Raw genomic sequence first — 57,671 nt, 5'->3', positions numbered from 1 at the left:
CTCGACGCGCGACTACCGGCAGGACGTGCTGATCGTTGCCGGAGACGTGGCAAACGGCATGGCGCTGTTTCAGACGGTCATGGAACTCCTGGCCCAGCGATTTTTCAAGGTTCTGTATGTACCGGGCAATCACGATCTGTGGGTTGATGCCGAAGGGCAGGGCTCATCCTTCGACAAGTTCCAGCGGCTGCGAACCGCCTGTGCCGATCTGGATATCGGTATGGAGCCACTGGCACTCGGCAACACGCTGATCGTCCCGCTGTTTGGCTGGTACGATTACTCTTTCGGTCCCCCCGGCTCCATCCTCAAACAGGCCTGGATGGATTACCGGCGCTGTGATTGGGAAGGCGGTTCCGATGACGAGGTCAGCCGGTTTTTCGACAGTGGTAATGCGGAGCCCGATACATCGGGATTTTCATCGATTCTGTCTTTCTCGCATTTCCTGCCACGCATCGACCTGATGCCGGAACGCATGCCGGAAAAATACCGCTTTCTTTATCCAGTCCTTGGTTCCAGCCGATTGGAAGATAGGATCGCGGCTCTCGGCTCGCACTTGCATATATACGGCCATAGCCATCTCAACCGCCGCATCGTCAAGGACGGACGCACCTATATCAACAACGCCTTCGGCTATCCTTCTGAGCGCAACATTGCTGCAAGGATGCTGATGCATGTGGGTGATGTTTAGGGGGCTGTACTGTGCTGGTTCTATGCGTGTTGTTGAGCCGGTCGCACTGAGCGCGGATCTCCCGGTTGCTCACGTCCGGCACAACGGCTTCCAGGGGCGAAGGTCAATTTAAGGAGGACAACTCGTGGACGTTAATCTCAAAGAGGCCAGTTGGCTCAATCAACCGGCAGTGTGGCAGGCCACAAAAACTGGCCTTACTCTAACGACGGATGCGAACACTGATTTCTGGCGTAAAACCCATTACGGATTTACGCGCGACAGCGGGCATTTCCTTGGTACGCCCGTTGACGATGGATTCACAGCGTGTGTCCGCGTCCAGGGGGAGTTCCGGTCACTCTATGATCAAGCTGGCCTTATGGTGCGCATTGACGAAAATCGATGGGTCAAGACGGGTGTGGAGTTCACCGATGGAGAACGCTTCCTGAGTACGGTCATCACAGATGAAAAATCTGACTGGTCAGTGTCCCAGCCTTTTAAAGACCTCGAGGATTTCTATATTCGGGTTACACTGAAGGAAGGCGCGATGCGCATTCAGGCATCGTCAGATGGCAGGGTGTGGCCGCTACTGCGTCTTGCTCCGTTTCCAGAGGCTTCTCGTTATCTCGTTGGCTTGACTGCGTGTACGCCGGAACGAGGCGGACTGGATGTTCGGTTCTCAGAGTTCACAATAGGCGCGGCGATAACGACCGATCTTCATGACCTTACAGCGTAACATGGGAGTAGGTGCGTTTCATTGCGCTTTCCTTGCAAACGATAAACCTTTGTTATCTATTGCAAGTCGCACTTCATCCTTGAACCCACCCATCCTCAAACAAAAGTTAGATAAGATAGATTATGGAACTAATTGCCGTCCAATGGGTGAGAATTACCCGAACCGGGCCACTCGCATGGCGGCTAGATCAGCCAGTACGGACAATGCCAAGGATTGGGCATCCCGGGCTCTATTGAAGATGCCGATGGGTGATTTGATGCGGGCTATGTCGGATTCACTATATCCGATGCCCCGCAGCCGTTCCATCCGCCTCGCATGGGTTCTGGCGCTGCCGAGAGCGCCGAGATAGAAAGGCTCGGCACCAAGCGCTGCCTGAAGAACCGGTATTTCCAAATCGATATCATGATGCAGAAGCGCGACGGCCGTATCTGCATCAATCTGGCTGGCATCGGGTTCAAGGCTGGCGTTATCATGACGATACACATCATAGCCCGCAGCCTCGGCTATCCTGGCGGTCGTATCGACTTCGATAGATCGGCCAGACAGAAAAATTCGCGCCTTTGGGCGATAAACCGTGACGAAACTTTCGCTTTCCCAACCGGCGCGTTTCGGCGTCTCGATTGCTGTTAGGGCCTGTGTCGATGGTTCGTAGCGCAGACCGGCTGGAATCCGGCCTTGAAGTTTATCGAGCACGGTGCGGATCGGCGCGCTGTGGCGAAGAACGTGGATGGCGATGGTGATGCCGCCGCCACAGGGCAGCACGATATCGAAAAACGGCGACCCTTCGCCAAACAGAACGTTGCGATCCGCACCTTCGGCAATAGTGTCCACAGCTTCGCTGGCCACCGCTGCTTCAATACAGCCACCAGACACAAAGCCGCAATAACGACCATCCTCGCGGATCGCCATATGTGCGCCGAGCGCGCGGGCCGAGCCACCCCGGATTTCTATAAGCGTGGCGAGTGCAACGCCTGCCCCGCCGTCGAGACAGTCAACCGCGAACCGCAATATATCTATGGCACTATCGGTGGAAAATGCCTTTTCAGGTACCAGGGTCCTGAAAACTGTTTGGGATATGTTGGTCATTCAGGCACCACTTTCTTTACCGTCGTCATACCGTCGGCACAGGCAGCGCCGACGGTATTTACGGGAAGCCTTTCCTTAGATGAGCTTTTCCAGAGTGATCGGCAGATCGCGGACACGCTTGCCGGTGGCATGGAAAACTGCATTGGCAATAGCGGGCGCCACACCGACAATCCCGACTTCGCCGACCCCCTTGCCGCCAAGCACAGAGGCTTGGTAATCCGGCACGCCCACTGAAATCACCTGGATATCGGGAATATCGGCATTGGTTGGCACGAGATAATCCGCCATGTTGTTGTTGACGACGCGCCCGTTGCGGCTATCCACCAACCCTTCTTCCAGCAAAGCTTGGCCGATGCCCATGATGATGCCACCGCGCCATTGGCTTTCTACCATTTTTGGATTGTAAAGCCGTCCACAATCGAAGGCGGAAACCATGCGCGACACCCGAACCGTACCGAAATCCTCATCGACCCGAACTTCGACGAAGTGAGCGCTCCAACTGTGCATCGACGTGTCGCCCATGGTCGGGCCTTGCACTCGTGCCATGCTGGTCCACGCGCCCTTGTGGTCAGCGGCGCTTTGGGCATCGTCTGGCAGCGTATTGCGCCGCACTTCAACCTCATCGCGGTTCAGGGCTGTCATCAGCTCGGGCAGGGACATCGAAGGCCCCTCGCCGCGTGACATGGCAATCCGGCCATCGCTCAATGTCAGAATATTGGCGCCGGTCTCGCGAAATGGCGAATTGGCGTCGTTAAGGGCAAGCGCCAGTATTTCGTCACGGGCAGCCAATGCTGCCTTGTGGACAGCGCCGGTGATCGACCCGGCCAACATCGACCCACCGGCAATAGCCGATCCCGGCAGCCTGGAATCGCCAAGCACAACATCAATCTGCTCGACCGGCACGCCCAGCGCTTCGGAAGCGGTCTGGGCGAGGATCGTATAGGTACCCTGCCCCATATCGATAGCGCCGCTGACAACTTCAACGCGCCCACTCGCCAGAATGCGGATCATCGCTTCGCTCGGCGCGCGGATCACTGGAAAGGTGCCACAACCGATACCCCAGCCGATCAGTTGGCGTCCGTCGCGCATGGTCCGGGGTTGAGCACTGCGCCGTGACCAGCCAAAGGCCTCGGCGCCTTGGGTGAGGGCCTCGCGCAATTGCCTTGTCGACCAGGGCTTGCCCGATTGATAATCATGGTCGGCATAGTTTTTCAGGCGGATTTCCAGTGGGTCCATACCGATGGCAGCGGCCAGTTCGTCCATGGCACATTCAATGCCAAAGGCACTTGGATTTTTGCCTGGCCCCCGCAAAGCGCCTGGCGTGACGGTATTGACTGGCACGACGCGATGCTCGGAACTGAAATTCTCTACCTTGTAAAGAATCGGTGTCGCAGCGCCGGTCTGCTCTGGATAATCCATGTAGGTGGAGGTCTCACTGGCACCGCGATGAACAATTGCCTGCAAAATCCCGTCCTTGGTTGCGCCCAAGGCGATCGTCTGGCGCGTCGCGGCGCGTCCGCCGTAACTGGTGAAATTCTGGGGCCGGGTGACGGCCAGTTTGACGGGACGGCCCAGCTTTTTCGCCGCTGCCGCCGCCACGGCACCATAGGCCAGCGCCCCGCCCTTGGAGCCGAAACCGCCACCAATGAATGGTGAGACGATACGGACATTCTCCAGCGGCAGGCCGAACCATTCGGCGTAGCTGCGTGCCATGCCGTGGGTCCATTGGCTCGGCTCCCACAGCGTCAACCGGTCCTCGTCCCAGTGAGCGGTCAGACCATGCGGTTCCATGGCGACATGGTATTCGCGCGGTGTCCGATATTCCGCTTCGATGCGCACTGCGGACGCTGCCAGCGCCGCCTCAGCATCACCCCAGGAGACATTCAGATTGTCCATCGGCTTGCCTGGACCAGCATTTGGATCATCTAATCCGTTAATTGCGGTAGCTTCTTCATAGATCACATGAAGCAGTTTGGCGACTTCGGCTGCCTGCTCCCGACTTTCGGCGATCACGGCGGCAATTGATTGGCCATTGAAGGTTACCGTATCCGACAAGGGATAATAGGGCTGGTTATCCGGCCGATTTCCGTACCAATCAGACGCGGTGATCAGGCCGAGGTCGTCCTGTGGTGTCAACACCATCAGCACGCCCGGTGCAGCCTTCGCTGCGGATGTGTCAATCGACACCACCCGACCAGACGCAATCGTGCTCTGTACGAGCACGGCATGGGCAGCGCTCTCTACCGGATATTCCAGTGCATAGGTGGCAGCCCCAGTGATCTTTCTCTGTCCTTCAAACCGTGAAAGGCGGCCACCGACCGCGCCATCGGCGGCATCGCCGTGCTTGCGTGGCGTCATTATGGTCATGCGAGACCTCCCAGAGTAAGCACGGCGCGGGCGATAACGCGCGGCGCCAGTTGGATCTTATAGTGATTATCGCCCTGCGACACCGCACCTTCCATCGAAAGCCGACTGGCCTGTTCAACGGTTTGCGGCTCCAGTAGCTTGCCGACCAGCGCCTGCTCCACGGCGCGGACCCGCCAAGGCTTGCTGGCCACGCCACCAAGCGCAATGCGAATATCGCGGATCGTGCGGCCATCCTCTTCCAATTCCAGGCCAACGGCAGCGCTGGCTGCGGCAAATTCGTAGGACTGGCGGTCGCGGATCTTCAGATAGGTGGAATTTTCAGCCGCAGCGGATGCCGGAATGGTGATGGAGAGGATCATCTCCCCTGGCTTCAAAAGGGTTTCGAGCTGCGGGGCATCGCCATAGGGCAAAAAGAAATCGTCGATAGCGATCTGCCGCTCACCCAAATCCACCGTGGCATCAAAAGCGGTCAGCGCCACGGCAAGATCGCCGGGATAGCTGGCAATGCAAAGATCGCTGGTGCCAAGCACTGCATGGTTGCGGGTCACGCCGCCGATGGCTGAACAGCCGGAACCGGGTGCACGTTTGTTGCAGGCTGCAAATGTGCCTGGATCACGAAAGTAGGAACAGCGGGTGCGTTGCATGAGATTGCCGCCAACCGTCGCCATATTGCGCAGTTGGGGCGACGCCGCCAGAGACAGCGATTGCGCAACAGCCGGATAGCGCGCCATTATGGCGGGATGGTCGGCCACCGTGGACATTCTGGCCAAGGTGCCAATTGTGGCGCCTGTTTCGCTGACGGTAATTGTGCCAAGCCCGGCCAGATGACTGATATCCAGGATAGTGTCCGGTTCGGCTACGCCGGATTTGGCAAGGTCGAGCAAGCTCGTACCACCGGCCAGCAGCGCTGTTTCTGGTTGGTGCGTTGCCTCACGGGCTGCTTGTATCGACGAGGCCCGGCTATAGGAAAAGCTCTTCATCATGCAGCCTCCGCCGCGTCACGCACCGCCGCCACGATGCTGTTATAGGCCCCGCAACGACAGAGATTTCCAGACATATATTCGCGGATTTCCGCATCCGATCCCGCATGACCCTCACGGATGCATGCTACAGCCGACATGATCTGGCCGGGTGTACAATAACCGCATTGAAAGGCATCCTGTTCCAGAAAAGCTGTTTGAACCGGATGCAATTCGCCATTTGATGCCGAAATGCCTTCTATCGTGGTGATCGCATGGCCTTCCGCCTGGGCTGCCAGCATCATGCAGGACAGGACCCGCCTGCCATCGACATGGCAGGTGCAGGCGCCGCACTGCCCCTGGTCGCAGCCCTTTTTGGTGCCGGTCATCGACAAATGTTCGCGAAGCGCGTCAAGCAAGGTCACGCGCGGCTCGACGTCACATTCGTGAACCGCGCCGTTGATGGTCAAGCTGAGATGAAGTGTTGCTGGCATGATAAGCTCCGTGCTGTCGCTTAAAAGAGTGAGTAGGCGCCGTGCGTTAGCATAAACGCATGGCGCTTGCCGTCTCGGACGAAAATTTCAAAGGCGATTGTGGACAGCCTCAGCTGTCAGAAACTATGCCGACTTGAAGGACGGGAGATGCGCACTATTTTTAACATGACATCCTCCCCTCTTCTGGACTATGACTTGGAAGGCCACCTTAACCGGAGGAGCCTCCGTTTAAACTAGAGGTTTGTCGTCTTTCGTCAAGCCCCAATTGTCCCGGAGCAGAATTTTGGCATCGGCTGCCTCGAACACATCTTCGCCGAAGGCACCCAAAATGCGTGCGGATGCCCAGCGAAACCGGGAGAAATTGGTCGAGGTTGCAGCCCTCGCCTTTGCTGAAAAAGGCGTCGAAACCTCGCTTGAGGATATCGCAAGGCAGGCAGGCGTCGGTATTGGCACGCTTTACCGCCATTTTCAGACGCGCGAACATCTTGTCGAGGCGGTTTACCGGCGCGAATTGTCAAGCCTGGCAGAAGCGGCGACGGAGCTTGCGACAACCCTTCCCGCCGATATGGCGCTTGAGGAATGGATGCGCCGTTTCGTGGGCTATATCGCCACCAAACGCGGCATGGCCAATAGCTTGAAAATTATTATGAATTCTAATTCAACCCTGTTTGCGGAGGGCTCCGGCCTGATCCGCGATGCAGTCGCCCGGCTGATGGCAAAAGCACAGGAGGAGCAGCTTATTCGCGACGATATTGGTGAGGCTGACGTGTTGCACGCCCTCTCCAGCATCTATTCCATGCCCGACACCCCGGAATGGCGCGACCGTTCACATCGGCTGATCGGATTGCTGATGGATGGATTGCGCCATAAAGGCCAATCCAGAAGCTGACTACATAATTCCTTAAATCGGACTCGATTGAACGAAAAAATTATGCAGCAGATTTAGCGTGCTACAGCGCCGGGGACCAAAACCTGGAAACTGAAAATCAGCTTCCAGGCTTGATAGTCTCCCTACTGCTTGCCGGCTTTGTCCGACCAGGATGGCGGCGCGCCGACCATGGTTCCAACCATTCCGCCAATGCCAGGCGCCCGCCCGAAGGCTTCGCAGGCAGCGTTTTTGGGTGCACCGCCCAGTCCCGATTTCAGCTTTTGCCCTGATGGCAAGGATAGGTTGAGGCCGGAGGGTTTCTGGCCTTTTTGCAGCATCTGCGAAAACTGGCCGGCAAAGGCTGATGCCAGACCATAGGCATCGCCGACTTCGGAGACGCGGGGGCCATTGGTTATCGAGTTCGCGCCCCTGGACCAGACGATTGCCGCGACTTGTGTTCCCTGGGGGGTGAGCGCTTCGGCTTCCACGGCAAGGCCGCCAAGACCAATTGGAAGACGGGGAATACCGACCGGCAGGACGGCGGATGTTCCAAGCGTTGTCACCTTGGAAACACCAGCGGCAATCTTACCGGTCGGAACGATGTCGGTAATCTCCGCTTGCACGGTCAAATCGGCTGGTTCGCCGGGGCGAACCACAAGAAACCTGTCGCTGAGATCAATGCACAACGCCCGGTCGAGCGCGTTGGAAACCAGCCGGTCGCTGCCTGGTTCATGGAGCTTTGCGCGCGCCTGCGGTGATAGTTTCGTCGGTGAAATGGCGATTGAACGTGCCGTCAACAGCGACTGTTCATCCAAAAACACCCGTGATTTCGCGATCTTACCCTCGACCGGGCCTAGCTTTTCATAGGACTTGAGAGAGCCCGATTGCGTCAATGGAACCGAGCCGCAACCGGAAAGACCGAGAGCCAATGCCAAGGGAAAAATCGCCGAAAATCCGGAGCGACTTGCAGGTTTAGCCTCGCGACGGGCAAGGGCACACGCAAGCACATATGTCATAAAATAACGACCTTTTCTTTAAGCCTTGGCACCATGTGTCGTGATCGATTCGCACATCCAAAAAAATGTCGAAGCCAGGGTCAATGGCTCCTTCTATAGAAATCGATTCAAGGCAATTTCGGGGTGTTTCGAGTGGCAACAGTGAATATCGTCATCGGAGATAAAAGTTTTTAATTAAAACTATATTGACGCTTCGAAGAAGCCCTACAAATCTCGATCAGCAAACCATCACACACCTTATCGAGCGTGTGATGGATCTCGCCGTCTCTTAATGCCCATACGGTTCAGGTCAAGACAGTTCAGGCATCCAGCATTTCGCGAACGGCGATGGCCAATTGCTTGAGGGAGAAGGGCTTCGGCAGGAATCCGAACTTCGCATCCGCAGGCAGATTTCGCGCAAAAGCATCCTCGGCATAGCCCGAAACAAAGATGAATTTCATATCCGGATAGGTCTTGCGCAATTCCTTCAACAGCGACGGGCCATCCATTTCCGGCATCACCACGTCGGACACGACAATATCGACCTTGCCTTCCAGTTCCTCCATGATTTCCAGTGCTTCGACGCCAGAACAGGCCTCGTGGACTGTATAGCCCCTTGTTTCCAGCATGCGCTTGCCGCCGCGTCGCACGGCGTCCTCGTCCTCCACCAGCAGAACCACGGCAGATTTACCCGTCAGGTCGTCTGGCTCCTTGGAATTTTCGGATTCGGATGCAGCCAGAACGCGGCCATTGCCCTGCTGGGCTTGCGCGCCAGGTGCAAGGGTCGCATCGATGACAACAGGCTCGACAATATGGCGCGGCAGGAAAATCCGGAATGTCGTGCCTTCGCCAACCTCCGATTCCAGATAGATATAGCCGCCGGACTGTTTGACGATGCCATACACCATGGCAAGTCCCAGGCCGGTCCCCTTGCCGACATCCTTGGTGGTAAAGAACGGCTCGAAGATCTTGTCGAGGATCTCAGGCGCGATACCGGTACCCCTGTCGGCGACTTCGATCAGCACGAAATCTTCATGCGGCAGGCCACGGTGATTATAGGCAGCCGCTTCGACACCAGTGACATTATGGGTGCTAATGGTGATATTGCCGCCTTGCGGCATGGCATCGCGGGCGTTGACACAGAGATTGATCAGCACCTGTTCGAATTGAGAGAGATCCGCTTTTACCGGCCAGAGATCACGTCCGTAATCCACATGCAGCTTGACATTTGTGCCTGAAATCAGCCGGTCGACCAGCATGCGCAGATCGCCAATCACATCTGTCAGGTTCAGCACCGTCGGGCGCATGGTCTGCTTGCGTGAAAAAGCCAACAACTGGCGCACCAGAACGGCGGCGCGATTGGCATTGCGCTTGATTTCCATCAGATCGGCAAAGCTCGAATCCGACGGCCTTGCCTGGAGCAGCAGATGGTCGGAGGACAGAAGAATGGCTGTCAGAACATTGTTGAAATCGTGGGCGATGCCCCCGGCCAACGTGCCGACAGCATTCATTTTCTGCGTCTGGGCCATCTGGGTTTCCAGGGCCTTCTGGTCGGTGACGTCAACCGCATAAACAATGGCAGCCTCTTCCGGCGCTTCGTCGCTCTGGTCGATGACCGCGTTCACGTAGAACCGGAAATGGCGCATGTCATCCAGGGGATGGCGCGAATCGATTGGTGCAATGTCGACCTGCCGGTCGCGCGCCTGTGACAGCGCCTCGGCGAACACCGGACGCTCATTATCATGCAGGACCGCATCCAACCGGATCTTTCGGTCGATATCGTCCCGGGAAACGACATCGGAAAAGAATTTCAGGAAGGGTGCATTGGTGCGCAGGATGCGCCCCTGCCCGTCCACCGAAGCGATCGCCATCGGCGTATTGTTGAAAAACCGGGTAAAGCGCATGGAGGCCGAGGAATCCGACCGGTCCCCGGCAATGACTTCCTGACGGGCCAGCACGATCGTCCGGCTCTCCCCTGGCGCGCCATCGCGGGCCGAGCGAACCCTATGGACAAGGCGGGCAGGAAAACTGCGGCCATCAGCCCGGCGCAGGTCGAGATCGAGCGTCGCGGTCTTCGACAGGCCTGGCTCGGCCTGGACCGACTGGATCAACGCCATCCCCTCGCCTGCAACGAGGTCCTTGAGGTAGATGGCGCCTGGCGAAAACTGCGTGAGATCGATGCCAAGCCATTCCGAAAGGGTGGCATTCAGGTAGAAGATCTCACCCTTGCGGCCTGCCGAGAAAAAGCCAGCTGGCGCATGATCGAGGTAATCGATAGCGTTCTGTAATTCCTTGAAAAACCGCTCCTGGTCGTCGCGGTCGGCGGTAATGTCGGCAATCTGCCAGATCTGAAGGCCTTTATGCGGCCCCTTCTCCACCAGACGGCGAGCCCGCAACCGGTACCAATGCGCGCCGGAACCATTGCCGGAAAACGGTCCGAGCGGTTTCAGCAGCCGAAACTCCTCCTGCCCGTCCCGGTCCTCGCGCAAGCCGTTGATCAGCCGGTAAAGCGCTTCACCAGCCTCGCGATGGCGAGACAACAGCGCTTCCAGCGTCTGTACGTCTGTCGCCCGGCGCGCGCCGGTCATCCGGCCATAGGCTGCATTGGCATAGATAATGTGCCCACGTGGATCGGTGACCAACGTTCCCTCACTCTGGCTATCGAGGAAGGCGCGACCAAGACCGTCCGAGGGCGTCTGCGGCATCACTTCGATGAAACCGATGATCGCCGAGACCAGGAAGAAAATACCGACGATAGCCAGGACGCCAAGCACACCCAGCACGATCTGGTTGTCCAGCGAGTTCTTGAAAACCACGAAGGCGGCGGCGGCAGCCAGCAGAACAAAGGCCAGGATGACGATGCGGAACGCGGCCCCGCTATTCGGCCTGCGATCCACCAGCGGGCCTACGCTTTCGTCTGTCTGCTGCTGGTTTGTCATTCGGTCCTCATCTCGGCGTCTACATTTGCCTTGTTATCCGGCGCCTTGTCACCGGCACCTTAGCCATCCGGCACTTTGTCATCCGGCAGCATTCTTGCCCACGATAGCCGGTCTCGCACGGCCTGTCCCGTCGCCATTGCCAGGAATCACGGTTAGCAACATCTTTACCAACTTGAATGGGCAGCAAAAAGCGCAGCAAGGCCACCATTGCCGCCCATTCACAGCCAATCATGCAATCTGGCGCAGATCTTGAGCGCCTTACCCCTTCACTTCGTGGGCAATCGCAATAAATAGGCAGGGAATAAATGCCGGAGCTTGCTTGGCCATGGTGCGATGCGTCATATAGAGCCCGCATAGCTTTGCCTCGTTTTACAAAGGCAAAGTCGAAAATAGCGTTGAATGACCACCGATACTCGGACGGAGACAGCCACCATGATGGACGATATTCTCAACGCCTATGGCAGCCGCTTCCTGATTGCCGCTGGCGGGGTGTTTCTCGCCCTCGCCATGCTGGTCGTGATATTGTGGATCCTTAAAAACCGCGCTCCATCGCCCTTCGTGCGCGGTGGGCGCAATCGCCAACCACGCTTGCAGGTGCTGGATGCCGCCGCCGTGGATGCTCGCCGCCGGCTTGTGCTGATTCGCCGCGACAATATCGAACATCTCATCCTGATCGGCGGCCCAACCGATATCGTGGTCGAAAGCGGTATTGGCGAGCCGAAGGCCTATCTGGCCGGAGAGCTTGCCGCCAACGAGGCACTTGCCAGAAACCAGGAGCTCCTCAAGGCTCAGGAATTGGCAGCGCTGGCCTCACGCCAGACCAAGGATGCCGAACTGACGGCGCAAGCCGCCTTGCAGACCCCGCCATCACGGCTGGAAACCCAACCGACCCGACAAGAGCCGCGTCCGCAGCCAGTCTCTGCACCACCTCAGAAACCGGCAGTTAGACCGGTTGCTGCGGCTCCGGCCCAGGACACTGTATCCGCTGCTGCCCAGGCAATGCCCGCACCACCTGCCCCACAGCCCCTTGGGCAAAAGCCGGTGCTGGCCCCCGCCGCGCTAAAGCCCAAACCTGAAGACACTATTCAGCGTCCACAGAACGTAGAACGCCCGCCGCAACCGCCCGCCCCCCAGATTCCGCCACAGCAGGTTCAAACACCGCAGGTTCAACCAGCAAAGGCTCCAGTCGCTGAAACCCAGGCGGCAGCGCAGGCCGAGAACCGGCAAACAGCCCAGGAACCTGTGTCTACGGCGGTGGCCCCGGAAATCCCGATGGCGTCGAATGTCAGAGCCGAGCCTCGGTCAACCGAGACCATCACCGCCGAGCCTGTGACCGCTGTTTCATCGCCACGACCTTCTGCGGCGCCGGTTATCAGCTCGCCATCGAGCGCTGGTCGCAACGAGGCTCCGGCTGATACCGCACCGGACATTGACCCGCCCATGGTGGCGATCAAGCCCGTCGACGTGTCGATGCCGGTTTCAGAGCCTCGGGTTGCGCCCGCGACGACATCCCCGCAGGAGGCCAGTCTGCTGCTGGATGCTGCCCGCGAACGGGTATTGAAGACACGGGTCGAACCTTTTTCCGCAGATCGCTACAAGAGCCCTACACCACCCGAAGAGATCGACCTGTCACCTGAACCTGCTGCCGAGAAAACCCCGCAGGAAGATTCCGTGCCGGACCTCGACACGCTGAAAAGTGAATTTGAAAAAATCCTCGACGGCGAAATTCTGACCCAGCCAGCTGCGCGCCCGAAACCGACTGTTGAGCCACCGGTTGCACGCGCCATTGCGCCGATCAGAACGCCGCCCGGTGCCAATCCGCAAGCCACGGTGACATCCGACCCCGCACCGAAGGAAGGCAATTTGCAGGACGAAATCGCCCGGATTTTCGGTGAAATGGGCGCTCCGCGCAAGAATTAGAGTTCGCCTTAGGGAAGAGGGAGCCTGATTTTTCCGAAAGATAACCGCATCAAGGATAGTTGGCCTCTGACACTCTCTAAAGAGGGGGCAACGTCTATATGCATTAATACGCATAATATCCTAGGGGCATTTCATACATAATCGACTCCGCCGCCATGTACCTCAACAGGCCACTGTGGCGGACAGGCTCATGCAAAAGGCTTTGCATCGACGTACGATGATCTGGAAAATATTCAACAGTCTACCGAAACGAAATACGCCACTCTAACAAAACAACCGCATAGGCGGGCGTTACGGGTTTCAGCGCCGCGTCCTACCGGCTACGGTACGCTTGCGCTTAGTCATGCGTCCCTTGCACAGAAGCCGCACGCAAAATCACTGCGTGCCTTTGCCTCTGAACCCTGCGCTGCCTATTTTAAGTCTATTCGTCGCGATAGACTTTTTCGCGCCGCTCGTGGCGTTCCTGCGCTTCAATCGACAGGGTCGCGATCGGGCGGGCGTCGAGGCGCTTCAAGCCAATTGGCTCGCCGGTTTCCTCGCAATAGCCGTAGGTGCCATCATCGATCCGTTGCAACGCAGCATCGATCTTGGAAATCAGCTTGCGCTGCCGGTCACGCGCCCGAAGCTCGATTGCGCGGTCGGTTTCCGAAGATGCCCGGTCTGCCAGGTCAGGGTGATTGGCACTCTCTTCCGCGAGATGGCCAAGGGTTTCCCTTGCCTCACGCAGGATGTCATTTTTCCAAGCGATCAACTTGGCGCGAAAATAAGCTCGCTGGTTCGCGTTCATGAACTCGTCGTCATCCGAGAGCACATAGTCGCTAAGATTGATCTTCTCACTCAACGCGATTCTCCTGAAGAACATCTCAATGGCGGACGTATATACTTTGAAAAGGTCGCATTCAAGCCTTACTCAAGGCTTTCCTTGATTTTTAAATCTGTCATAAAAATCAGCTAAAGGACTATTTTTTCATCGTTTTTCGCCTGTGTGGCTTATTTGTCGCAGAACCCCTTGACAAAGGTTTACACCAAGCGCCTCCAGCCGGGTCACATACCTCTTCCAGACGCTACAACCCATGCTGTTGACGCCACATGAACTGGCGGGATAGGTAAGGCTTCGATCCAACGGACACCATCTGCATGACCGTCACCGTCTCCAAGCCTTTCCGGATCTATCTCATGCGGCATGCCGCCGCCGATTGGCCTGGCGCCGGGCAAAAGGATTTCGACAGACCCTTGAGCAATACGGGTTACGCCCATGCCGAGTTGATAACCGATATGGCTGCCGACAAAGGCTACCGTCCCGATCTGGTGATCTGTTCGACGGCTGCCAGATGCCGGCAGACTGCCGATGCCGTGCGCCGCAGCATGTGCGCCCAGGATGTGGAAATCCGCTATGTCGATGCGCTTTATAACGGTGGCGCCGAGACCTATCTGGAAATCCTGCACTCCTCTTCCCAGCAGGGGTCGATCATGCTGCTCGGCCATAATCCGGCAATCGAGGAATGTCTTCATGTGTTGATCGGCGAACAGGTATTGGCCAATACCATTCCGCAGGGCTATCCGGCGGGCGGACTGGCGATTATCGACGCAGCAGACACCCCCAGCCGATGGCAGCTTGTGGATTTTCTTCAGCCCTGAAGGGCCACAAAAGCGGATATGGCAAAGGCGCTCGTAGCAAGGGCGTAAGCGGTCTGACGCAACGGTCTTAGACTCAAGCCTTCAATTCGCTGGGCCTTCAATCCGCTGGCGCACACCCTATATGCAGGCAAACAACAGGACCATTGCCCAGTGCCGCCATCCATGACCAGTTTTACAGACGAGACCCGCATCGCGCTCGACAATCTTGCCGACCGGGCCTCGAACCTGCTGTATCCAACGATCCGTCTAGGGGTCACGGGCCTGTCGCGGGCCGGCAAAACCGTCTTCATCTCATCGCTGGTTCATAATCTGCTGAATGGCGGTCGCCTGCCCTTGTTTGAGCCGTTGCAATCAGGCCGGATTTCCCGCGTCACGCTGGAGCCGCAGCCGGATGACGCCGTGCCGCGCTTTCAATATGAAGACCATATTCGCGCTCTGGTCCGCGATCGGGTTTGGCCGGGTTCTACCCGGGCCATTTCAGAACTGCGGCTGGTGGTGGAATATCAGAGTGCCAGCAGCTGGGGCCGAATATTTTCCTCCGGCAAGCTCGCCATTGATATCGTCGATTATCCCGGCGAATGGCTGCTGGATCTGCCGCTTCTCGCTCAGGATTATGAGACCTTCAGCCGCAATACGGTGGAACTGGCCCAAACCGGTATCCGCAAGGAATTGTCGGCGCGCTGGCTGGGATTGGCAAACCGGGTCGATCCGGACGCACCCGCCGACGAAACCACGGCCCGTCAATTGGCGGAGGCCTTTGCCGACTATCTAAAAGCCTGCAAGGCCGACGAGCGGTCGCTTTCGACGCTGCCGCCTGGCCGGTTCCTGATGCCGGGCGATCTCGATGGATCGCCTGCGCTGACCTTTGCACCGCTGGCGCTGAAGCCGGACACCAAGATCGTCAGGGGTTCGCTCCGCGCCATGATGGAACGGCGTTTCGAATCCTACAAAAGCGTGGTGGTCAAACCGTTCTTCCGTGAACATTTCGCCCGCCTCGACCGACAAATCGTTCTTGTGGATGCGCTTCAGGCCATCAATCGCGGACCGGAAGCCGTGCAGGATCTGGAACGGGCGCTGGCCGATGTGCTGACCTGTTTTCGCCCTGGCAGTTCCAGCTGGCTACGGGGTCTGCTTGGACGGCGGATAGACAAGGTTCTGGTGGCCGCCACCAAGGCCGATCATTTGCACCATGAAAGCCATGAGCAATTGCAGGCCGTCACCAGACGCCTGGTGGATGGGGCGATCACTTCCATCGGCATGGCGGGCGCGGGCATCGAAGTGGTTGCCCTGGCCTCGGTGCGGGCAACGCGCGAGGCAACCGTCAAGCAGGATGGTCATCTGCTGCCAGTCGTTGTCGGCACGCCGATGCAGGGTGAAACCATCGGCAATGAGCGCTTCGATGGCAACCGCAAGACAGCGGTCTTTCCCGGCGACCTGCCGGATAATATCGAAAGCCTGTTTCACGCGGCAAAATCCGGAAAAGACACCGGGCCGGATCTCAACATTATCCGGTTTCGCCCGCCGGAACTGGACGAAACTGGCGGCGGCATAAAGCTGTCCATTCCGCACATCAGGCTCGACCGCGCCCTGCAATTTCTCCTCGGAGACCGTCTGGCATGAGCGAAACACCAAAAGATCAACACCCGATGCCACGCAGGCCTGCGGCCTTTTCGCTTGAGGAACCATCTTCCTCCCCTGCCCGCCCGCCTTTTGTCGAGGCGCCGGAGCCGCAAAGGCGCGCGCCGAAAAGTTTCGATGCCAATGTGACGATCACGCCCGATGCTGAAGACCCGTTCCTGGCAGGCTTGAGCGAAGACGAGGCCATCGTTCCAATTGCAAGACCCGCCAAGCGCCGCTTTTCCTTCGGCAAGCTTGCCGGTGCAGCATTCGGCGCGCTTGCCTCCTTCGCCATCGGTCTCTGGATCGACGATCTGATCCGCGATCTTTTCACCCGCGCCGACTGGCTTGGCTATACTGCGCTAACGTTGCTGGGCATCGGCCTATTGGCGCTGACAGTCGTGGTGATCCGGGAACTGGCCGGCATTTACCGGCTGAATGCCGTGCAGGCCATTAAACAGCGCGCCAGCGTACTTTCCTTGCAGGGTACAGCCAGTGAAGCACGCAAACTGGTCAAGGAGGTCGAAGACCTGACCCAGCACCGGGCGGAAACCGCGCGAGGCCGGAGCGTGTTGAAGGCTGCGGAAAACGACATTATCGATGCCCCGCATCTGATTGCCTTGGCCGAGCGGGAATTGTTGGGACCTCTGGATGCCAAAGCGCGAAGCCTGATTATCAATGCCTCAAAGCGGGTGTCTGTGGTCACCGCCGTCAGCCCACGCGCCCTTGTCGATCTTGCCTATGTGCTGTTTGAAGTGGTGCGTCTGGTGCGCGCCATGGCCGAACTTTATGGAGGCCGCCCCGGCTCCATCGGCATGTTGAGGCTCTTGCGCGATGTCTTTGCCCATCTGGCCGTGACCGGATCGATTGCCATTGGCGATGGCCTTGCCCAACAAGTTCTGGGTCACGGCCTTGCCTCACGGCTGTCGGCACGGCTTGGCGAAGGGGTGATCAACGGGCTGATGACGGCGAGAATCGGTATTGCCGCCATGGACCTCTGCCGACCCCTGGAGTTCAAAGCGTTAAGACGTCCAGGCATTGGAGACTTTATGCCAGCGCTAAAACCGGCCATCACTCCCGACAGCAAAGCATTGTAAACCTTACAAATTCAGAAAAACCTTCTTCAAGACATCTCTTGTGGGATAAAGGGCGCAAACCGCATTGAAACCGTGGCAACTAAGGAAATATTAACCATCCTGGCATTATAAATCAGCAACCAAGTGTTCGTCGATTACGCCAAGGAAAGCCGATGCCGCACCGTTTCTCTTTGCTACTCGGCAGTTTTGCCGTTGCCTGCGCCATTGCCCTTCCGGCAGGCGTTGCCGATGCTGCCCAGAAGGATCGCCAGTTCTTCGAATCCGTTTCCGGCGTCTGGAGCGGACCCGGCGAAATCGTCGCTGGAAAGTACAAGGGTACAAAATTCAATTGCAATCTGACGGGTGAGCCTGTCGAAGGTGCAGAGGCTGGCATCAAGCTGGGCGGGACGTGCCGGGTCGGCGTGTTTTCCCAGCCGATGAATGCGGTGATTTCAATGAAGGGCGGCGCCTATAGCGGCCAGTTCCTCGACGGTGCGGAAGGCAAGGGCCTCGACATCATCTCCGGCCAGGTGAATGGCGATAAGGTGGTCATGGGCATCAACCGCGCCAAACTGAACGGCGCGATGGTGGCCAGCATCGAAGACGAAAAGGCCATGAACGTCACTATTTCCGTCAAGGTCGAAGACCGGATGATCCCGGTCATTGGTTTGCGGCTCAACCGCCAGGTTGACCAGTTGGCCGTCGGCTCAATCAAGAAATAAACTGACTTTCAATGGCGGTAACAGTTTTCAAACCCGGCATCGAGAGATTGCCGGGTTTTTGCATTCAGGTCCTCTTCCACCAGAGTGGATCGGTATCGGCGACGACGATATCATGGGCGTCCGCCTGCCCTAGCCAATCTGCCACCGATCTGCCCTCTACCACGAGGTCGCTGCCGATATCGCAGAGCGGCTGAAGGACGAAAGCTCGCTGCACCATGCGCGGATGCGGGATTGACAGGTGATCCTCCTCGATAGTTTGGTCACCGTAGAGCAGAATGTCGATATCGAGCGTGCGCGGGCCCCAACGCTCCCGACGCTCGCGTTTCATCACACGCTCAAGTTCCAGACAGACCGAAAGCAGCGCGGATGGCGGCAATGTGGTGCGCACCAGCGCGCAGCTATTGAAGAAATCCGCCTGATCCAGCTTCCCCCAGGGCGGCGTGCGGTAAAGCCGCGAGACCGCCAACACCGTACAATCCGGGCGCTCATCCAGGGCTTTCAATGCTGCTGCCATGGCATGCGCCGGATCGCCGATATTGCCACCCAGCCCGAGCGCTGCGATCACCGGGGCGCGCTTATCGATGATGGTCAACGGAAACCTCGACATAATCGAGCATGCCGGTAATCGGCGCGCTCGGCTTGCGCACAGTGATTTTCGCACGCAGAATCTGTTCGAACCTCTCACAGAGCGATTTGGCGATATCCAGCGCCAAAGCCTCGATCAGATAACGCCGCTTGCCGGTGACGATTTCTTCGATGAGGTTGAAGGCTACGCCATAATCCACCGTTCCAGCCAGTTCATCGGTTTCCAGAGCCGAAGAAAACCGCAGCTCCAGTTCGGCATCGATGAAAAACCGCTGGCCCAGAAATTTCTCCTGCTCATGCAGGCCGTGCCGGGCGAAAAACCCGCAATTCTTCAGTGTGATTGTATAGGTCTCAGCCATCGATCCGTCCTTCCCGCAGCCGCGCCTGCGCGGCGGGCCCGTCATCGGGGGCCATGGTTAGCATTGCATCCGCTACTGCCAAGGCATCGCGATTTGTCCTTACATCATGTACTCTGAATATGGCAGCCCCCTGTAGCCTTAGCAGAACCGAGCTTGCCGCCGTTGCCGCATCGCGCCCCGCCGCGTCGCGCCCGGTCCCCGTGGCGTCGCGCCCGATCAATGTGCCGAGGAAGCGCTTGCGCGATGTCCCCACCAACAGCGGATAGCCAAGATCGAGCAATTCATGACAGCGCGCCATCAGACCGATATTGGCCTCCACGGTTTCCTTGGCAAAACCGAATCCGGGATCGAGCACAATCGTCTGCGCTGCTACATCTGCATTACGGGCGATAGCAAGCGAGCTTTCGAAAAACAGCAACTGATCGGCAATTGGATCGGCCAGCACGTCGCGGCCTCGACCGGTATGCATGATGCAGAGCCCTGCCCCGGCTGCAGCAGCCACATCGGCAATCTCCGGCTCACGCTGCAAACCATGCACATCATTGACGATATGGGCACCGGCGGCCAGTGCCAGCCGCGCGGTCTCGGCCCGATAAGTATCTACCGAAATCAGCGCATTGGTTTCGCGTGCCAATGCTTCGATGACCGGCAGGATTCGGTCTTGTTCCTGGGCGACAGAGACGGCATCGGCACCTGGCCTGGTCGATTCGCCGCCGATATCGAGGATATCGGCACCCTCCTCGAGACATTGTAGCGCAAAACGCAGGGCCTCGTCACGGCTGGAATGGGCGCCACCATCCGAAAATGAATCCGGTGTCACATTGACGATCGCCATCAACCGAGCCTGAGGCCCGAGCGTCAGGCTGCGGCCACGCGCGAGATGCCATTGCTGATTTGAGATCTTCACGCTGTTTCCCCATGCCTTGCAGAAAAGACCGTTGCCGGATACGACGCAGGGCGCCATATACAAGGCAACTAGACTGGCCGTAACACTTTATGCCAGCTGCATATTTCCTTAAATCCGGTCGGGTTCGGGGATTTATGCGGCCTTTCCTTGAAACGGCTGAAATTCGCAGTGAAGATCACCTTGAAAAACAAGGGTTGTTCAGAATGGCTGGCACATCAAGTCGATGTCGGCGCTGTATGCCTCAAACCGGGACCAAGTTCAATGTCGTGGATACGTTCAATGACCAAAAGAAAAGGCACTCTGGTTTGTGCCGCGCTCGTCTCCCGCGTGATTGTCTCCGGCATGGTATTCGCGGTCATCGGCACGGCAGGCATGGCGCAGGCGGAAACCATTGTCCGCAAATCGACCGTCTATTTCCCGATTGGCGGACGGACAGCGACTGATCTCGACCACGAACTGGAGCGCAAAGGCCCGCACACGGTCAGCACAGGAACCCGCCACCCGGGCGCGACCCGCATCCGATTTGGCGGCACCATGGACTATGTTCGCCGTGACGGTCGCTGTGCCATTGGCAATATCAAGGTGACGGTGTCCATCAAGGTCATTGTGCCGCGCTGGAAAAACCGCCATTCGGCCAATCCGCAACTGGGATTGATCTGGGATACGCTATCGGCCGATATCAATCGCCATGAATCGCGCCACGCTGAAATCGCCGTGCAGCACGCCCGCGACCTTGATCAAAAGTTAAAGGCTCTGCCCAGCGCCACCTCCTGTGAAGAACTACAGGAAGAGGTCTCAGTGTTGACGGATCAGGTAACGCAGGAACACGACGCTGACCAGTTGCGGTTCGATCGCATCGAAGCGGTTAATTTCAACGACCGGATCATGCGGCTGCTGAAGTATCGCTACACGAAGACGCAAGCCCATCACGACTGATTGATCCAGCGTCTTCGATAGATCTCTGTGAGAAGTCGCGCCATTTTCACAGGAGAAAAGCGAATGAGTTGATTATCCCTGTCGCTCGGGAACATGCACGATAAGACCGTCCAGCGCCGGGCCGATCTTGATTTGACAGGAAAGTCTGGAATTGGGCCGAACATCAGTGGCGAAATCCAGCATATCCTCTTCCATTGGCGCCGGACCGCCGGTCTTTTCTACCCAGGCTTCGTCGACATAGACATGACAGGTGGCACAGGCACAGGCGCCGCCGCATTCGGCATCAATACCGGGAACAGAATTGCGCACGGCATTTTCCATCACGGTCGAGCCATCGGCGGCATCAAGGTCAAAGCGGGTGCCATCAAAGGCGACAATGGTCAACTGGGTCATGGGATCTATCCGGGGCTTTAAAGAGCACGCCGCACGCAACAGTCAGCACGTCGCGGCGATGAAGACAAAGACGACACTCTGGCCGGATGAACAAGGCCGCTGATATCAGCGGCCGGCGCAGCCGTCAGGCGCGCAGTCTTCTGACAAATCCGCACACCAGTCAACCGGTGCATAGCAACCTGTAAACCTTGACTGGCGCGGATACTTCACGACCGTTCAGATACGGCAAAGCTTCAGAATGAAATGCTCGGCTTCAACCACAGTTGCGGTAATCGCCGCAATCCGGGCTGCATCAGGGCCTTTGCCTTCGACTTCGGCAGCAGCTTCTGCCACCTTGAACGCGCCGACGGCGCTGGCAGCACCCTTCAGGCGGTGAGCAATGGCAACCGGATCGGCGGATGCGTTGGCAAGCCCTTGCAGACAGCTGCGTGCCTGCTTTGCAAACATCTGTAAAACCTCGATTTCCAAGGCCTTGTCGCCCATGGTCTGCGTGGCAAGATGGACCAGATCGATCGGTCTTGCCTTGGACGGGCTCAGTCCGGATTGTACTTCTGGAGCTTCGAAAGCGATATTGACGGCAGCCATGACCCTTACGATCCTTTTTGTTATGATACGGTTCTCATATTCAGGATGGTTGTCAATCGTGGGATTGGGGTTAAATTCGGGCCAGACGCCTGCGGATATTTCTACTTATGGTTAATTTCCGTTAAAGGCCGTCAGATTATGTGTTTTCACGACCTGGGATCCTTTAAATTGTGTTAATAAGCCTGATATCTCTTTGGGATAAGCCGTGCCGTTAATTGTAACAGTATCTGGAATGTGTCACTACGGAACGGGTAGAAAGGCAGATGACCTCAAGGCTTTGCTGCTAGTCCCTAGAGTGCTATGGATGACCATTGCAGACTAGGGAATTATGCGCAAATCCAGCGAGATCTGCCAAAATTCAGTCCGGATGGCCGGGAAAACCGGCCAAATGGGTGCGGGGACTGGATGATTAAGGTGTTTGCTGCGTTTGCCGGGCCTTATAAGCAATCCGGTCGGGCAATGCGGCCTGAGTAGGCGTAAGCGAGGCGTACCTATGGCGACCAAAAAGACAAGCGAGTCGATTGACGATAGCGCTTTCCAGGCCCTCGAGGCAGCCCTGAGGATCGACTTCGAGGAAGAAGACGATACGCCGGTGCGCAGCCCCGCGCCTGCAGCGGCGGAGGCAAAAGTGTCCGATACACCGAGACAGACCAAGCCTGCACCACGGCCATCCATGCCGCAAGCCGACACGAGTGCCCTAGAAAAAGACCGAGTGCGTGCCGCTGCCCAGGCGAAAGCCGCAAAGCCCCCCAAACCCGCCTCCGCTACGCCCACCGATCCTGCGCCCAAATCCCCTGCCCTTGCACCTGCCAATGATGCGTCCCGCCGCAGTTCATCCGCTGTTTTGAAATCGCTTGACGGCGGCTCGATGGGCGGCGCGCTGCGCAATGCCACCATCGTATCGTTGCTCTGGGGCGCCGGCGGCCTGGCTCTGTCGCAATTGCTGTATGGCTCGCAGATCTGGAGCGGCGGCGTGGCCGCCATTTTCGCTAATCCAGGCATTATCGCCATTCTCGTCGGCACGGTTCTGCCGATCTTCGTGTTCTTTTCCTTTGCCATCATGATGTCGCGGGCACAGGACATGCGCAACGCCGCCCGCTCCATGGCGGAAGTCGCCTTACGCCTGTCCGAGCCGGAAACAGTCGCCTCCGAGCGGATCATGTCAGTCGGTCAGGCCGTGCGCCGTGAAGTCTCGGCGATGAACGAGGGCATCGAGCGCACCATCGCTCGTGCCACCGAGCTGGAAACCCTGGTTCATTCCGAGGTGACGGCGCTGGAGCGCAGCTATACCGATAACGAGCTTCGGGTTCGCAGCCTCGTGCAGGAATTGTCGGCGGAACGCGACGCCATCGTCAACCATGCCGACCGCATCCGCTCTTCCATCGTCGGCGCCCATGACCAGTTGAAGGAAGACCTGTCGCTGGCGACAGAGGAAATCGGCATTCGCCTGGCGACCTCAGGCGAAGCTTTTGCCTCGATGATCGATATGCGCGCCGCGACGATCATGGAGAAATCCAACACCGCTGCCACGACACTCGGTTCGCTGCTGACCGCCAAGACCGACGAAATGGTCCAGACGCTGGGAGCCGCCGGATTCTCGCTGTCGAGCGAATTCGACACCCGTTTACAGGCTCTCACCGGCTCGATGTCCAGCCATGGGGAAGAAATCCTGCGCCAGTTCGAGACTCGCGCCTCGACGCTGGATGCCAATACCGAAAAGCTCAATGCAGCGCTGAACGACCGCGCCCGCCAGTTGAACGAAACACTGGTTGCCCGCACACGTGAAATCGCCCAGAGCTTCACCCAGGGCGAAGCGACGATCAGCGGCAGTCTGGATAGCGCGCTGTCTCGCCTCAACGCCTCTCTTGAAGAAAAGTCCGTTTCCTTCCGCCAGAGCTTGCAGACCAATGCGGAAGATGCGCTTGTCGATATCGACATTCGCTCCGGCCTGTTTGAAGACCGGATGCAGGCAACGATTGGCCAGATCAACGCCACGTTCGACGACCGGATGACCGAATTCGCCACCGCCTTCGACCAGCGCGCCGGCACACTCGACAGCAAGCTGAACGAAAGCCTGCTGCGCATCAACGAAACCATGGCGGGTGGCTCGGAAGCCATTGACGGCATGCTGACCACATCGATCGACCGTCTCGGCAATACGATGACCGATCAGTCTTTCGCGCTGGCCGCAACCCTTGGCGGCAATCAGGAGGCGTTGACCGAAGCCCTTTCCAGCCATTCGCGGGAACTGGCGGAGGCTCTCGAGCGCCGCCGCCGCGAACTGGACGAAACCATTTCTAACGCGCAGAGCCGCATCGACCAGATCATGGCCGAACGTGGCACAGCCTTGACCGAAGCCCTCAACACTAGCCAGACCCGGTTCGACGAAACGCTGGGCAGCCGCTCGGAAGCCGTGATCAACCAGCTCACCGGAAGCCATGATCGCATTTCCGACCTGCTGCAAAATGCCTCTTCCGGCATTGTCGAAGCTGTCACTTCCTCCGAAAGCCGTCTGGCCGACACGCTGGACCGCAAGGCACAGACGATCATCGAGGCCGCCGATGGTGCCGATGCCCGCATTGAGGCCGCCCTCAGCGACAAGGCTGATGCGATCCGCGCCGCCTATGAAACAAACCATGAGCGATTGACATCGGTTCTCGATGCCAAGGTCGAGCAACTCGAACAGACGGCCTTGGTCGTCGATAGCCGTGTCGAGGCTGCTTTCGGCAACAAGGCAGATGCGATCCGTGCGGCCTATGAAGAAAGCGAAGCGCGCCTCACCCGTACGCTCGACGGCAAGGTCGACCAGATTACCGATGCAGCGACCGAGGCCGATATGCGCATCGAGCTTGCGCTTGGCAACCGCATGGACACGATCCGCGCCGTCTACGAAGACAGCGAAAGCCGTTTGGCCACCACAATCGATGCCAAGCTTGGCGCTCTGACCGAGACACTCGGTAATGCCGATAACCGCATTGAACAGGCATTTGGCACCAAGGCCGATCAGGTTCTCTCGGCTTATGAGCAAAGCGAAGCCCGTCTCGCCCGCACGCTCGACAGCAAGATCGACCAAATCACCGACGCCGCATCCGATGCGGATATGCGCATTGAACTGGCTCTCGGCACGCGCATGGACACGATCCGCGCCGTCTACGAAGACAGCGAAAGCCGTTTGGCCAGCACAATCGATGCAAAGCTTGGCGCCCTGACCGAGACGCTCGGCAATGCCGATAGCCGTATTGAACAGGCGTTCGGCACCAAGGCCGATCAGGTTCTCTCCGCCTATGAGCAAAGCGAAGCCCGTCTCGCTCGCACGCTCGACAGCAAGATCGAACAGATCAGCGATGCCGCCTCTGATGCCGACATGCGCATCGAACTGGCGCTCGGCAATCGCATGGACACGATCCGCGCTGTCTACGAAGAGAGTGAAAGCCGCCTTTCCAGCACCATTGACGCTAAGCTCGGCGCCCTGACGGAAACACTGGGCAATGCCGACAACCGTATTGAACAGGCGTTCGGCACCAAGGCCGATCAGGTTCTCTCCGCCTATGAGCAAAGCGAAGCCCGTCTCGCTCGCACGCTCGACAGCAAGATTGAGCAGATCAGCGACGCCGCCTCCGATGCCGACATGCGCATCGAACTGGCGCTCGGCAATCGCATGGACACGATCCGCGCTGTCTACGAGGAGAGCGAAACGCGCCTTTCCGGCACAATCGATGCCAAGCTCGGCGCTCTGACCGAGACACTCGGCACTGCCGACAGCCGTATCGAGCAAGCCTTCGGCTCCAAGGCTGACCAGCTCCGCGCCGTCTATGAGGAGGGCCAGGCCCGCCTCGCACAGACCCTTGATAGCAAGGTCGAGCAGCTCAGCGATGTGGCGGCAGAAGCCGATATGCGCATCGAGTTTGCACTGGGTAGCAAGGTCGATTCGATCCGCTCTGTCTATGAAGATAGCGAAGCGAGACTGGCTGGAACCATTGATGCCAAGCTTGGCCAGTTGATCGAAACGGTCGGCTTTGCCGATAGCCGTGTCCAGCAGGCGCTTGGTTCCAAGGCCGACCAGATCCGTGAAGCCTATGAAGCTAACCATGGTCGTCTGGCGGAAATGCTCGACAGCCGTATCAACCAGGTGATGGATACCGCCACGGAAGCCGATCTGCGCATGGCGCTCGCCTTCGGCAATAAGGCTGATGATATCAGGGCCGCCTATGAAGAAAACCAGGGCCGTCTTGAACAGTCACTGGAAGCCCATTCCAGCCGTTTGACCGAAACGCTTGGCCAATCCACAGACCGCGTCGAGCAGGTCTTTGGCCGCTCGACCGACCGGGTTGAACAGGTATTGGGGTCTGGCGTCTCGCGGATCGAGAGTGACATTACCGGCAGTGTTTCGCGGCTGGAAACCACCTTCGAAGACAATCACAATCGCCTGCGTCAGACGCTGGACGAGCGTGGCAATGCCATCACCAATGCCCTGCAGAATGCCCGTAGCGGGTTGGAAGAAACCCTGAACGAACAGGGCATGGCCATCGGCGCGTCGATTGCCGCCAGTGCTGGCATGCTGGAAATGTCGCTGGAAGAGCAGCAGGACAATCTGCGCGCCACCATCGACGCTTCAAGCCGTGATCTTCAGGACAGGCTGCGCGGTTCGGCTGGCGCCATTGCCGGAGAATTCGGTCAGGCTGCCCGCGAAATCAGCCGCACGGCGGAAGAGTTCTCCACACGGGTTGAAGGCTCGCTGGACGGCGTCGCCAACCGGTTGTCCGAAACCGGCACCCGGATCGAAACCAGCCTTGGCAGTCTCGAACAGCGTATTCAGGGCAGCCTCGAAGGCGTCGACCTCAAGGTCAACAATGCCGGTGACAATGTTGCTGCCAAACTCTCCGAAAAGGTTTCCGACCTGGAGCGCGTTACCACCGATGCGACCCAGCGGATCGAGCAGACGCTGGGCGACGCCACACAGCGCGTCACGGATACCTTTGACAGCCGCACGTCTGCTATCGACGAGCGCCTGTCGACCATGGATCGCGCGCTGAATATCGGCTTGCAGAATGTGAACAACACCATCGAAGGCAAGGCCGCAGGTCTCGCCTCATCGTTGCGCGAAGCCGTTATCGGCGCCACCCGTGAGATAGACAGTGAGGCGCAAAAATCCGCCGAATTGCTGGGCCGGACCGGCCAGGAATTCTCCGAGACCATGAATGCCCGCAACGAGGAATTCACCCGTTCGGTCCGCGAACAGGCGGAAGACCTCACACGCCGGATCTCCGACACCCAGAACCGGCTCGCCGGCCAAGGCGCGCAGATTGCCCAAAGCTTCTCTGACGCTGGCGATGCCATCGTCAGCAAGGTTTCGGCGGCCGAAGCCACCATTACTGCCAAGGCAGGCGCCATCGCTGGCACGTTGACCGATGCCGAAAAGGCCCTGGAAGAACGCGCCACGGCGATCCGCGCCGCGCTGTCTGCAACAACCGGTGACATGACCGACGCCCTGGACAGCGTCGACAAGGCACTGGATGCCCGTGGCAATGCCATCCGCACCACTCTGGATGAGCGCACCCGCGAGCTGAATTCGATGCTTTCAGGCCGCACGTCGGAACTGGCACGCCTGATCGAGGAAAAAGCCAAGCCAACCGTCGAGCAATACGCGCAGGTTGGCCGCGATGCCGTCGAACGGATCGCTCAGGCCGCCGACCAGAGTGCGCATAGCCTGCGCCAGGAAAATGCCAAGCTGGCTGATGCTCTGGCCGCCCGTGCCGCCGAAGCCGCCCGCCAGATGAATGCTGCGGAAAACAGCCTGACATCCAGCGCTGGCGAGATGATCGACCGGATCAGCGAAACCAACCAGACATTGCACGCAGTCGTCGAACAGGCCACCCAATCCATGGCCGATGCTGACCGCCAGTTTGGCGCAACAACAGACCGCCTGGCCGCGACCACCCACAAGGCCGCCGATGTCTTGGCAACCTCTGGCCGGTTGCTGGAGAGCAATCTGGAACGGCTGTCCAATGTCTCTAACCAAGCCCTGTCTCAGGTGACGGGCATTGTCGGCCGGTTCGGCGATCATGCGAAAGTGCTTGGTCAGGCATCCGAATTGCTTGGTGCAGCGCAGTCCAACCTTGCCGGTACATTGGAAGAGCGTCAGCAGGCCCTGCGCGACCTGTCCATCGGCATCGTCAAGCGGTCGGAAGAGATCGAGAATACCATGAAGTCGCTGGCCGCGATGGTCGATGGCGCCTTCAGCCAGGCTGAGCAGCGCTCCAGCCAGGTAGCAGGAAACCTGCGTCAGGGGATTGAAACATCCTTTGCGGATATCGGCCAGATCCTCGGAGAGACCGAACAAAAAGCCAAATCCGCCGCTGGCTCCATGCGTGACTCACTGCTTTCGGCTGGTGAAGATGCCACCCGCGCCATTGAGCGCACCTTGGGTGATGCGGAAAAGCGCTCCAGCGAGTTGGCAAACCGTCTGCGTGGTGGCCTGTCGTCATCGCTCGCCGATGTCGACCGTATCCTGGCCGAGGCCGGCCAGAAATCGGATGGCACGGCCAACCAGATGCGCGAAGCCGTGCGGTCGGCTGTCGAGGATGCGCTTGGCCGCTTCTCCGGTGCCACCGACGAGATCCGTCGTTCGGCCCAGGAAATCCGCCAGGAACTCGACCTGACCCGCACCGAACTGAAACGCGGCGCCTTCGACCTGCCGGAAGAAGCCAAGGAAAGCGCAGGCGCCATGCGTCGTGCTGTTGCCGAGCAGATCAAGGCCTTGCAGGATATTTCACAACTGGTTGGTCGCAGTGCCCAGCAGCTGGAAATTTCCACACCAGCGCCTCGCGCTGCCGCGCCTGCCCCTGCTGCTGTTCAGCCGCAACCGGTTCGCCCAGCGCCGACGGTTCAGGCCCAGGCTCCAGCCCCACAGCCCGCACCAGCTCCGGTCCCTGCCCGACCGGCAATTTCGGCAGCGCCAGCCCCTCAACAAACCACACGCCCTGCCGCCAGCCCGCTTGGCCTGCGTGGCAGCCTGCAAAGCGAACAGCCAGCACCGGCTGCAGGCGAAGGCTCCGGCGGCTGGATCAGCGACCTGTTGCGAGGCGCTTCGCGTGAGGAACAGACGATCACCTCGCCTGCCCGAGCCGCTCGCCCAGTTGGGGAAGCACCGCGCAGCAATGACAGCCGCAACCCGCGCCATATGGTCGAGTCGTTGAATTCACTTTCGGTCGATATTGCTCGGGCCATCGATCACGATGCCTCGGTCGATTTGTGGCGCCGCTACCAGCGCGGCGAGCGTGACGTCTTTACCCGTCGCCTCTACACGCTGAAGGGCCAGCAGACCTTTGATGAAATCAAGCGTAAATACGACCGCGAACCGGAATTCCGCACCGCCGTCGACCGCTATATCGCCGACTTCGAAAAGCTGCTGTCCGACGTGGCTCGCACCGACCGCGACAAGTCGATCACCCAGTCCTATCTGACCTCGGATACCGGCAAGGTTTATACCATGCTCGCTCATGCCGCAGGCCGGTTTAGCTGACAGCGATTGAATATCTGAATATGAACAAAACCCCGGAGCGCAACTCCGGGGTTTTGTGTTTGTAAAGTTCAATTTTTAGCGGCTGGTGCTAATTTCATCCCTGCCGAACAATGGCACCAATGACATTGACGACAAGACGGGCGGCGGTCAAAGCGGAGAGGTTATCAATGTCTGCGGGAGGATAGAGTTCGACGAGATCGAACCCGGCAATTCTTCCCCGCTTGCCGATCCCCGCGATCAGCTCGATGACCTGGTTATATGTAAGACCGCCAGGCGTCCGAGCCGCCACACCCGGCATAACCGAGGGATCAAGGCCGTCGCAATCGAGAGTGATGATGGTATGCGCACCCTCCGGGATGTGCTGGAGCACAGCTTCGATACCCTGAGCGTGAACTGTGCGAGAGGTTATTATCCGACTGCCATACTGCTGCGCCGCCTCAATTTCGGTAATAGCTGCGCTGCCGACGCCACGCATGCCAACCTGCACGATCCTGGCAACATGCGGCATTTCACTGATCCGGCGCATCGGGCTCGAATAGCCATATCGTTCGCCATCTTTGTCGTCGCGCCAATCAATATGGGCATCAATTTGCAGCACCCAGACAGGCCCCTGCTGCGAAAAGCCTGAGACAAAGGGAATCGGGATGGAATCATCGCCGCCCAACAAGACTGGAACAGCCGAAGACGCCAAGATCTCCCGTGTTTTCGCCTCGATTCTGGTTCGGTTGCCAAGATTATCGTGCATGATGGTCGGGATATTACCGATATCGATGCAGCAAGCCGGTTTGCTATCGAAAAGCGGACCACCAAGATCGAAATCCCAATGGTCGATCAATCCCGCATCTTCCTGGCTGGCAACGCGGATAGCATCTGGAGCCAAGGCATGACCATCGCTATTCTGTCCGGCATAGGTGCTGCCGTGACCAGCACCGACAATCACTATTTCGGGTTTACATCCCTCGGGGAGCCGCTCGGGAAAACCAAGAAATGACGGTCCGGTGTTCATTTTGTTATAGTCCTAGTTCAACCCATTCTTGCTAGAAATACCTTACTGAACTGCCATCGTGATGAGTTGCAATAGAGTGGCGAAATAATTTCTCTGGCAGCGATCTTTCTTTAACCCCATCCAAAACAAAAACCCGCCTTGCGGGCGGGTTTTATCTGTATTGTCCTGATATTTGACGGCCTCAGACCAGCCGACTTTGCTCCAGAGCCGCTTCCACGAAGCTCTTGAACAATGGATGCGGGTCCAGAGGGCGGGACTTGAGTTCCGGGTGATACTGCACGCCGACGAACCATGGGTGATCGGGATATTCCACCGTTTCCGGCAGAAGTCCATCAGGTGACATGCCTGCAAAGACCAGACCGCAGTCTTCCAGCCGTTGCTTGTAATCCACATTCACTTCGTAGCGATGGCGGTGACGCTCGGAAATCTCGGTAGAGCCATAAATGTCGGCAATCCGCGAATCTTTCTTCAGCGCAGCCTTATAGGCTCCAAGACGCATGGTGCCGCCAAGATTACCGGCAGCAGAACGCTTCTCAAGCTCATTGCCCTTCATCCATTCGGTCATCAGGCCGACGACCGGCTCCGATGTCTGACCAAATTCAGTCGAAGAGGCCTGTTCGATACCTGCCAGATGGCGGGCGGCTTCCACCACAGCCATCTGCATACCAAAGCAGATGCCGAAATAAGGAACCTTGCGCTCACGCGCAAACTGCGCGGCCAGGATCTTGCCTTCAGACCCGCGCTCGCCAAAGCCGCCGGGCACAAGAATGCCATGGACCTTTTCGAGGTAAGGCGCCGGGTCTTCCTTCTCGAATACCTCGGATTCAATCCACTCGAGCTTGACCTTCACCCGGTTGGCAATGCCACCATGGTGAAGTGCTTCGATCAGCGACTTATAAGCATCTTTGAGGCCGGTATATTTACCAACGATGGCAATGGTAACTTCGCCTTCCGGGGTGCGGATGCGGTTGGAAACCTCTTCCCAGGCATCGAGTCGTGGCTTGGGAGCCGGTTCGATGCCGAAAGCGGCCAGGACTTCATTGTCCAGTCCTTCCTTGTGGTAGGCCATGGGCACGTCATAGATATTGGCAACATCCAGCGCCTGAATAACCGCCGATGGACGGACATTGCAAAACAGCGACAGTTTGCGACGTTCCGGCTCCGGAATCTCGCGATCCGCGCGCACCAACAGAATGTCAGGATGAATGCCAAGAGCCTGCAATTCCTTGACGGAATGCTGGGTCGGCTTGGTCTTCAACTCGCCAGCCGCTGGAATGTAAGGCATCAGCGTCAAATGCACATAGATCGCAGCGCCGCGTGGCAGCTCGTTGCCCAGCTGACGAATGGCTTCCACGAAAGGCATGGCCTCGATGTCGCCCACCGTGCCGCCGATTTCGCAGATCACGAAATCATAGTCGCTATTGCCCTCAACGATGAAGTCCTTGATCTCGTTGGTGACATGCGGAATGACCTGAACCGTTGCGCCGAGATAATCGCCGCGCCGTTCCTTGTCGATAATGTTCTTGTAGATCCGTCCGGTGGTGATGTTATCGGTCTTGGTGGCTGAGCGCCCCGTGAAGCGTTCGTAATGGCCGAGATCGAGATCCGTCTCGGCACCGTCGTCGGTGACAAAGACTTCACCGTGCTGAGTCGGGCTCATGGTGCCCGGGTCAACGTTGAGATAGGGGTCCAGTTTGCGCAGCCGCACGCGATAACCGCGTGCCTGTAACAAAGCCCCGAGTGCCGCAGCCGCTATTCCCTTACCAAGAGAGGAAACCACGCCGCCTGTGATGAATACATATCGCGCCATGAGCTTCACCGGATACCGTTTCGATTCTGATTCCGCCAGCGTTTTTTTTACACCGGCGACAATACACACAAAGAAAAACCGGCGGACTGTTTAAGTCCGCCGGAGCGAAGACGAACCAGACCGATCAGTTGCCGGTCGGAACAGCGCCGGGCTGGGCCGGTGCGGGCGCTGTCGAAGCGCCATTGGCAGGCGCTGGAGTTGTCGCCGGTGCGCCAGGCAGCTGGTCAAGAATATTGCCGGACGGTGCCTGCTGGCCAGCCGGAATACGATTGAGAATATCGGTCGGCTTTGCCTCGAAGCGCGAGAGAATGCCAAGTCCGAGCGACGTGATGAAAAACAGCGTCGCCAGAATAGCCGTTGTCCGGGTCAGGGCATTGGCCGCGCCGCGTGCCGACATGAAGCCTGAGCCGCCGCCGATCCCAAGCCCGCCGCCTTCGGACCGCTGGATCAGCACGACGCCGACAAGCGAAATCACGATTATGAGGTGAATGACGATCAGTACGGTCTGCATGGACGATCCATCCTGCCCACGTAGGGCCAAGTCAAAACAACATTCGGCGGCTCTCTACACGAGGAGCCGCCGCAAAGAAAGCCCTTTTCAACAAAGATCAGGCTGTCAAATCCGAATAGACACCGTATATGGCAAGGAAATCAGCGGCTTTCAAGCTTGCGCCGCCAATCAGCGCACCATCCACATTGGCAACACCCATTAGTTCCCTGGCATTCGAGGGCTTGACGGAACCGCCATAGAGGATTCGCATTTTAGCACCCTCATCGCCCAGGCGACGCGTCAACTCGGCCCGCATGAAAGCGTGGGCCTCGGTCACGTCTGCGACAGTCGGCGTAACCCCTGTGCCGATCGCCCAGACAGGCTCATAGGCAATGACCGTATCTTCGGCAAGCGCTTCATCCGGCACGGAACCGGAGAGCTGACGCTTGAGAATATCCAGCGTTTGCCCTGCTTTGCGCTGATCGGCTGTCTCGCCGATGCAGATGATGGCCGTCAGTCCGGCCGCATGGGCAGCAACCGCTTTGGCACGCACCAGATGATCGGTTTCTGCGTGATCGGTACGGCGTTCGGAATGACCGACAATGACATGAGTTCCGAAGCAATCGGCGACCATTTCCGCCGAAATATCGCCGGTATGGGCGCCGGACGCATTCTGATGGCAATCCTGCGCGCCGATGAGCAGCGGGCTGTCGTCGCAGAGCGCGGTTGCCACGTAAAGCAGCGTGGCCGGCGGGCAAATCAGACTGTCCACTTTTTCGCTGAGCGGCCCTTTCACGCCTTCGGCCATCGCCTTGATCTGATCAAGCGCGTCGCGGGTTCCGTTCATCTTCCAATTGCCCGCAACAAGCGGACGTACATCTGGTGTCATATCGATCCAACCCACCCTGATTCCATGACCCTGGCTCGCTGGAAACCGCTCTTTGCGCCTCAACCGACACCAGGGAAATCACAAACAATAATCTTCCACATTAAAGCGCGGCGTATTTATTGGATTCAACAATGTCGCGCTTTTATTTGTTTTCCGCATGTCCGTTATCGCTCAGCTGATTCCATTTGAACGCGACAGGCTATAGACACCCTATAAAAGGACGTGGCGGCAAAAAAGGCAAGTTGCAATGCAACATGCCGTTAATTCATGCAGGATAGCAACTTAACCCTGTGTTTTTAGGGGTTAAAACAAAGTTTTTCAGATACGGCCGGAGCCGGTTTTTCCGAATAAGAAAAACGCCAGCAGTAAAAGCTTAGGGTCCGTCTCATTCAATAGACTTGAGAGCCAAATCCTGGACTGTCCGCGTGCCCGATGAGGTCTTGGCAAAACTTTTTAAATTGTTCTGACGTTTCTCGATGATGGCGCTTCTCCAAAGCGGTATTTCGGCGTATGCGGAAAGCTTGTTTCCCCTTAGTCAACCGGAGAGCCGCAATGGCCACCGTATCCCTTGAAGCCATCGACCGGCAAATTGCCCGCGGCTTCCCGGCGTTGCGGTTCAGCCCTGCCGTAGAAGCGGAGTTTCTTCAGGAATATGTTGCCAATCGGGTCAAACTGACACCATTCTGGGCGGTGGTTGGCACGCTTATCTACGACGCCGTTTTCATCGGTGACGCGACGATGATGGCCGATGTGTTCGACAAACTGCTAATCGTACGCTTCGGGATCTTCACGCCTTTCGCAATTATCAGCGTGCTTGCCGTCAGACGCTGGCGCACAGCCCTTAATTACGAACTTCTGTCGCTGGGAATTGGCACACTCAGCATTCTCCTGCCGATGTCGGTCGCAATCTACAGCCAAAGCCCATACATGTTTGTTTATCAGAACGGCAATGTCGCAGCCTTCCTGTTCTTCGTCATTGCGCTGCGGCCACGGTTTCATATCGTGGTGATCGGCCTGACGCTGATGTGCGGCGTTCTGCTGAAAACCGCAAAGCTGAACGGCTCCTTCGACGACATCACCTATAGCGGGCTGATCAGTTTCTACATCACGATCGCGATTTTCCTGGCGCTCAGTGCCTATTTTCTCGAACATACCGATCGATTGAATTTCCTCAACAGGCTGCGCGCTGGCCTGCTGCAACAGCAATTGGAACACAATGCCGCCCGTGACGAATTGAGCGGACTGCTGAACCGTCGCTCTCTGGTGCAGGTTGCGACCGACATGTGGAAAGGCAAAACGCCGGCAAAACGTGTTTGCGCCATTATGCTCGATATCGATGACTTCAAGCTTTACAACGATGTGCACGGCCATCTGGAAGGGGATGAGTGTCTGCGAACCGTCAGCCAGTGCATTCGCGACAATGCCGGTGAAAAAGGCTTCGCCTTCCGCTACGGCGGCGAGGAAATGCTCGTGTTGCTGCCGAATACCGATGTCGACGACGCCTGTGCCACAGCAGAGGCCATCCGCCAGTCAATCGAGTGCATGAACATCCCGCACTTGGGCAAAGGCAGGGGCCAGGTGACAACGGCCAGTCTAGGCGTAGCGGAAGGCCTCACGGCAACGGTTTCGTTGGAAGACCTGCTGAACCGCGCCGACGCGGCCCTTTACGAGGCAAAGCGCAGCGGGCGCAACCGCGTCTGCGTGAGCGGATCAGCCCAGCTCGATCTGGAATTTGCCAGGGAAAATTGAAACCTGGCGCTCCCAAAAACAGCAGTTTCTAGCGAATCAGCCAGTTAAGCACGGCGCGCCAGTCGGTCATGCGCACCGGCGTCCCATGAGAACCGGTCAGAAACAACGTGAAACGGGTTGGATAGCCAGTGCGGTGCAGACGTTCGTAAAGCGCGATCTGGTCACCGGCAGCATAGACGCTGTCGCGGCTGCCATGGGTAAACCACATCGGCAGCTTGCGTTTGAAGGCTGCACTGGCGGTAAAATCCGGATCGCTGGCACCGCCCAGAATGGCCATGCCGGACAGTTTCGCAACGATTCGCTCGTCACGGGTCAGGCCCCAACAGATGAAACTGCCCATGGACGCGCAGGATAGCACCACTGGACGGCCGCCTGAATGGGCCGAGGCATAATCGATCAGAGCCGCGACCTGCGTTACCCCCGATTGGTCGAAGGATCGGACGGAAGGTGCGTAATAGGTTCCACCATTGTCGCTGGCGAGGTTTTTCAGCCGGTTGAAATTGCCGCCGAATTTGTAGTCATCGGCTCCAAGGCGGCGGTCCCCGCCCCGGCCGTGAATGAAGATCACCGTGAAGGCCGCACCATCCGAGGGTCCGGTCCTCGTCACATCCAGCTTGCCGGCATCACCGAGATCCAGCGTCTCATCCTTCTGCTGGTGACGCACACCAAGCGAGACGTAGGCGGATTTGACCCGGCGCTCAGGAATTTCGTCGCGGCCATTGATGTCGCGCATTTCCTGATAGTCGATAGTCTGGAAATCGCCCTTGTCGCGGCTTTCCAGCACGGTCTGACCGGAAAACAGCTCGTCCTTGAACGGTTTGAGGCTAACGGCAGGCGCACTCGTTGCAGGCAAAGAGCTGGCGACCGAGCAGAGAGCGGCCAGAACCACGGGGGCGAACAAATGAACTGTGGACATCCGCATCGGGATCAGGTCTCCTTAACGGCGCAGCCTTGCCACGCCGTCACGAGAAACGCAAAAGTTTTCCTTGAAAACAGGCTGAATGGACATGGTTTGACCAAGTGCGACATAATTCTCCCGCGTCCTTGCCGCAACAGGCAATAAAAGGAATGGGCGCGCATGGACACAATCGGTTGATTGTTGCCGAGGATATGGGCTAATCAGGAACAAACCGGAAACTGCGCCGAAAGCGCCAGGGACGGACGAGCGTAGGCCCAATAGCAAGACAAAATTCTTCACGGCGCTCCGCTGAAGACCACAAGCAAATGACAGACAAGATCATGGACGATAACAACGACCTTTTCGCCGCCCTGCCGTCAACGCCCCCCAAGCCGGCGAAGACGCAGAAAGGTGCTGCCGATGTGACGGTTGCCGCCACTGCCCCCGCCCAACCGGAGACCCCGGCCAAGGCAGTGGCTTTCGGCTCAGCCACGCCCGCCTCCACCGGCAATCCCGACGATTATGGTGCGTCCTCCATCCGCGTTCTGGAAGGGCTGGAGCCGGTACGGATGCGTCCCGGCATGTATATCGGCGGCACGGACGAAAAGGCTCTGCACCATCTTTTTGCTGAAGTCATCGACAATTCGATGGACGAGGCGGTGGCTGGCCATGCCAATTTCATCGATGTCCATCTGGATGCCGAAGGATTCCTGACGGTTTCCGACAATGGTCGCGGTATTCCTGTCGAACTGCATCCGCAGGTGCCGGGCAAATCCACCCTTGAAGTGATCATGACCAAGCTGCATGCGGGCGGCAAATTCGACGGCAAGGCCTATGAGACCTCCGGCGGCTTGCACGGGGTCGGCGTATCCGTCGTCAATGCGTTGTCTGATCTGCTGGAAGTGGAAGTGGCACGCAATCGCAAGCTCTATCGCCAGCGGTTTTCGCGCGGTGTGCCATTGGGCGGGCTAGAAGAATTGGGCGATGTCCATAATCGGCGTGGTACGCGGGTGCGCTTTCACCCCGATCCGCAGATCTTCGGTGATCACGCAAAATTCGATCCGGGCCGGATTTTCCGCATGGCCCGCTCCAAGGCCTATCTGTTCGGCGGCGTGGAAATCCGCTGGTCCTGCGATCCGGCGATTTTGACCACCGGCGGCGATATCCCGGATAAGGCAGTGTTTCACTTCCCCGGCGGGTTGAAGGATTATCTGGCCGCGACCCTGGGCAAGGAATTTACCGTCACCCGCGAAATTTTTGCCGGCAAGACCGAAAAGACCGGCGGCCATGGCGCAATGGAATGGGCGATTACCTGGTATGGCGGCGATCCGCAGGTTCATTCCTATTGCAACACAATCCCGACGCCCGAAGGCGGCACGCATGAGGCCGGTTTGCGCATTGCGCTGACCAAAGGCTTGAAGAATTATGCCGAACTGACTCAGAACAAGCGCGCCCAGCAGATCAGCACCGATGACGTGATGATCTCGGCGGTCGGCATGCTGTCGGTCTTTATCCGCGAGCCGGAATTCGTCGGTCAGACCAAGGACAAGCTGGCGACGGTGGAAGCCCAGCGACTGGTTGAAAACGCCCTGCGCGATCCGTTCGACCATTATCTGGCCGACAATCCAAATGAAGCTGCCAAGCTGCTAGACTGGGTAATCGAGCGGGCCGAGGAACGGCTGCGGCGGCGCAAGGAAAAGGAAGTCAACCGCAAGACAGCGGTGCGCAAGCTGCGCCTGCCCGGCAAGCTGGCGGATTGCGCCCAGAACACCGCCGAGGGCGCGGAACTGTTCATCGTCGAGGGCGATTCGGCTGGTGGCTCGGCCAAGCAGGCCCGTAACCGGTCCAACCAGGCCATTCTGCCCCTGCGAGGCAAAATCCTCAATGTTGGCAGCGCCAGCCGTGAAAAGCTGATGGCCAACCAGCAGATCGCCGACCTGATCCAGGCGCTCGGCTGTGGCACCCGCACCAAATATCGTGATGAAGACCTGCGCTATGAGCGCATCGTTATCATGACCGATGCCGATGTGGACGGTGCCCATATCGCTTCGCTGCTGATAACCTTTTTCTATCAGGAAATGCCGGAACTGATCCGGGGCAATCATCTCTATCTCGCCGTGCCGCCGCTCTACGTGATCCGCCAGGGTGCAAAGACGGTCTATGCCCGCGATGACGCCCACCGTGCCGAACTGATGGAAACCACCTTCAAAGGCAAGAAAGTCGAAATCGGCCGCTTCAAAGGTCTCGGTGAAATGATGCCGGCCCAGTTGAAGGAAACCACCATGGACCCAGCCAAGCGGATGCTGCTGAAAGTCGAGATCGACGATGTCGATTTCGAAGGCACCCGTGATGCCGTGGACGCGTTGATGGGCACAAAACCGGAAGCCCGCTTCCGGTTTATTCAGGAACGGGCCGCCTTTGCGGAAAATCTGGATATTTGAACCCTTCAACGAAGAAGGCCGGACCCAAACAGATTTTGGGCTTGGCCTATTCAAGCTGATGGATTTTCCAGGCGTTTTTCCATGAACAGGCTGAGCGGATCGGGACGGTAGGAGCCGAATGGCGGGATTTCCTGGAAGCCGGCTTTTCGGTAAAGACCAATGGCTTCCGGCTGGCTGATACCCGTCTCAAGGCGCAGCGCTTCAAGGCCAAGCTTTTTTGCCTGGTCCTCCAAAGCTGCCATCAGCTTCTTGCCGAGGGAAAGGCCTCTTGATTGCGGGTCGACAAACATCCGCTTGATCTCCGCCGTGCCATCGCCAGCCTCGACAATGGCGGCGCAGCCCACCACCTGCCCTTCATGGCGCGCCACGAAAAAATGGACATCAGGCTTTTCCAGGGATGACACGTCGAGAAGATGGTTGCTTTCCGCTGGATAGAGTGCAGCCATATAAGCATCGGAGAGATCCAGCAACCGGATCACGTCGGGCTGGCGGGGCGGTTCAATGGTGATTGCCAAGGAGGAAATGTTCATGGACATCTGTCGATCCTGAAAGACCACCCAACCGGACAAAAAGATTATGTATTATAATTTTTTTGTCCGAGGGCCGATTGGTCTTGGTTGCGCCAATCTTGTTGCGTTACTGATAACTTTACTGACTGGAAGGACGAGCCGATGCAAGCCTCACTCGTGATCATGACCATTCTGGGATGCAATGACAGCGTCAGCCAATGCCAGTATATCGCCACCGCCGAGCAGCGCTGGGTTTCGGTGGAATTGTGCAATCGCGATACGGAAAATGTGCTGGGGCAATATTCCAATGTGAATTTCCCCAGCGTCGTTGCCTTTTGTCAGCAGCAGACGGTGACACCTCCCCAGACGACCGTGACAGCGGTCCCAGCAACGCCAGCCGATCCGGTACCGGAAGCTGAAAAGCGGTCTCTGGCGGATCGTGCCATCAACAATGTAAAACAGGTTCTGCCCGGCAAGGAAGATATCAAGATGGTGTTTACCACCCCGGTACATGTGGTCACCGATACCTATGCCTGGGCCGCAAAAAAACTGACCAAATAACGCGGAACGACCACATCCCAGAAGAGATCAGGCAGCATCGACCACAAGATGAGCGGCATATTGGCGGGCCTGTCGACGCTCGTCCTGGTGAAGCATGGTTTCCACCAGATCCAGCAATTGCCGCGCTGCATCGCTAGACGCCAGTTTGTTGCCCTTGGCAAGAAGCGGCTGGCAAATGCTGCCGATCTCACCATGGGTCGCCGTTTGCACGGCATGACGCCAAAGCAGCACAGCCTCAACGAACAGCGGTGCAATTGTGTGGTCAAGACCGGCGGACAGAAGCAGCGCTCGCACAGCATGCATGCGGCCCGTCGCCAGAATCGAGCGCACCCGGCGCTCCTGTAAGCCACTCAGCGATTCGATAGCGCTGGCAAAGAAATCCACCTTGCCCCGGCACAACAGTTCGATCAGCAAGGCGGGCGTCAATTGGCCATTGATGCGCATCTGCTCGACCAGATCGGGAATTTCATCAAAGCTGACTTCACCGGCAATCACTGCGGCTGCGCTGACGCCGATTTCGCGGTTCAGCCGAGTGAGCTTGCTTTCCCCAAGGGAAAACCGCAGCAGGCCGGAGGCTGCAAGCGCCTGACTGGCCTGTGAAACCAGCAGATGCCTCGCCCGGCCCGGCAAGTCCAGCCGCTCCAGCAACACGCCCCTCACCCCATCATGAGCGCCATGGCGTTCGGCTAGCCGCAGCAGACTGAAAGGCGAAACGGCGGCGGTGGGATTATCGAGCAGCACCAGGCATTCCGGCACGTCGCCAATCTCGCTAAGAGCGGCGGCCACGGCGCAGGAAAGCTGCGGACGCGCGGCAATAAAGGCCCGTGTCATGCCGCTGCCTCGACCGGCCAGATCGACCAGGTCACGGTCTTGCAACACGGGCGAGCAGAGAATCACCCGCGAGGCGATCTCCGGTTGGTCTTCACAGAGGGGCACCAGGATGGCGCGCGGCGCCTCAGCCGAACAGGCCAGAGCCTCGGCCAGTGCCAGCCGCACTTTGGGTGAGGGATCGTCCAGAAGATAGGTCATGGCGACAGAGGTGGAGCGCCGATCGTCTTCGCTCATCGGTGAATGGAGATAGGCCCGGCCCAGCGCATTGGCGGCCTTCGCCCGATCGCACGCCTTTGCGGTTTCAGACCAGCGAAAGAAAGCCTTTACAAGCACTGACAACCCCAATCAAAACAAAACCCGACCCATTGCCATTATGGTATGCGAGAAAAGTTTAAGATTGGTTCACCATGTCGATTAACCATGAGGATCGGAAGGATCTGTGTTTGCTTTTCTTCAGGGACAAACATTGCCAGGTGCTATTGCTGATCGAGACAGAACAAGGGGACTCATCCGATGTCCCTGATGCACTGATTTTTGGCGGCACTGATCCAGCCGCAGTATATGCCAGCTGGCGACAAAAAAACCCGTCGTCCGCCCTGCCCGTGCTGTTTCATCTCTCTGCCGGACTGGACCATGATGACTTCGCCGCTCTTCTCGCCCGGCTGATGGCGCTGAAGCCGGATGGGCTGGTGTTGACGGACGCATCAACAGCCGCCGATAGCCAGCGACTGGATGCACTCTTGCGGGTCGAAGAAGCAAGAGCCGGGCTTGCCGATGGCAGCACACCCTTCATTGCCCTTCTCGGCGGCAACCCGTCCGGCTTTTTCCAGGCATCCGCCATCGCCGCCAGTTCGGCTCGGTTGATCGGCCTTGGCCTGGATGAAGGGGCGGTTGTCACCGCCATCCAGGCCGAGACACCGCACCATGCCCAGCCGGTTCTGGAAACCTGCCGCAGCCTTGTGCAACTGGCCGCCGCCAGCGCCAATCTGCCTGCGATTATCCAACCGTTCAGCTCGGAAAATGCTGACGCCGAAGCCGATCTGGTTAAGCGAGGATTCGGCGCGCTGATCGGCAATAGCGGCAAGGCAGTCGAAATGATCCGCGCCGCCTTACCACCAAAATCAGGCCTTTGAGGGCCGCACCATCTGAAACACTTCGGTTACGGCCGCATAGTCCAGATAGCCCAGCCGCGATAGCGGTTGCACCAGCGTCACATCGAACCGGCCATCGCGCATGGCACTGTCGGCCAGATGAATGCCGACCACTTCGCCGAACACCACGAAATTCTCACTGGGTTCGCCCAACAGCGTCTTTGGCGAAATCACCTCGGTGACCTTGCATTCCAGCACCGCATAGGCTTCGTCCACATAAGGCGCGTCCACCAGCCGGGCCATGACCGGGGTCAGCCCGGCAAGATCGAATTCGCTCGTGCCATAAGCTGCCGGTGCCGAAGACCGGTTCATGGCCTCACCTAAGTCGCTGCTGACGAAATTGGCCGTGAAGCAGCCGGTTTCCTCCACATTGCGAAGGCTGTCCTTGCGGCCGGAGGAGGAAAACATCACCATTTTCGGCTTGTCGGAAATGGCGTTGAAAAAGGAATAGGGCGCCAGATTGAACGATCCATCCCGGCCCTTCGATCCAATCCAGCCGATAGGACGTGGCGAGACCACGGCCTTGAACGGATCGTGCGCCATGCCATGGGCGTTGGTCTTGGTTTCGTAAAACATCAATCCGTGTCTCCCATCCAGCTCACCACGTCATCTATGCTCGGACGCGGGCGCTCGACAATCGGAAATGTCGTGGACCCCATGTGAATAAAGCCCGCCACCTTCTCGCCCGGCTTGATACCCAGCAAGGGAAACGCCTTTTCATCGAAGGCAAACCATTCGGATAGCCAATTGGCCACATAGCCATGGGCGTTGGCCGCCATCAGCAGATTAAGGCAGACGGCACCCGCCGACATGACCTGCTCCCATTCCGGCACCTTGGGATGCGGTCCCGCCGTGCTGATCAGGCCGATCACCACAGGGGCGCGGGTAAAGCGGGCGCGCTCCACCTTGACCATCTCCTCATCCAGCTCCGGCTTTTTCTCCAATGCCATGGCCAGCAGCGCCTCGCCGATTTCAACCCGCTTGTCGCCGCGATAGACGATGAAGCGCCAGGGTGCGATCTTGCCGTGATCGGGCACGCGTACCGAAAGCTTTAGGATAGATTCAAGTTCTAATCTGGAGGGACCGGGCTCGCACATCTGAAAAGCCGGAACGGAACGACGGGTGGCCAAATAATCGAGAAGGGTGATATGTTCGTACATGTTAACGTCTTTTCCTTGAAGATCGGCGGAGCCTTGAAGAAAGTCAGATCAGTCGTTGTGAAAGCCCGCCATGCGAAAGCGTCGGAATTCGGAGCCCGAATACGGGAAAACTGGAGTAGAAAATTCAGGAAATTGCAAGCCTTGAATTTGCCTTGGCGGTCGGATTGTAGTACCAGCCGATCAACACGCCAATCATCGCGGTTGAATCGGTCGGGCATTCATATGATATCTTTTTCCTGCCGTCTTCCCCTGATCCTCGCGGCCTCGCTGCTGGCGGCAAGCGCCGGACCCGGCATGGCCGAGGATGCTTTCAAATCATTCAAGCAATTGGATAGCACGGCGAAAATGCCGAAGCTGAATGCGTTTTCCACGCCGATTGCCCCTGCCCCCCAGTCCCATTCCAAGCTCATCCGGTTTGAGGCAAAGCTCGACAATGAGGGACAGCCCTTGCAGCAAGGCCTGGAATGGCGAGTCTATAGCCCGATTGCTGGCAGCGACGGCAAATTGCCGATGGTCGCCAGCAGCCAGGGCGGCTCGGCGGAACTGCAATTGGCGCCCGGAGATTATTTCGTCAACGTGTCGTTTGGGCGGGCGGGCGTTACCCGCAAGCTCGATGTGCCTACCGACGGCGAAGTGCAAAAGCAGGTCATGGTGCTGGATGCCGGCGGCATGGTCTTGAATGCCGTTTCCGGCCCCGATACCCGCATCAAGCCCTCCAAACTGAAATTCAAAATCTACGCAGGCGATGGCCCTGAAGACAATGATCGCGGCCTGATCATGGACAATATCGAGCCCAATACCCTCGTCAGCCTCAATTCCGGCACCTATCACGTCGTCTCGCAATATGGCGAAGTCAATGCGCTGGTGCGCGCCGATATCAAGGTCGAAGCCGGCAAGATCACCGAGGCGACGCTCCAGCACCGTGCCGCCCAGATGAATTTCAAGCTGGTCTCGGAACCCGGTGGCGAAGCGATTGCCGATACCGCCTGGTCGATCCTGACCTCTTCCGGCGATGCCGTGGCCGAAAGCGTCAGCGCCTATCCGGTTCTGGTTCTATCGGAAGGCAATTACACCGCGATCGCCCGCAACAAGGATCGGATCTACCAGAAGGAATTTCAGGTGAAAGCCGGGGTAAACGCCGATGTCGAACTGCTGCTGAAAGACAGCCAGCAGAATGTTCAACAACAGGCCGGATACGACACCAACTGAGTGTCCTCACTCCGCCTCGACAAAATCCAGGCCGATATCCAGCACCGGCGCGCTATGGGTGATCCAGCCGACCGATAGCAGATCGACGCCGCTTTGCGCCACGGCCCTTGCCGTTTGCGGTGTAATGCCGCCGGATGCCTCGGTGATCGACCGGCCTGCAACGATTTCCACAGCCTGGCCCAATTGCTCCGGCGTCATATTGTCGAGAAGCACCGCATCGACGCCGATCCCCATCGCTTCGTGTAATTGCTCCAGCGTATCGACTTCCACCTCGATTTTGACCATATGCCCGACGCCCGTCCGCGCCCGCAGAATGGCCTGGGTGACGCTGCCAGCAATAGCGATATGATTGTCCTTGATCAGCACGGCATCGTAGAGCGCGAAGCGGTGGTTCATGCCACCCCCCATCCGCACTGCATATTTCTCCAGCGCCCGCAGGCCCGGCGTGGTTTTGCGGGTACAAGCCACAGCGGCCTTGGTACCGGAAACGGCATCGACGATTTGGCGCGTCACCGTGGCAATGCCTGAGAGATGGCCGAGGAAGTTCAGGGCGACTCGTTCGCCGGTCAAAAGGCTACGGGAGGAGCCTGAAATTGTTGCCAGAACATCGCCCGCCTTGACCGCTGCCCCATCGCTGACATGGCAGGTCATGACCAGGCCGGGATCGACCAGTTCGAAGGCGATGGCACTGGCATCCAATCCGGCAATCACCCCATCCCGGCGGCTGGCGATCTGCACCGTCGAACGGTGATCCACCGGGAGGACCGCCATAGAGGTAATGTCGCCTGCAAGGCCGAGATCCTCTGTCAGAGCGTTGCGCACCAACGGCTCGACGATGACGCGCGGCAAGGAATGAGAAAACATGTCAGGCGCTCCGGGCAAAGGGCTGCAAGGCAGGGGAAACGGCGGCGTGGGCAAGGGACAGAGCGTCATCCAGCGTCATCCGCTGGCGCAGAGGGTCTGGGCAGGATTGGGGGAAATCGGTTCTCGCATGAGCGCCTGCGCAATGGCGTCGCGCATGGGCAAACACGGCAATCAGCAGCGCCACCACAGCCGGGTCGCTGGCCGGACCGCCTGCTTCAACGAGTGGCAGAAGATCCGCGATTGCCGTCTGCAAGCCGCGCTCATCGCGCAAGACGCCAAGCTGGGCCGAGACAATCGCCCGAACCGGCGCAATATCGTCGGCAGGCGGCACGACTTGCGGCCGGCACGGAGTCGTCTGACGGGGTGCCACGCCCGCGACATCCTCTGCGACCCGCATTCCCATCACTGCCGCTTCCAGCAGCGAGTTGCTGGCCAGACGGTTGGCACCATGCAGACCGGTGCAGGCCACCTCGCCTGCCGCCCAGAGACCGGCAACCGAGGTTCTGCCGAAACAATCGGTCTCCACACCGCCCATGTGGTAATGCGCGGCGGGGCGCACCGGGATCGGCTGCGTTGATGGATCGATTCCAGCCGTCCGGCAGAGCGCATCGATGACCGGAAACCGGCGGGAAAAATCGCGACCAAGTGCCGTTCGGGCATCAAGGGCAACCGTGCCTCCCCTGGCCCGTTCCGCGCTGATCGCCCGCGCCACCACGTCACGCGGCGCAAGTTCGGCTCCGGGGGTGGAGGCCATGAACCGCTCGCCACGCTCATTGATCAGCACCGCGCCTTCACCGCGCACCGCTTCGCTGACCAGCGGCTGCGGATAAAGGGGAACATCCAGCGCCGTCGGGTGAAATTGCACGAATTCCATATCTGATAAAACCGCACCGGCGCGGGCGGCGAGCATGATGCCCTGCCCGTAATTGCCGGAGGGATTGGTAGTGCCATCGTAAAGACCGCCAAGGCCGCCGGTGGCCAGCACCACCCGCGAAGCGGCAATCTGCACCGGTCCTGACGCAGAGGCACAGAGCAATCCGGTTATCCTGTCATCATTAACCAGCAGGCGGCGCACCTGAAGTCCGCTCATCACCGAAATCGATGGCGCGGCCAGCACCGCTGCCGTCAGACTGCGCATGATTTCCGCGCCGGACCCGTCACCTCCGGCATGGACGATGCGACGGCGGCCATGGGCGGCTTCCAAGCCCAGCGCCAACTCGCCCTCGGCATTCCTGTCGAAACGGACGCCGAACCGTTCGAGCATGGCAATCGCTGCAGGGGCAGCCGATGTGATCATCTCGACTATATCAGGGTCACAAAGTCCATCGCCTGCCGCAAGCGTATCTGCCGTATGCAGGGCCTCACTGTCATCAGTTCCCATGCTAGCAGCAATACCGCCTTGCGCCCAGGCGCTGGAGGTTTCCGCACCCAGAGCAGCGCGTGTGACAATGGTGACAGGATGCGGTGCAAGGCTGAGCGCCGTTACCAGACCGGCTAAACCACTGCCGATCACGATGATCCGATCCTCTATAGTCTCCAGCGTGCTCATACCGCCAGCATCCTTTCCACCGCCCGGCGCGCGGCATCGGCAATGGCTGGATCGACCGTCACTTCCTGACGGTTTTCCTCCAGTGCCTGGCGAATATTGGCAAGCGTGATCCGCTTCATATGCGGGCATAGATTGCAGGGCCGTACGAAATCCACATCGGGATGATGGACAGCGACATTGTCGCTCATCGAGCATTCCGTCAGCAGTACCACACGGGCCGGTTTATGGCTGGCGACATAATCCGACATCACCGCCGTCGATCCGGCAAAATCCGCCGCCGCAACCACATCCGGCGGACATTCGGGATGGGCGAGCACGACGACGCCGGGATTGGCCTCGCGCAGCTCGGCAATATCGCCTGCGGTGAACAGTTCGTGGACCTCGCAATGGCCGTGCCAGGCGATGATTTCGACATTGGTTTCGCGCGCCACGTTGCGGGCCAGATATTCGTCCGGGATCATCAGCACTTTCGGCTCGCCGAGGCTTTCGACCACGGCCTTTGCATTGCCGGACGTGCAGCAAATGTCGGAGGCCGCCTTCACTGCCGCAGACGTATTGACATAGGTGATCACAGGCACGCCGGAATGGGCGGCACGCAACAGGGCAATATCCTCAGGCGTGATCGAGTCGGCCAGCGAACAGCCCGCCGCCATATCGGGAATCAACACGGTTTTTGTGGGGTTAAGCAGCTTGGCGGTCTCGGCCATGAAATGCACGCCCGCCAGCACGATCACATCCGCATCGACTTCCATGGCCTTGCGGGCCAGCGCCAGACTGTCGCCGACAATATCGGCAACGCCATGGAAAATCTCCGGTGTCTGATAGTTGTGAGCAAGGATCACGGCATTGCGGCGCTTCTTCAGCTCCAGGATCGCAGCGATATCATCCTCGAAAGACATCCACTCGGCCCTCGGGATAACCCTGGAAACCCGGTCATAGAGCGTTGACAGTGAAGGGGCGGTATTCATCGGCTTTCCCTTTTCTACTCATTTTGAGTATATCCTCAAGCCAAGAGTTATTCTCGATTAGAGTTTATGTCAATCGCACGACAATTATTTTTATGAAAACGACAAAACGACCCCTGATGCACCTCCACAAAGAAGATTGCACCTCATTAAATCTCTTAATATCAGTGATTTATGACCTAGACAGCGGCAGCTTCGAGCCGGACAAGGCGCGGGCTTCCAACACAGCGTGGCGATAGCGGAAAAGTTTTGCCGGGCGTCCGCCCGTCTCGCTTGCCATCTCGCCAGTCTCCTCGATCAGTTCTTGCTGGTCAATCTGACGGCGGAAATTTGGTTTGTGAAGCGTAAGGCCAGCCAGCGCCTCGACACAGCGTTGCAGTTGGGAGAGCGTAAAGCTTTCCGGCATCAACTCGAACACGACAGGGCGATATTTGATCTTGGCGCGCAGACGCGCAATGCCGGTCGCCAGGATGCGGCGATGATCGCCAACCATCACCCGGCCCGAGGCTTCAGCAGCACCGGCTTCCTGCACCAAACCGGCCTCATACATCAGCTCATAACGCTGCAAGACCAGATCCTCGTTCCAATCCATGCCGTTCAGCCCGAAGGAAAAATCGAGCCTGCGCTGGCGATGTTCGCGCCGGCTGGTATCGGCCACCACCCACGCCTGAAGGGCATCGACAATGCGGGCCAAGCTCTCCGGTGGTCCGTTGCGGCGGTCTTCCCAGGGGAAATATTCGTACCACCCATGCCAGCCGGGCCGTCCGGCGCCGGGCGCGGCCTGTTCGCGCACCAGACCCAGATAGCTGATCGAAATCGTCCGTCCACCGCCGACATCTGTATCACGATCCCGGTCAGCAAAGGTGTAGAGCTGTTCCAGATAGCCGACCGGATGCCCGGTCTGATCCTCGATCCATTCCCGAAGGCCGCCTTGCAGGCTGCGATGGCCAAGCTCGAAGGGACCAGACGGCAGGGCATCGCCACCCCGCACCGTCATGACCCGAGGCTCGTCGCCGGTCACAGCCGTCAAGACGGCAATCAGTTCGGAATGGGCGATGGCATTGAGCAAGGCGATGGTCCTGCGTGGGATTGACGGTTACAATGTCGTTGATGGAAGGCTTACAGAAAATTCCCTTTCTTTTCAATTGATTGACTTCTGAATATCAACTCAGTGAGGCAACCATGCCTTTTCCCGCAAAAAATCGGCAAGCAACCATCTCATAAACCTGACCACCTAAAAGCATTTTTTAAGCTTCAAAGCTCGGAACTTTCCCCATCTATTATCCGAGAGCAAAATACCAGATCTTTATCGATGTAATTCCACAGTACAAATATTGGATTATTATATGATAGAGAAATTTATATTTTTAACTTTTGTAATGACATCGGTTTTGATGTCATCAAGTGCAAGCCGGGCGGAAAACTGCCCAGCCGCAATCAGCGAAGCCGATGTGATTCAGGCAGAGGAGAGATGGGGGAAAGGATTGGTCGAAATCGGGGCAGCGCAAGACGCAAGAGCCGTGGCAACAAAATTCATAGCTGACGCTTACGGCTATCAGGAAGGAACCGTCCTGTTCAAGCCGACCAAGGCATCAGTGGTTGAGTTTCGAGATACGCCTGAAGACGCGCTATCCTATTTCGTCACCGGAAGATTGGCAGAAGACCACGGATTTGCGCTGACGCCCTATACGAATGTGCGGTTTGAAAACCACGCCATCATTTACGACTGCAAAACAGCAATCTCCATGGGCAACTACTACTTTACCGCCAAGGACGGCTCAGTGACCAAAGCCGATTACACCATAGGCTTTATCAAAACCGCAGATGGCCATCTGAAAATCAATATCCAGCATTCATCGCTGCCATATACGCCCAACCATTGACCGGGCATAGCAAGGGGCGAAAATACCGCCCCTTGCTTTGGAAAACCCTTACGCCAGCTTCCTAGCCGCCCGCTTGCGCTTCACATCCGGCGGTGTCGCCTCATCGACAAGGCTGGCAATGGCGTCATCCAGCGTCATCGACACCTGATCCTGGCTGCCGAGGCGACGGATATTGACCGTACGCTCTTCCGCCTCGCGCTTGCCGCAGACGATGATGACAGGCACTTTGCCGACCGAGTGCTCACGAACCTTGTAGTTGATCTTTTCGTTGCGGAAATCGGTTTCCACTTCGAGACCGGCATCGCGCAGCTGTTCAGCAACGTCGCGGCCATAGTCATCAGCCTCGGAGGTAATGGTCGCGACCACCACCTGCAAGGGCGCAAACCACAACGGCATGTGACCGGCGAAATTCTCGATCAGAATGCCAAGGAACCGCTCCATCGAGCCGCAAATGGCGCGGTGGATCATCACCGGCTGGGTCTTTTCCGAATGCTGGTCGATATAGAAGGCACCAAAGCGTTCCGGCAGGTTGAAATCCACCTGCGTCGTGCCGCATTGCCATTCACGGCCAATCGCGTCCTTCAGCGTATATTCGAATTTCGGACCGTAGAACGCACCCTCGCCCGGCAGAATACCAGTCTTGATGCGCCCACCGGACTGCTCTTCGATGGCCTTCAACACTTCTGTCATCACGCTTTCGGCGCGATCCCAAAGTTCGTCGGAGCCAACACGCTTTTCCGGGCGGGTCGAAAGCTTGACGACGACTTCCTTGAAGCCGAAATCCTCATAGACCGACAGGATCAGGTCGTTGATCCGCAGGCATTCCGCCGCCATCTGCTCTTCCGTGCAGAACACATGCGCATCGTCCTGCGTGAAGCCGCGCACGCGCATCAGGCCATGCAAAGCGCCGGACGCTTCATAGCGATGCACGAGGCCAAATTCCGCAAGGCGAACAGGCAGTTCGCGGTAAGACTTCAACCCATGCTTAAAAATCTGCACATGACCGGGGCAGTTCATGGGCTTCAAGGCAAATACGCGCTGATCAGCTTCCGGATCGTTCGGGTTGGTAAAGGCATGGGCGGATTTCACCGCGAACATGTTTTCCTGATACCAGCCCCAGTGGCCGGAGGTTTCCCAGAGCGATTTATCCAGCACCTGCGGCGCGTTGACTTCCTGATAGGTATTGGCCAAGCGGCGGCGCATATAGGCAGTCAGCGACTGGAACATTTTCCAGCCTTTGCCATGCCAGAACACCACGCCCGGGCCTTCTTCCTGGAAATGGAACAGGTCCATTTCACGGCCCAGTTTGCGGTGATCCCGCTTTTCGGCTTCCGCCAGGATATGCAGGTAATTGTCGAGCTGTTCTTGCTCAGCAAAGGCCGTCCCGTAGATGCGCGTCAGCATCGGATTGTTGCTGTCGCCGCGCCAATAGGCACCGGCCACCTTCATCAGCTTGAAGGCCGTGCCGATCTGGCCGGTGGAGGCCATATGCGGCCCACGGCAAGGATCGAACCAGTCACCCTGATAATAGATCTTGATGTCCTGATCTTCAGGAATGGCGTCGATCAGCTCGACCTTGTAGGACTCACCCTTGGCGGCAAACACTTCGCGCGCCTTTTCACGCGACCAGACTTCCTTGCGGAACGGCTGATTGCGTTGGATGACTTCTTTCATTTTCTTTTCGATCTTCGGCAGATCATCCAGCGTGAAAGGCTCTTTGCGGGCAAAATCGTAATAGAAACCGTTTTCGATCACCGGACCGATGGTCACCTGCGTATCGGGCCACAATTCTTGCACCGCTTCGGCGAGAACATGGGCGGTGTCGTGACGGATCAGTTCCAGCGCCCGCGGATCGGTGCGGGTAACGATCTCGATTTTTCCATCGACGACCGGGTCGGCGAGGTCACGCACAACGCCATCGAGCGCAATGGCCACGGCCTTCTTGGCCAGCGACTTGGAAATCGATTCGGCGACATCACGACCGGTCGCGCCAGCCGCAAAGCTGCGCACGGAACCATCGGGAAATGTAAGGGAAACGGTGTCGGACATGTTTTAAAGGCTCCTGATCCAGTCCCGCCAACCAATGCGGGTGGTAAAAATGACCGGCGCAAATGGCCGGGATTGAAGCGGCTGAATACTGAAATTCGTCTTTTCAGTAAAGCTTATTCCGCATGGATATCGAAGCGCCAAAACCTAAGCGCCTCGGGCGAAACGCTTTCCAGAAAATCCTTGAGGGCTATCTCATCCATGTGACGGCGCAAAACCGTAACCACATCCTCTATGGCACTAGGCGTCGAGAGATTGTGATTGTGGCGAAGCGCCATGACCTCCACGATCATCTCCTGGGGAGGTCCAAAGGGTAAAACCGGTTGATGACAATCCCAATGGCTGACAAACAGCGCTCTCGCACCCACGGAAAGCAGATCCGCAAAGGCCAGACCCTGCGTCACGGTCAGGCGGCAGCGAAAGACACGCAAAACAGCTTCCAGCGTCGTATAGGCCCTGTGTGTCGTCCCCAGCATGGCTTGGTCTCGCACCTCGACCAGAATACTCTCGAAATCACGAGATGCCTGACGGTATTCTTCCGGTACCGTCATGAAACATGCCCTGAAGGATGCTTGCGTCCAAATGTCCACAGGCTCCAGACCTGCCAAAACCGAAAGCGGGTGCCAAGGGTATGCGGCACATCATCCACGCCCCAGGTACCGCCGGGGCCGCAGCGCCCAACCCGAAACAGGGTGAGCCAGACGCCACTCCACAGTCCATGGCGGGCGATGGCCTCGTAGCCATACTCCGAGCAAGTCGGAGAATGGCGGCAATGACTGCCCACCAAGCTGGAGAGCGTCAACTGGTAGAGCCGGATCAGCCCCATGCCCAACAACCGGTCCGGTGTCTTGCGAAAAGGTCCGTGATAATTCCGGCCTCTGTGGCGCGGCTTTTCGTCCTCCTCGTCGTCGAGGTTTTCGCAGTGCTGGCACATCGGCGAGATAATCCTAGCCAGCCAGCGCCGATTGGCGGGCCTCGACCTGATCGAGACAGTCGCAAAGCGCATCCAGAATCAGCATGGTCGAGGCATGGCGGGCCTTGTAATCCCTCACAGGCATCAGGTAGCGCATGTCCTCAAATCGGCCCTGCGGCCCCTCGCCGCCTTCCTTCAACATATCAAGCATATCGGCCCGGGCCTTGCGAATCTCTGCAAAGCTGGCGCCCACCACATGGCGCGCCATGATCGATGCGGAAGCCTGCCCCAGCGCGCAGGCACGCAATTCCTGCGAAAAATCAGTGACTTTATCGTGCTCGACAGTTACAAACGCCTTCAGACGTGAACCACACAAGCGGGAGTGCTTTTCAGCCACGGCATCGGCATTGCTCAATGCACCGACGCGGATGATATTGCCGGCAAATTCCAGGATCTTGCTATTATAAATATCATCCATCGCCAAACTTTGCTCCAAAAGCCTGCCCATACGCAAAACCCGACCTGTTGGATTATCCATTTTTGCGCAACACTGTGTCGCGTTTTGGCGTATGTCGTGACTGTGCGAGTTCTCTATATATCACATCGTATGTCGGTGTAGAAACATCAAGGCGAAAAGTTTGAAACACGCCCACGAGGATTGGACTTGCCATTATGGCTCGAATTACGCAATTAAAGCCTGGATCGTCGAAAAGGGCTTCTGCCAGTATGAGTGACCGGGAGAGTAATGGCATGGATGCCACAGTGAAAAAAATGTCGCCTGAAACGTCCCGCCCCAGCCGCGAGGAAGCCGAAAACGCCGTGCGCACATTGCTGCGCTGGGCTGGCGATGATCCGAGCCGGGAAGGCTTGCTCGACACGCCTAAGCGTGTTGCCAAAGCTTATGGCGAACTGTTCGGCGGCTATAATGTTAATGTCGAGGACGTCCTCGGCACGACATTCGAAGAGGTTGGCGGCTATAACGACATCGTGCTCGTGCGCGACATCCCGTTTTTCTCGCATTGCGAGCATCACATGCTTCCAGTGATCGGCAAGGCGCATGTCGCCTATTTGCCGAATGGCCGGGTGCTGGGCCTGTCGAAAATCGCCCGCGTCGTCGATCTCTTCGCACGCCGCCTGCAAACCCAGGAAACCATGACGGCGCAGATTGCCGATTCTCTCGTTCAGTATCTTCAGCCACGCGGCGTTGCCGTCATGGTCGACGCCGAACATATGTGCATGGCAATGCGCGGCATTCAGAAATCCGGCTCCACGACACTGACCACCACCTTTACCGGTGAGTTTAAGACCGATGTCGCTCAGCAGGTGCGGTTCATGACCATGGTGCAAAACCGCTGATCGCCTCGATACTTGCGGCGCGACAGGTTTGATGGAATACAATAACGTACCGCCTTTTTGCGGTGCGTTATTTTTTTGCCTTTGTATTGGATCGACGGAATGATCAGCTTTGCAGCCCCTTCGACGGACAAAACCCTTCTGGAAGGCGCTGGCCTGTTGACGCCAAAATTCGATGCTCATGGCCTGCTGACCGCCGTTGTGACTGACAACCGCGATGGCGAATTGCTGATGGTTGCCCATATGAATGCCGAGGCTCTGGCACTGACAATCGAAACCGGCCTTGCCCATTATTACAGCCGCTCGCGCAAGAGCCTTTGGAAAAAGGGTGAAAGCTCCGGCAACATGCAGAGCGTCAAGGAAATTCGCGTCGATTGTGATCAGGATGCCATCTGGCTCAAGGTTGAAGTGGCCGGTCATGACGCCACCTGCCATACCGGTAGACGATCCTGTTTTTACCGCGCGGTACAACTTGCCGATGGTGAGGCAAAAATGGTAATAACTGATAATCACCGACATTTCGATCCTGCGCAGGTTTATGCTGGCAAGGATCAAAAATAGACATTTGCTATTTTAAACATCAAAAAGTCTTTACAGAAACGCTTTGGTAAACAAGGCGGCGCAGACTACCCCGGAAATACCGCATTTGAAGGCAGAGTAAATCTGCTGCATGCTCTCAAAACAGAGTTGGTGGACATGAAAATGCGGGCGGGCGTTACGACGTCGCTGAGCGCGCAAAGCATTGCTGTACATGGCAGCGCCGTGCATCGGACGTGATGCACCACTGCATGGTTTCTCACCTGAGCCAACGGCGGCTTCAGGCAATGCAGTTGGGGACTGTTCGGTCGAAAGGGTGTTCTGGAAATGTTGAACTGGAATTTAAGAGGTCAAGGGGCCGGTCGGTCCGCAAAGCCAGGAAACCCATCGGGCGGAAGCACTGTCGCCGAATTGCCGCCGCCGGTCGTCAAGCCTAAAATTGCGCTTGCCCTTGGTGGTGGCGCTGCCCGTGGCTGGTCGCATATTGGCGTTTTGCGCGCCCTGGATGAGGCTGGCATCGAAGTCGGCATGGTGGCTGGAACGTCTATCGGCGCCTTGGTCGGCGGCTGCTATCTGGCGGGAAAGCTGGACGAGCTGGAGCAATTTGCGAGATCTCTGACCGTGCGGCGGATCGCCGCGCTTCTTGACCTGACCATTGGCGGCGGCGGCCTGTTGGGCGGCATGCGCCTGACGAAACGCATGCAGGAACATCTGGAAGGCCTGACCATCGAAGATCTGCCGCAGCCCTTTGTCGCGGTTGCCTCCGAACTGACGAGCGGCCACGAAGTCTGGATCGATGGCGGCAATCTGGTGACAGCACTTCGCGCGTCCTACGCATTGCCTGGTATTTTCGAGCCGGTGCGCTGCAACAACCGGACGCTGGTCGACGGCGCGCTGGTCAATCCCGTCCCAGTATCGGTCTGCCGCTCCTACGAGCAGCCGCTGGTGGTGGCGGTCAATCTCCACTACGATCTCTATGGTCGCTCCGCCGTGGTCAAGCACAAGGTCGGCCCGATTGGCCCGGATACCGGTGCGGTAAAACAGCCGAATCGGCTGGGTCTGACCGGCGTGATGGTGCAATCCTTCAACATTATCCAGGACCGGATTTCCCGCGCCCGGTTGGCAGGCGACCCGCCCGATCTGGCGCTGCATCCGCGTGTCAACGATATCGGCCTGTCGGAATTCCACCGCGCTGGTGAATGCATTGCACGCGGCTATGAAGAAACCACCGCCCGCATCGCTGAAATCCGCCGGATGCAGGAAGCTGTGATGCGATAAAGCATCGGACCGAACCGTGGAAACCGGTTTTCGGTCCAAGGCTGTGAGAGCATTCTCTCCACACACATAAAAAAGCCTGCCCGGACAAACCAGGCAGACCCAATATTTACACGGAAAACTGGCGGTTCATCGCGGAATGGCCGCGCCCAAAACCAGGCACGACACCGGCATTATCCGGCGATATAGGCCTTGATGTGCTCGGCCTCCAGCTCCACCTCGCGGATGCGTTGCTTGACCACGTCACCGATCGAGACGATGCCGATCAGCTTGCCGCCATCTTCCACCGGTACGTGACGGAAGCGTTTGCTGCTCATCATTTCCATCAATTGGTTGACGGTGGTCTCTTCGCTACAGCGAAACACATTGGCGGTCATGGCTTTGGATACCGGCAAGGACAGAGCCTCGACACCGCCTTTGCCGATGGCTGACGCCAGATCGCGCTCGGTGAAAATCCCGACGATCCGGCTTTCCATGCCGACAACCACCACCGCACCGATCTTATTGTGATGCAGAACCTTGGCGGCCTCGGCCAGACTGACCGTCGGACCGACCGTAACGACATCACGACCTTTTTCGCTGAGAATATTCCTTACTGTCACAGACATATGCGCCTCCTCCTGGCAAATCTCCGGGCATGCAGGATTGGGTGCCTCTCCTCCTCCTGGATCGACGCCCCCTGATCAGGAATGCTGCCTGTATTTGCTAGAGAACGCAACCAATTGGATGCATCGACACAGCTTTTTTTAATCGTCTGCCATTTTTTGCCCGATTGGGCGGCGGTCAAACAGCGCAAACCCCAGAAAACCTAGGGCGAAACCACCCAGATGCGCGTCCCACGCGATGGCCGCGCCCGGATCGCCAACCAGCGGAATCCCGAATGCGATGATCACGTTGCCGGCTAGGAACATGATAATGAACACGAGGACGGTGCGCTCAGACAGGCTGGCCAGCACGCTCAACCGTGGTGGAAAGGCATCCTGTTCGCGCAACCGCAGGCCGGAGCGTCCGGGGCCGAAGGCAAACCGGCAGGCAGCCCCCATCAGGCCGGAAATGACACCGGAAGCGCCAATCAACAGGCTTGCGTCCCCCCAATTCAAGCAGACATGCGCAACAGCGCCAGCGGCCGACGTCGCCAGCCAGAACAGCCAGAAACGCACTGCGCCGATGCGTCGCCAGACCGGCGTGCCGAACGCTGCGAGCCAGAGGCCGTTGAAGCCGAGATGCTCGATACTGCCATGCAGCAGTGAATAGGTAAACGGTGTCCACAGCCAGGCCAGATCCTGGTTGGAAAAATCATAGACATAGCGCACCGGCGAAAAGCCGAATTCCACCATGATCCAATTGGAAATTTCATCAGACAGTATCCAGCCGGTCAGGGCATAGATCATCACCAGCAGCAGCAGCGCCAGAAGAATGCCGCCCGGCATGTTGAACACCGGTTCGCGTCCACTGGTTTCCGGGCCGAGGCCCTCGTCCAGCGGATCGTCCCCATCTTCAGGCTCGCGGTCCCATTGCCCCTTCGGCCTGTCGTCCATGCATCTCTATTCCTTGTGACCCGTGAGCATCAGCATATAGCGAGAGATCAACAAAAGGAAATGCAGGAGATCGCCGCTGTCAGAAAACTGTTGCACACAGACCTTAAGCAATCGCCAGCAAGACGGCTTCAGTCCACTATGCCCAAGATTGACACGGGAATTTCACAACTATTAATCTAGCAACCTGACGAATAACATCTGCCGCTGCGAAAGCCGGGAAAACGCAGCAGATCAGCGGCAAGCTCTCGTTATCACGGGGTGCTCAAAGCCCCAAGAGAAAGGCCATCCATGAAAAAACTCTCTTCAATCGCCGCATTCGCGGCTGTCCTTTCCCTTGCAACCGCGCTGACGCCAGCCTTCGCCGATGGCCTCACACTACCACCCGTTCCAGCTGGAGTCGGTCATGCCGATAGCGCGCCGCCACCGGCAGGCGTGATGGCCTATGTGGATACCGGCGCCACCAACCAGCGTGGCGACGCCTGCCATGCGACACCACAAACCAATGCCGGCGTGCGGGTTCTCTCCGGTTTCCTGGAGCTTTGGACACCTCGCACGCCCTTTGTCGATGCCGATCAGGAGGCCGCGGCCAAGGATGGTTGCCCGGCGATTGCCAAATCGGACTGGAGTGGCATTCCCGGCAGCCCGACCGATGGCGTCAAAAAGCTCCCGCACTTGC

The 57,671-nt window shown here is 58.0% G+C and carries 51 protein-coding genes (2 of these 51 cut by a window edge); 20 read left to right on the top strand and 31 right to left on the bottom strand.

Annotated features, from left to right (window positions below; translation table 11 throughout):
- Nucleotides 1-688, top strand: partial view of a metallophosphoesterase gene (locus tag ASB66_RS13350; RefSeq protein WP_060715496.1) — the 3' portion only. The gene continues 68 nt to the left of window position 1, outside the view; the window shows 688 of its 756 coding nt (coding positions 69-756); its start codon lies off the left edge, out of view; its stop codon occupies nucleotides 686-688.
- 124 nt (nucleotides 689-812) lie between these two features.
- The gene (locus tag ASB66_RS13345; protein ID WP_060715497.1) at nucleotides 813-1,400 is read left to right on the top strand and encodes a DUF1349 domain-containing protein; all 588 of its coding nucleotides are present in this window, start codon (nucleotides 813-815) and stop codon (nucleotides 1,398-1,400) included.
- A 153-nt stretch (nucleotides 1,401-1,553) separates the two neighbouring features.
- On the opposite strand, the gene ASB66_RS13340 is transcribed toward ASB66_RS13345, so the two are convergent.
- The 4 genes from ASB66_RS13340 to ASB66_RS13325 all read right to left on the bottom strand — a co-directional run bounded on the left by ASB66_RS13340 (nucleotide 1,554) and on the right by ASB66_RS13325 (nucleotide 6,306).
- Entirely contained in the window at nucleotides 1,554-2,486 is a 933-nt protein-coding gene (locus tag ASB66_RS13340) for an XdhC family protein (protein WP_060715498.1), read from the bottom strand.
- Nucleotides 2,487-2,561: 75 nt separating this feature from the next.
- Complete coding sequence (locus tag ASB66_RS13335) at nucleotides 2,562-4,853, bottom strand: xanthine dehydrogenase family protein molybdopterin-binding subunit (RefSeq protein WP_060715499.1); 2,292 nt, start codon at nucleotides 4,851-4,853, stop codon at nucleotides 2,562-2,564.
- Nucleotides 4,850-5,833, bottom strand: a complete 984-nt coding sequence (locus ASB66_RS13330) for an FAD binding domain-containing protein (RefSeq protein WP_060715500.1) — start codon at nucleotides 5,831-5,833, stop codon at nucleotides 4,850-4,852. Before ASB66_RS13330 ends, ASB66_RS13335 begins: the two co-directional genes overlap by 4 nt.
- Nucleotides 5,833-6,306 (bottom strand): (2Fe-2S)-binding protein, encoded by a 474-nt coding sequence (locus tag ASB66_RS13325; protein ID WP_060715501.1) that lies wholly within the window; start codon nucleotides 6,304-6,306, stop codon nucleotides 5,833-5,835. Before ASB66_RS13325 ends, ASB66_RS13330 begins: the two co-directional genes overlap by 1 nt.
- 328 nt (nucleotides 6,307-6,634) lie before the next feature.
- Here ASB66_RS13325 and ASB66_RS13320 point away from each other — a divergent pair, with 328 nt between their 5' ends.
- On the top strand, nucleotides 6,635-7,195 hold the full coding sequence (locus ASB66_RS13320) for a TetR/AcrR family transcriptional regulator (protein ID WP_070150778.1): 561 nt from the start codon (nucleotides 6,635-6,637) through the stop codon (nucleotides 7,193-7,195).
- A gap of 122 nt (nucleotides 7,196-7,317) precedes the next feature.
- Here the strand turns inward: ASB66_RS13320 and ASB66_RS13315 are convergent, their stop codons facing one another.
- Both ASB66_RS13315 and cckA read right to left on the bottom strand, forming a co-directional pair.
- Nucleotides 7,318-8,190 (bottom strand): DUF3313 domain-containing protein, encoded by an 873-nt coding sequence (locus ASB66_RS13315; RefSeq protein WP_081088834.1) that lies wholly within the window; start codon nucleotides 8,188-8,190, stop codon nucleotides 7,318-7,320.
- Between the two features lie 299 nt (nucleotides 8,191-8,489).
- Complete coding sequence (gene cckA, locus ASB66_RS13310) at nucleotides 8,490-11,108, bottom strand: cell cycle histidine kinase CckA (protein WP_060715503.1); 2,619 nt, start codon at nucleotides 11,106-11,108, stop codon at nucleotides 8,490-8,492.
- Between the two features lie 399 nt (nucleotides 11,109-11,507).
- Here cckA and ASB66_RS26720 point away from each other — a divergent pair, with 399 nt between their 5' ends.
- Nucleotides 11,508-13,028: a flagellar biosynthetic protein FliO gene (locus ASB66_RS26720; RefSeq protein WP_114386601.1), complete on the top strand. Its 1,521-nt coding sequence runs from the start codon at nucleotides 11,508-11,510 to the stop codon at nucleotides 13,026-13,028.
- Nucleotides 13,029-13,449: 421 nt separating this feature from the next.
- Here ASB66_RS26720 and dksA read toward each other — a convergent pair whose 3' ends face one another.
- Nucleotides 13,450-13,869, bottom strand: coding sequence for an RNA polymerase-binding protein DksA (gene dksA, locus ASB66_RS13300; RefSeq protein ID WP_041696655.1), 420 nt, complete (start codon nucleotides 13,867-13,869; stop codon nucleotides 13,450-13,452).
- A 296-nt stretch (nucleotides 13,870-14,165) separates the two neighbouring features.
- On the opposite strand from dksA, the gene ASB66_RS13295 reads away from it, so the two are divergent.
- The 4 genes from ASB66_RS13295 (at nucleotide 14,166) to ASB66_RS13280 (ending at nucleotide 18,081) form a co-directional block, all read left to right on the top strand.
- On the top strand, nucleotides 14,166-14,666 hold the full coding sequence (locus tag ASB66_RS13295) for a SixA phosphatase family protein (RefSeq protein ID WP_060715505.1): 501 nt from the start codon (nucleotides 14,166-14,168) through the stop codon (nucleotides 14,664-14,666).
- Nucleotides 14,667-14,816: 150 nt separating this feature from the next.
- On the top strand, nucleotides 14,817-16,286 hold the full coding sequence (locus tag ASB66_RS13290) for a YcjX family GTP-binding protein (RefSeq protein ID WP_060715506.1): 1,470 nt from the start codon (nucleotides 14,817-14,819) through the stop codon (nucleotides 16,284-16,286).
- A complete protein-coding gene (locus tag ASB66_RS13285; RefSeq protein ID WP_060715507.1) occupies nucleotides 16,283-17,380 on the top strand; it encodes a YcjF family protein in 1,098 nt (365 codons plus the stop codon). Before ASB66_RS13290 ends, ASB66_RS13285 begins: the two co-directional genes overlap by 4 nt.
- A gap of 152 nt (nucleotides 17,381-17,532) precedes the next feature.
- A complete protein-coding gene (locus tag ASB66_RS13280; protein WP_015916186.1) occupies nucleotides 17,533-18,081 on the top strand; it encodes a hypothetical protein in 549 nt (182 codons plus the stop codon).
- Nucleotides 18,082-18,145: 64 nt separating this feature from the next.
- Here ASB66_RS13280 and folK read toward each other — a convergent pair whose 3' ends face one another.
- From folK to folP, 3 genes are read right to left on the bottom strand one after another with little or no spacing between them, the layout of a single operon-like run.
- Complete coding sequence (gene folK, locus ASB66_RS13275; RefSeq protein ID WP_272940005.1) at nucleotides 18,146-18,664, bottom strand: 2-amino-4-hydroxy-6-hydroxymethyldihydropteridine diphosphokinase; 519 nt, start codon at nucleotides 18,662-18,664, stop codon at nucleotides 18,146-18,148.
- Entirely contained in the window at nucleotides 18,657-19,025 is a 369-nt protein-coding gene (gene folB / locus ASB66_RS13270; protein WP_060715509.1) for a dihydroneopterin aldolase, read from the bottom strand. Before folB ends, folK begins: the two co-directional genes overlap by 8 nt.
- Complete coding sequence (gene folP / locus ASB66_RS13265) at nucleotides 19,018-19,932, bottom strand: dihydropteroate synthase (RefSeq protein ID WP_060715980.1); 915 nt, start codon at nucleotides 19,930-19,932, stop codon at nucleotides 19,018-19,020. The genes folB and folP overlap by 8 nt, the downstream gene beginning before the upstream one ends.
- A 279-nt stretch (nucleotides 19,933-20,211) precedes the next feature.
- Between folP and ASB66_RS13260 the strand changes: the two genes are divergently transcribed.
- Nucleotides 20,212-20,868, top strand: a complete 657-nt coding sequence (locus tag ASB66_RS13260) for a DUF922 domain-containing Zn-dependent protease (protein WP_060715510.1) — start codon at nucleotides 20,212-20,214, stop codon at nucleotides 20,866-20,868.
- Nucleotides 20,869-20,940: 72 nt separating this feature from the next.
- Here the strand turns inward: ASB66_RS13260 and ASB66_RS13255 are convergent, their stop codons facing one another.
- Together ASB66_RS13255 and ASB66_RS13250 are read right to left on the bottom strand one after the other, a co-directional pair.
- Nucleotides 20,941-21,261 carry a 2Fe-2S iron-sulfur cluster-binding protein gene (locus tag ASB66_RS13255; RefSeq protein WP_060715511.1) on the bottom strand — a complete coding sequence of 107 codons (321 nt, stop codon included), beginning with the start codon at nucleotides 21,259-21,261 and terminating at the stop codon, nucleotides 20,941-20,943.
- 216 nt (nucleotides 21,262-21,477) lie between these two features.
- On the bottom strand, nucleotides 21,478-21,846 hold the full coding sequence (locus tag ASB66_RS13250) for an Hpt domain-containing protein (protein ID WP_015916025.1): 369 nt from the start codon (nucleotides 21,844-21,846) through the stop codon (nucleotides 21,478-21,480).
- Nucleotides 21,847-22,339: 493 nt separating this feature from the next.
- Here ASB66_RS13250 and ASB66_RS13245 point away from each other — a divergent pair, with 493 nt between their 5' ends.
- Nucleotides 22,340-29,368, top strand: a complete 7,029-nt coding sequence (locus tag ASB66_RS13245; RefSeq protein WP_114386599.1) for an apolipoprotein A-IV repeat region-like domain-containing protein — start codon at nucleotides 22,340-22,342, stop codon at nucleotides 29,366-29,368.
- Nucleotides 29,369-29,462: 94 nt separating this feature from the next.
- On the opposite strand, the gene ASB66_RS13240 is transcribed toward ASB66_RS13245, so the two are convergent.
- From ASB66_RS13240 to tpiA, 4 genes are all read right to left on the bottom strand, one after another.
- Nucleotides 29,463-30,374 (bottom strand): agmatinase, encoded by a 912-nt coding sequence (locus tag ASB66_RS13240; RefSeq protein ID WP_060715513.1) that lies wholly within the window; start codon nucleotides 30,372-30,374, stop codon nucleotides 29,463-29,465.
- Nucleotides 30,375-30,555: 181 nt separating this feature from the next.
- Nucleotides 30,556-32,184 carry a CTP synthase gene (locus tag ASB66_RS13235; protein WP_060715981.1) on the bottom strand — a complete coding sequence of 543 codons (1,629 nt, stop codon included), beginning with the start codon at nucleotides 32,182-32,184 and terminating at the stop codon, nucleotides 30,556-30,558.
- Nucleotides 32,185-32,308: 124 nt separating this feature from the next.
- On the bottom strand, nucleotides 32,309-32,695 hold the full coding sequence (gene secG, locus ASB66_RS13230; protein WP_060715514.1) for a preprotein translocase subunit SecG: 387 nt from the start codon (nucleotides 32,693-32,695) through the stop codon (nucleotides 32,309-32,311).
- Between the two features lie 97 nt (nucleotides 32,696-32,792).
- A complete protein-coding gene (gene tpiA / locus ASB66_RS13225) occupies nucleotides 32,793-33,563 on the bottom strand; it encodes a triose-phosphate isomerase (RefSeq protein ID WP_060715982.1) in 771 nt (256 codons plus the stop codon).
- Nucleotides 33,564-34,115: 552 nt separating this feature from the next.
- On the opposite strand from tpiA, the gene ASB66_RS13220 reads away from it, so the two are divergent.
- On the top strand, nucleotides 34,116-35,312 hold the full coding sequence (locus ASB66_RS13220) for a GGDEF domain-containing protein (RefSeq protein WP_060715515.1): 1,197 nt from the start codon (nucleotides 34,116-34,118) through the stop codon (nucleotides 35,310-35,312).
- Nucleotides 35,313-35,340: 28 nt separating this feature from the next.
- Here ASB66_RS13220 and ASB66_RS13215 read toward each other — a convergent pair whose 3' ends face one another.
- Nucleotides 35,341-36,234 (bottom strand): dienelactone hydrolase family protein, encoded by an 894-nt coding sequence (locus ASB66_RS13215; protein WP_114386597.1) that lies wholly within the window; start codon nucleotides 36,232-36,234, stop codon nucleotides 35,341-35,343.
- Between the two features lie 314 nt (nucleotides 36,235-36,548).
- On the opposite strand from ASB66_RS13215, the gene parE reads away from it, so the two are divergent.
- A complete protein-coding gene (parE, locus tag ASB66_RS13210; RefSeq protein WP_114386675.1) occupies nucleotides 36,549-38,651 on the top strand; it encodes a DNA topoisomerase IV subunit B in 2,103 nt (700 codons plus the stop codon).
- Nucleotides 38,652-38,701: 50 nt separating this feature from the next.
- Here parE and ASB66_RS13205 read toward each other — a convergent pair whose 3' ends face one another.
- Nucleotides 38,702-39,187, bottom strand: a complete 486-nt coding sequence (locus tag ASB66_RS13205) for a GNAT family N-acetyltransferase (protein ID WP_114386595.1) — start codon at nucleotides 39,185-39,187, stop codon at nucleotides 38,702-38,704.
- A 135-nt stretch (nucleotides 39,188-39,322) separates the two neighbouring features.
- On the opposite strand from ASB66_RS13205, the gene ASB66_RS13200 reads away from it, so the two are divergent.
- Nucleotides 39,323-39,721 (top strand): hypothetical protein, encoded by a 399-nt coding sequence (locus tag ASB66_RS13200; protein ID WP_060715517.1) that lies wholly within the window; start codon nucleotides 39,323-39,325, stop codon nucleotides 39,719-39,721.
- Between the two features lie 27 nt (nucleotides 39,722-39,748).
- On the opposite strand, the gene ASB66_RS13195 is transcribed toward ASB66_RS13200, so the two are convergent.
- Nucleotides 39,749-40,885 (bottom strand): DUF2336 domain-containing protein, encoded by a 1,137-nt coding sequence (locus ASB66_RS13195; RefSeq protein ID WP_060715518.1) that lies wholly within the window; start codon nucleotides 40,883-40,885, stop codon nucleotides 39,749-39,751.
- Between the two features lie 110 nt (nucleotides 40,886-40,995).
- Between ASB66_RS13195 and ASB66_RS13190 the strand changes: the two genes are divergently transcribed.
- Nucleotides 40,996-41,685, top strand: coding sequence for a hypothetical protein (locus tag ASB66_RS13190; protein WP_147274038.1), 690 nt, complete (start codon nucleotides 40,996-40,998; stop codon nucleotides 41,683-41,685).
- Here ASB66_RS13190 and ASB66_RS13185 read toward each other — a convergent pair.
- Nucleotides 41,674-42,279 carry a flavin reductase family protein gene (locus ASB66_RS13185; protein ID WP_060715520.1) on the bottom strand — a complete coding sequence of 202 codons (606 nt, stop codon included), beginning with the start codon at nucleotides 42,277-42,279 and terminating at the stop codon, nucleotides 41,674-41,676. The genes ASB66_RS13190 and ASB66_RS13185 overlap by 12 nt on opposite strands.
- On the bottom strand, nucleotides 42,279-42,863 hold the full coding sequence (locus ASB66_RS13180; protein ID WP_060715521.1) for a nitroreductase family protein: 585 nt from the start codon (nucleotides 42,861-42,863) through the stop codon (nucleotides 42,279-42,281). Before ASB66_RS13180 ends, ASB66_RS13185 begins: the two co-directional genes overlap by 1 nt.
- A gap of 222 nt (nucleotides 42,864-43,085) precedes the next feature.
- On the opposite strand from ASB66_RS13180, the gene ASB66_RS13175 reads away from it, so the two are divergent.
- On the top strand, nucleotides 43,086-44,072 hold the full coding sequence (locus tag ASB66_RS13175; RefSeq protein WP_015916009.1) for a hypothetical protein: 987 nt from the start codon (nucleotides 43,086-43,088) through the stop codon (nucleotides 44,070-44,072).
- Nucleotides 44,073-44,078: 6 nt separating this feature from the next.
- Here ASB66_RS13175 and nadC read toward each other — a convergent pair whose 3' ends face one another.
- The 4 genes from nadC to ASB66_RS13155 form a co-directional block, all read right to left on the bottom strand.
- Nucleotides 44,079-44,936: a carboxylating nicotinate-nucleotide diphosphorylase gene (gene nadC, locus ASB66_RS13170; protein ID WP_060715522.1), complete on the bottom strand. Its 858-nt coding sequence runs from the start codon at nucleotides 44,934-44,936 to the stop codon at nucleotides 44,079-44,081.
- A 1-nt stretch (nucleotide 44,937) separates the two neighbouring features.
- A complete protein-coding gene (locus ASB66_RS13165; protein ID WP_060715523.1) occupies nucleotides 44,938-46,485 on the bottom strand; it encodes an L-aspartate oxidase in 1,548 nt (515 codons plus the stop codon).
- Complete coding sequence (gene nadA, locus ASB66_RS13160) at nucleotides 46,482-47,453, bottom strand: quinolinate synthase NadA (RefSeq protein WP_060715524.1); 972 nt, start codon at nucleotides 47,451-47,453, stop codon at nucleotides 46,482-46,484. Before nadA ends, ASB66_RS13165 begins: the two co-directional genes overlap by 4 nt.
- A 169-nt stretch (nucleotides 47,454-47,622) precedes the next feature.
- Nucleotides 47,623-48,519, bottom strand: coding sequence for an NUDIX hydrolase (locus ASB66_RS13155; RefSeq protein ID WP_114386594.1), 897 nt, complete (start codon nucleotides 48,517-48,519; stop codon nucleotides 47,623-47,625).
- Between the two features lie 277 nt (nucleotides 48,520-48,796).
- Here ASB66_RS13155 and ASB66_RS13150 point away from each other — a divergent pair, with 277 nt between their 5' ends.
- Nucleotides 48,797-49,333 (top strand): hypothetical protein, encoded by a 537-nt coding sequence (locus ASB66_RS13150; protein ID WP_060715985.1) that lies wholly within the window; start codon nucleotides 48,797-48,799, stop codon nucleotides 49,331-49,333.
- A gap of 48 nt (nucleotides 49,334-49,381) precedes the next feature.
- Here ASB66_RS13150 and thrS read toward each other — a convergent pair whose 3' ends face one another.
- The 4 genes from thrS to ASB66_RS13130 all read right to left on the bottom strand — a co-directional run bounded on the left by thrS (nucleotide 49,382) and on the right by ASB66_RS13130 (nucleotide 52,770).
- Nucleotides 49,382-51,382, bottom strand: coding sequence for a threonine--tRNA ligase (thrS, locus tag ASB66_RS13145; RefSeq protein WP_060715526.1), 2,001 nt, complete (start codon nucleotides 51,380-51,382; stop codon nucleotides 49,382-49,384).
- Between the two features lie 113 nt (nucleotides 51,383-51,495).
- Nucleotides 51,496-51,930: a DUF2267 domain-containing protein gene (locus ASB66_RS13140; RefSeq protein WP_060715527.1), complete on the bottom strand. Its 435-nt coding sequence runs from the start codon at nucleotides 51,928-51,930 to the stop codon at nucleotides 51,496-51,498.
- Nucleotides 51,927-52,313 carry a membrane protein insertion efficiency factor YidD gene (gene yidD / locus ASB66_RS13135; protein WP_060715528.1) on the bottom strand — a complete coding sequence of 129 codons (387 nt, stop codon included), beginning with the start codon at nucleotides 52,311-52,313 and terminating at the stop codon, nucleotides 51,927-51,929. Before yidD ends, ASB66_RS13140 begins: the two co-directional genes overlap by 4 nt.
- A 13-nt stretch (nucleotides 52,314-52,326) precedes the next feature.
- On the bottom strand, nucleotides 52,327-52,770 hold the full coding sequence (locus ASB66_RS13130; RefSeq protein ID WP_114386673.1) for an iron-sulfur cluster assembly scaffold protein: 444 nt from the start codon (nucleotides 52,768-52,770) through the stop codon (nucleotides 52,327-52,329).
- Between the two features lie 272 nt (nucleotides 52,771-53,042).
- Here ASB66_RS13130 and folE point away from each other — a divergent pair, with 272 nt between their 5' ends.
- The 3 genes from folE (at nucleotide 53,043) to ASB66_RS13115 (ending at nucleotide 55,460) form a co-directional block, all read left to right on the top strand.
- Nucleotides 53,043-53,648, top strand: coding sequence for a GTP cyclohydrolase I FolE (gene folE, locus ASB66_RS13125; RefSeq protein ID WP_060715530.1), 606 nt, complete (start codon nucleotides 53,043-53,045; stop codon nucleotides 53,646-53,648).
- A 99-nt stretch (nucleotides 53,649-53,747) separates the two neighbouring features.
- Nucleotides 53,748-54,206, top strand: a complete 459-nt coding sequence (hisI, locus tag ASB66_RS13120; RefSeq protein ID WP_060715531.1) for a phosphoribosyl-AMP cyclohydrolase — start codon at nucleotides 53,748-53,750, stop codon at nucleotides 54,204-54,206.
- A 303-nt stretch (nucleotides 54,207-54,509) separates the two neighbouring features.
- Nucleotides 54,510-55,460, top strand: coding sequence for a patatin-like phospholipase family protein (locus ASB66_RS13115; RefSeq protein WP_060715532.1), 951 nt, complete (start codon nucleotides 54,510-54,512; stop codon nucleotides 55,458-55,460).
- A gap of 170 nt (nucleotides 55,461-55,630) precedes the next feature.
- On the opposite strand, the gene ASB66_RS13110 is transcribed toward ASB66_RS13115, so the two are convergent.
- Nucleotides 55,631-56,065, bottom strand: coding sequence for a CBS domain-containing protein (locus ASB66_RS13110; RefSeq protein ID WP_060715533.1), 435 nt, complete (start codon nucleotides 56,063-56,065; stop codon nucleotides 55,631-55,633).
- Nucleotides 56,066-56,203: 138 nt separating this feature from the next.
- Entirely contained in the window at nucleotides 56,204-56,995 is a 792-nt protein-coding gene (locus ASB66_RS13105; protein WP_171430943.1) for a rhomboid family intramembrane serine protease, read from the bottom strand.
- A gap of 288 nt (nucleotides 56,996-57,283) precedes the next feature.
- Between ASB66_RS13105 and ASB66_RS13100 the strand changes: the two genes are divergently transcribed.
- Nucleotides 57,284-57,671 carry the 5' end (the start) of an acid phosphatase gene (locus tag ASB66_RS13100; protein WP_060715534.1) on the top strand. Its footprint extends 1,538 nt past the window's final position, so 388 of the gene's 1,926 nt are visible here — the first part of the coding sequence; it begins with the start codon at nucleotides 57,284-57,286; the stop codon falls past the right edge of the window.

The organism is Gillisella vitis, from assembly GCF_001541345.2.
Taxonomy (GTDB): domain Bacteria; phylum Pseudomonadota; class Alphaproteobacteria; order Rhizobiales; family Rhizobiaceae; genus Allorhizobium; species Allorhizobium vitis.
This window is presented reverse-complemented; position numbering and strand designations above follow the sequence as displayed.

Excerpts from the sequence above, each read along its gene's own strand:
- ASB66_RS13340 (WP_060715498.1), bottom strand. The coding sequence starts at position 2,486 with ATGACCAACATATCCCAAACAGTTTTCAGGACCCTGGTACCTGAAAAG.
- ASB66_RS13335 (WP_060715499.1), bottom strand. The coding sequence starts at position 4,853 with ATGACCATAATGACGCCACGCAAGCACGGCGATGCCGCCGATGGCGCG.
- ASB66_RS13330 (WP_060715500.1), bottom strand. The coding sequence starts at position 5,833 with ATGAAGAGCTTTTCCTATAGCCGGGCCTCGTCGATACAAGCAGCCCGT.
- ASB66_RS13325 (WP_060715501.1), bottom strand. The coding sequence starts at position 6,306 with ATGCCAGCAACACTTCATCTCAGCTTGACCATCAACGGCGCGGTTCAC.
- ASB66_RS13320 (WP_070150778.1), top strand. The coding sequence starts at position 6,635 with ATGCGTGCGGATGCCCAGCGAAACCGGGAGAAATTGGTCGAGGTTGCA.
- ASB66_RS13315 (WP_081088834.1), bottom strand. The coding sequence starts at position 8,190 with ATGACATATGTGCTTGCGTGTGCCCTTGCCCGTCGCGAGGCTAAACCT.
- cckA (WP_060715503.1), bottom strand. The coding sequence starts at position 11,108 with ATGACAAACCAGCAGCAGACAGACGAAAGCGTAGGCCCGCTGGTGGAT.
- ASB66_RS26720 (WP_114386601.1), top strand. The coding sequence starts at position 11,508 with ATGACCACCGATACTCGGACGGAGACAGCCACCATGATGGACGATATT.
- ASB66_RS13295 (WP_060715505.1), top strand. The coding sequence starts at position 14,166 with ATGACCGTCACCGTCTCCAAGCCTTTCCGGATCTATCTCATGCGGCAT.
- ASB66_RS13285 (WP_060715507.1), top strand. The coding sequence starts at position 16,283 with ATGAGCGAAACACCAAAAGATCAACACCCGATGCCACGCAGGCCTGCG.
- ASB66_RS13280 (WP_015916186.1), top strand. The coding sequence starts at position 17,533 with ATGCCGCACCGTTTCTCTTTGCTACTCGGCAGTTTTGCCGTTGCCTGC.
- folB (WP_060715509.1), bottom strand. The coding sequence starts at position 19,025 with ATGGCTGAGACCTATACAATCACACTGAAGAATTGCGGGTTTTTCGCC.
- ASB66_RS13260 (WP_060715510.1), top strand. The coding sequence starts at position 20,212 with ATGACCAAAAGAAAAGGCACTCTGGTTTGTGCCGCGCTCGTCTCCCGC.
- ASB66_RS13255 (WP_060715511.1), bottom strand. The coding sequence starts at position 21,261 with ATGACCCAGTTGACCATTGTCGCCTTTGATGGCACCCGCTTTGACCTT.
- ASB66_RS13250 (WP_015916025.1), bottom strand. The coding sequence starts at position 21,846 with ATGGCTGCCGTCAATATCGCTTTCGAAGCTCCAGAAGTACAATCCGGA.
- ASB66_RS13245 (WP_114386599.1), top strand. The coding sequence starts at position 22,340 with ATGGCGACCAAAAAGACAAGCGAGTCGATTGACGATAGCGCTTTCCAG.
- ASB66_RS13240 (WP_060715513.1), bottom strand. The coding sequence starts at position 30,374 with ATGAACACCGGACCGTCATTTCTTGGTTTTCCCGAGCGGCTCCCCGAG.
- ASB66_RS13235 (WP_060715981.1), bottom strand. The coding sequence starts at position 32,184 with ATGGCGCGATATGTATTCATCACAGGCGGCGTGGTTTCCTCTCTTGGT.
- secG (WP_060715514.1), bottom strand. The coding sequence starts at position 32,695 with ATGCAGACCGTACTGATCGTCATTCACCTCATAATCGTGATTTCGCTT.
- tpiA (WP_060715982.1), bottom strand. The coding sequence starts at position 33,563 with ATGACACCAGATGTACGTCCGCTTGTTGCGGGCAATTGGAAGATGAAC.
- ASB66_RS13220 (WP_060715515.1), top strand. The coding sequence starts at position 34,116 with ATGGCCACCGTATCCCTTGAAGCCATCGACCGGCAAATTGCCCGCGGC.
- ASB66_RS13215 (WP_114386597.1), bottom strand. The coding sequence starts at position 36,234 with ATGCGGATGTCCACAGTTCATTTGTTCGCCCCCGTGGTTCTGGCCGCT.
- ASB66_RS13205 (WP_114386595.1), bottom strand. The coding sequence starts at position 39,187 with ATGTCCATGAACATTTCCTCCTTGGCAATCACCATTGAACCGCCCCGC.
- ASB66_RS13200 (WP_060715517.1), top strand. The coding sequence starts at position 39,323 with ATGCAAGCCTCACTCGTGATCATGACCATTCTGGGATGCAATGACAGC.
- ASB66_RS13185 (WP_060715520.1), bottom strand. The coding sequence starts at position 42,279 with ATGTTTTACGAAACCAAGACCAACGCCCATGGCATGGCGCACGATCCG.
- ASB66_RS13180 (WP_060715521.1), bottom strand. The coding sequence starts at position 42,863 with ATGTACGAACATATCACCCTTCTCGATTATTTGGCCACCCGTCGTTCC.
- ASB66_RS13175 (WP_015916009.1), top strand. The coding sequence starts at position 43,086 with ATGATATCTTTTTCCTGCCGTCTTCCCCTGATCCTCGCGGCCTCGCTG.
- nadC (WP_060715522.1), bottom strand. The coding sequence starts at position 44,936 with ATGTTTTCTCATTCCTTGCCGCGCGTCATCGTCGAGCCGTTGGTGCGC.
- ASB66_RS13165 (WP_060715523.1), bottom strand. The coding sequence starts at position 46,485 with ATGAGCACGCTGGAGACTATAGAGGATCGGATCATCGTGATCGGCAGT.
- nadA (WP_060715524.1), bottom strand. The coding sequence starts at position 47,453 with ATGAATACCGCCCCTTCACTGTCAACGCTCTATGACCGGGTTTCCAGG.
- ASB66_RS13150 (WP_060715985.1), top strand. The coding sequence starts at position 48,797 with ATGATAGAGAAATTTATATTTTTAACTTTTGTAATGACATCGGTTTTG.
- thrS (WP_060715526.1), bottom strand. The coding sequence starts at position 51,382 with ATGTCCGACACCGTTTCCCTTACATTTCCCGATGGTTCCGTGCGCAGC.
- ASB66_RS13140 (WP_060715527.1), bottom strand. The coding sequence starts at position 51,930 with ATGACGGTACCGGAAGAATACCGTCAGGCATCTCGTGATTTCGAGAGT.
- yidD (WP_060715528.1), bottom strand. The coding sequence starts at position 52,313 with ATGTGCCAGCACTGCGAAAACCTCGACGACGAGGAGGACGAAAAGCCG.
- ASB66_RS13130 (WP_114386673.1), bottom strand. The coding sequence starts at position 52,770 with ATGGATGATATTTATAATAGCAAGATCCTGGAATTTGCCGGCAATATC.
- folE (WP_060715530.1), top strand. The coding sequence starts at position 53,043 with ATGGATGCCACAGTGAAAAAAATGTCGCCTGAAACGTCCCGCCCCAGC.
- hisI (WP_060715531.1), top strand. The coding sequence starts at position 53,748 with ATGATCAGCTTTGCAGCCCCTTCGACGGACAAAACCCTTCTGGAAGGC.
- ASB66_RS13115 (WP_060715532.1), top strand. The coding sequence starts at position 54,510 with ATGTTGAACTGGAATTTAAGAGGTCAAGGGGCCGGTCGGTCCGCAAAG.
- ASB66_RS13110 (WP_060715533.1), bottom strand. The coding sequence starts at position 56,065 with ATGTCTGTGACAGTAAGGAATATTCTCAGCGAAAAAGGTCGTGATGTC.
- ASB66_RS13105 (WP_171430943.1), bottom strand. The coding sequence starts at position 56,995 with ATGGACGACAGGCCGAAGGGGCAATGGGACCGCGAGCCTGAAGATGGG.